The organism is Flavobacterium sp., assembly GCF_027531905.1.
Taxonomy (GTDB): Bacteria; Bacteroidota; Bacteroidia; order Flavobacteriales; family Flavobacteriaceae; genus Flavobacterium.
On the sequence record NZ_JAPZSU010000051.1, the window covers coordinates 1 to 55,857 of the forward strand.

General features: G+C 35.0%; 44 protein-coding genes. 23 read left to right on the plus strand and 21 right to left on the minus strand.

Features of this window, described 5'->3' with window-relative positions:
- On the minus strand, positions 1-5,724 hold a 5,724-nt coding region (locus tag O9307_RS12520; RefSeq protein WP_298299848.1), incomplete at its 3' end, for a choice-of-anchor A family protein.
- Between the two features lie 900 nt (positions 5,725-6,624).
- Positions 6,625-8,097 (minus strand): IMP dehydrogenase, encoded by a 1,473-nt coding sequence (gene guaB, locus O9307_RS12525; protein ID WP_298299850.1) that lies wholly within the window; start codon positions 8,095-8,097, stop codon positions 6,625-6,627.
- Positions 8,098-8,241: 144 nt separating this feature from the next.
- Here guaB and O9307_RS12530 point away from each other — a divergent pair, with 144 nt between their 5' ends.
- Positions 8,242-10,743: a cation-translocating P-type ATPase gene (locus O9307_RS12530; RefSeq protein ID WP_298299853.1), complete on the plus strand. Its 2,502-nt coding sequence runs from the start codon at positions 8,242-8,244 to the stop codon at positions 10,741-10,743.
- A 152-nt stretch (positions 10,744-10,895) separates the two neighbouring features.
- Here the strand turns inward: O9307_RS12530 and O9307_RS12535 are convergent, their stop codons facing one another.
- The 4 genes from O9307_RS12535 to O9307_RS12550 are packed head-to-tail and all read right to left on the minus strand — an operon-like array spanning position 10,896 to position 14,833.
- A complete protein-coding gene (locus O9307_RS12535; RefSeq protein ID WP_298299855.1) occupies positions 10,896-12,299 on the minus strand; it encodes a DUF5723 family protein in 1,404 nt (467 codons plus the stop codon).
- Complete coding sequence (locus O9307_RS12540) at positions 12,296-12,838, minus strand: hypothetical protein (protein WP_298299857.1); 543 nt, start codon at positions 12,836-12,838, stop codon at positions 12,296-12,298. The genes O9307_RS12535 and O9307_RS12540 overlap by 4 nt, the downstream gene beginning before the upstream one ends.
- 59 nt (positions 12,839-12,897) lie before the next feature.
- Positions 12,898-13,761 carry a hydroxymethylglutaryl-CoA lyase gene (locus O9307_RS12545; protein WP_298299859.1) on the minus strand — a complete coding sequence of 288 codons (864 nt, stop codon included), beginning with the start codon at positions 13,759-13,761 and terminating at the stop codon, positions 12,898-12,900.
- A gap of 52 nt (positions 13,762-13,813) precedes the next feature.
- A complete protein-coding gene (locus O9307_RS12550) occupies positions 13,814-14,833 on the minus strand; it encodes a quinone-dependent dihydroorotate dehydrogenase (protein WP_298299861.1) in 1,020 nt (339 codons plus the stop codon).
- 132 nt (positions 14,834-14,965) lie between these two features.
- Between O9307_RS12550 and pepT the strand changes: the two genes are divergently transcribed.
- Together pepT and O9307_RS12560 are read left to right on the plus strand one after the other, a co-directional pair.
- Complete coding sequence (gene pepT / locus O9307_RS12555) at positions 14,966-16,243, plus strand: peptidase T (protein ID WP_298299919.1); 1,278 nt, start codon at positions 14,966-14,968, stop codon at positions 16,241-16,243.
- Positions 16,244-16,485: 242 nt separating this feature from the next.
- Positions 16,486-17,040: a hypothetical protein gene (locus tag O9307_RS12560; protein WP_298299863.1), complete on the plus strand. Its 555-nt coding sequence runs from the start codon at positions 16,486-16,488 to the stop codon at positions 17,038-17,040.
- Between the two features lie 79 nt (positions 17,041-17,119).
- On the opposite strand, the gene yajC is transcribed toward O9307_RS12560, so the two are convergent.
- The 3 genes from yajC to O9307_RS12575 form a co-directional block, all read right to left on the minus strand.
- Positions 17,120-17,392, minus strand: coding sequence for a preprotein translocase subunit YajC (yajC, locus tag O9307_RS12565; protein ID WP_064714061.1), 273 nt, complete (start codon positions 17,390-17,392; stop codon positions 17,120-17,122).
- Between the two features lie 60 nt (positions 17,393-17,452).
- On the minus strand, positions 17,453-18,364 hold the full coding sequence (gene nusB / locus O9307_RS12570; protein ID WP_298299920.1) for a transcription antitermination factor NusB: 912 nt from the start codon (positions 18,362-18,364) through the stop codon (positions 17,453-17,455).
- Positions 18,365-18,558: 194 nt separating this feature from the next.
- Positions 18,559-19,662 (minus strand): amino acid dehydrogenase, encoded by a 1,104-nt coding sequence (locus O9307_RS12575; protein WP_298299864.1) that lies wholly within the window; start codon positions 19,660-19,662, stop codon positions 18,559-18,561.
- Between the two features lie 197 nt (positions 19,663-19,859).
- Between O9307_RS12575 and O9307_RS12580 the strand changes: the two genes are divergently transcribed.
- The 3 genes from O9307_RS12580 (at position 19,860) to O9307_RS12590 (ending at position 23,071) form a co-directional block, all read left to right on the plus strand.
- On the plus strand, positions 19,860-21,638 hold the full coding sequence (locus tag O9307_RS12580; RefSeq protein WP_298299866.1) for an ABC transporter ATP-binding protein: 1,779 nt from the start codon (positions 19,860-19,862) through the stop codon (positions 21,636-21,638).
- Positions 21,639-21,702: 64 nt separating this feature from the next.
- Complete coding sequence (locus O9307_RS12585) at positions 21,703-22,083, plus strand: PUR family DNA/RNA-binding protein (protein WP_298299867.1); 381 nt, start codon at positions 21,703-21,705, stop codon at positions 22,081-22,083.
- A gap of 409 nt (positions 22,084-22,492) precedes the next feature.
- Positions 22,493-23,071, plus strand: coding sequence for an alpha/beta hydrolase (locus O9307_RS12590; protein WP_366100543.1), 579 nt, complete (start codon positions 22,493-22,495; stop codon positions 23,069-23,071).
- Here the strand turns inward: O9307_RS12590 and O9307_RS12595 are convergent.
- The 10 genes from O9307_RS12595 to O9307_RS12640 all read right to left on the minus strand — a co-directional run bounded on the left by O9307_RS12595 (position 23,068) and on the right by O9307_RS12640 (position 31,482).
- A complete protein-coding gene (locus O9307_RS12595; protein ID WP_298299869.1) occupies positions 23,068-23,421 on the minus strand; it encodes a tRNA-binding protein in 354 nt (117 codons plus the stop codon). The two genes, O9307_RS12590 and O9307_RS12595, sit on opposite strands and share 4 nt — an antisense overlap.
- A gap of 96 nt (positions 23,422-23,517) precedes the next feature.
- On the minus strand, positions 23,518-24,450 hold the full coding sequence (locus O9307_RS12600) for a peptidylprolyl isomerase (RefSeq protein ID WP_298299872.1): 933 nt from the start codon (positions 24,448-24,450) through the stop codon (positions 23,518-23,520).
- A 207-nt stretch (positions 24,451-24,657) separates the two neighbouring features.
- A complete protein-coding gene (locus O9307_RS12605; RefSeq protein WP_298299874.1) occupies positions 24,658-25,119 on the minus strand; it encodes a hypothetical protein in 462 nt (153 codons plus the stop codon).
- 52 nt (positions 25,120-25,171) lie between these two features.
- On the minus strand, positions 25,172-25,735 hold the full coding sequence (locus O9307_RS12610; RefSeq protein ID WP_298299876.1) for a PepSY domain-containing protein: 564 nt from the start codon (positions 25,733-25,735) through the stop codon (positions 25,172-25,174).
- A 145-nt stretch (positions 25,736-25,880) separates the two neighbouring features.
- Complete coding sequence (locus O9307_RS12615) at positions 25,881-27,908, minus strand: M3 family metallopeptidase (protein ID WP_298299922.1); 2,028 nt, start codon at positions 27,906-27,908, stop codon at positions 25,881-25,883.
- A 486-nt stretch (positions 27,909-28,394) separates the two neighbouring features.
- On the minus strand, positions 28,395-28,973 hold the full coding sequence (locus O9307_RS12620) for a hypothetical protein (RefSeq protein WP_298299878.1): 579 nt from the start codon (positions 28,971-28,973) through the stop codon (positions 28,395-28,397).
- A complete protein-coding gene (locus O9307_RS12625; protein WP_298299880.1) occupies positions 28,970-29,467 on the minus strand; it encodes a stage II sporulation protein M in 498 nt (165 codons plus the stop codon). Before O9307_RS12625 ends, O9307_RS12620 begins: the two co-directional genes overlap by 4 nt.
- Complete coding sequence (locus O9307_RS12630) at positions 29,464-30,327, minus strand: M48 family metallopeptidase (protein ID WP_298299882.1); 864 nt, start codon at positions 30,325-30,327, stop codon at positions 29,464-29,466. The genes O9307_RS12625 and O9307_RS12630 overlap by 4 nt, the downstream gene beginning before the upstream one ends.
- 58 nt (positions 30,328-30,385) lie before the next feature.
- Positions 30,386-30,661, minus strand: a complete 276-nt coding sequence (locus O9307_RS12635) for a hypothetical protein (RefSeq protein ID WP_298299884.1) — start codon at positions 30,659-30,661, stop codon at positions 30,386-30,388.
- Between the two features lie 158 nt (positions 30,662-30,819).
- Positions 30,820-31,482 (minus strand): response regulator, encoded by a 663-nt coding sequence (locus O9307_RS12640; RefSeq protein WP_298299886.1) that lies wholly within the window; start codon positions 31,480-31,482, stop codon positions 30,820-30,822.
- Positions 31,483-31,703: 221 nt separating this feature from the next.
- On the opposite strand from O9307_RS12640, the gene O9307_RS12645 reads away from it, so the two are divergent.
- The 11 genes from O9307_RS12645 to rlmF all read left to right on the plus strand — a co-directional run bounded on the left by O9307_RS12645 (position 31,704) and on the right by rlmF (position 44,149).
- Positions 31,704-32,189, plus strand: a complete 486-nt coding sequence (locus tag O9307_RS12645) for a DUF1569 domain-containing protein (RefSeq protein ID WP_298299888.1) — start codon at positions 31,704-31,706, stop codon at positions 32,187-32,189.
- Between the two features lie 413 nt (positions 32,190-32,602).
- Entirely contained in the window at positions 32,603-33,283 is a 681-nt protein-coding gene (gene trmD / locus O9307_RS12650; protein WP_298299890.1) for a tRNA (guanosine(37)-N1)-methyltransferase TrmD, read from the plus strand.
- Between the two features lie 22 nt (positions 33,284-33,305).
- On the plus strand, positions 33,306-34,124 hold the full coding sequence (locus tag O9307_RS12655) for an AraC family transcriptional regulator (protein WP_189318507.1): 819 nt from the start codon (positions 33,306-33,308) through the stop codon (positions 34,122-34,124).
- Between the two features lie 107 nt (positions 34,125-34,231).
- Positions 34,232-35,356: an agmatine deiminase family protein gene (locus tag O9307_RS12660; protein WP_298299893.1), complete on the plus strand. Its 1,125-nt coding sequence runs from the start codon at positions 34,232-34,234 to the stop codon at positions 35,354-35,356.
- 180 nt (positions 35,357-35,536) lie between these two features.
- The gene (gene rplS / locus O9307_RS12665) at positions 35,537-35,887 is read left to right on the plus strand and encodes a 50S ribosomal protein L19 (RefSeq protein ID WP_064714046.1); all 351 of its coding nucleotides are present in this window, start codon (positions 35,537-35,539) and stop codon (positions 35,885-35,887) included.
- Between the two features lie 268 nt (positions 35,888-36,155).
- Positions 36,156-38,378 carry an NADP-dependent isocitrate dehydrogenase gene (locus O9307_RS12670; RefSeq protein WP_298299895.1) on the plus strand — a complete coding sequence of 741 codons (2,223 nt, stop codon included), beginning with the start codon at positions 36,156-36,158 and terminating at the stop codon, positions 38,376-38,378.
- A 171-nt stretch (positions 38,379-38,549) separates the two neighbouring features.
- A complete protein-coding gene (locus tag O9307_RS12675; protein ID WP_298299923.1) occupies positions 38,550-40,922 on the plus strand; it encodes a TonB-dependent receptor in 2,373 nt (790 codons plus the stop codon).
- Positions 40,923-40,927: 5 nt separating this feature from the next.
- A complete protein-coding gene (locus O9307_RS12680) occupies positions 40,928-41,749 on the plus strand; it encodes a DUF4249 domain-containing protein (protein ID WP_298299897.1) in 822 nt (273 codons plus the stop codon).
- 233 nt (positions 41,750-41,982) lie between these two features.
- Positions 41,983-42,429 carry a DinB family protein gene (locus O9307_RS12685; protein ID WP_298299899.1) on the plus strand — a complete coding sequence of 149 codons (447 nt, stop codon included), beginning with the start codon at positions 41,983-41,985 and terminating at the stop codon, positions 42,427-42,429.
- Positions 42,430-42,495: 66 nt separating this feature from the next.
- Positions 42,496-43,158 carry a thiamine diphosphokinase gene (locus O9307_RS12690; RefSeq protein WP_159685712.1) on the plus strand — a complete coding sequence of 221 codons (663 nt, stop codon included), beginning with the start codon at positions 42,496-42,498 and terminating at the stop codon, positions 43,156-43,158.
- A gap of 43 nt (positions 43,159-43,201) precedes the next feature.
- Complete coding sequence (rlmF, locus tag O9307_RS12695) at positions 43,202-44,149, plus strand: 23S rRNA (adenine(1618)-N(6))-methyltransferase RlmF (RefSeq protein ID WP_298299904.1); 948 nt, start codon at positions 43,202-43,204, stop codon at positions 44,147-44,149.
- Between the two features lie 20 nt (positions 44,150-44,169).
- Here rlmF and O9307_RS12700 read toward each other — a convergent pair whose 3' ends face one another.
- Positions 44,170-44,946, minus strand: a complete 777-nt coding sequence (locus O9307_RS12700) for a class I SAM-dependent methyltransferase (protein ID WP_298299906.1) — start codon at positions 44,944-44,946, stop codon at positions 44,170-44,172.
- Positions 44,947-45,504: 558 nt separating this feature from the next.
- Here O9307_RS12700 and O9307_RS12705 point away from each other — a divergent pair.
- From O9307_RS12705 to uvrB, 4 genes are all read left to right on the plus strand, one after another.
- Entirely contained in the window at positions 45,505-46,116 is a 612-nt protein-coding gene (locus O9307_RS12705) for a sigma-70 family RNA polymerase sigma factor (RefSeq protein WP_298299908.1), read from the plus strand.
- Positions 46,117-46,170: 54 nt separating this feature from the next.
- Complete coding sequence (locus O9307_RS12710; RefSeq protein WP_298299910.1) at positions 46,171-47,313, plus strand: FecR family protein; 1,143 nt, start codon at positions 46,171-46,173, stop codon at positions 47,311-47,313.
- 155 nt (positions 47,314-47,468) lie between these two features.
- A complete protein-coding gene (locus tag O9307_RS12715) occupies positions 47,469-50,714 on the plus strand; it encodes a TonB-dependent receptor (RefSeq protein ID WP_366100551.1) in 3,246 nt (1,081 codons plus the stop codon).
- A 254-nt stretch (positions 50,715-50,968) separates the two neighbouring features.
- A complete protein-coding gene (gene uvrB / locus O9307_RS12720; RefSeq protein ID WP_298299912.1) occupies positions 50,969-52,960 on the plus strand; it encodes an excinuclease ABC subunit UvrB in 1,992 nt (663 codons plus the stop codon).
- On the opposite strand, the gene O9307_RS12725 is transcribed toward uvrB, so the two are convergent.
- The gene (locus tag O9307_RS12725; RefSeq protein ID WP_298299914.1) at positions 52,957-53,358 is read right to left on the minus strand and encodes an excinuclease ABC subunit B; all 402 of its coding nucleotides are present in this window, start codon (positions 53,356-53,358) and stop codon (positions 52,957-52,959) included. The genes uvrB and O9307_RS12725 overlap by 4 nt on opposite strands.
- Positions 53,359-53,570: 212 nt before the next feature.
- Here O9307_RS12725 and O9307_RS12730 point away from each other — a divergent pair, with 212 nt between their 5' ends.
- Together O9307_RS12730 and O9307_RS12735 are read left to right on the plus strand one after the other, a co-directional pair.
- Complete coding sequence (locus tag O9307_RS12730) at positions 53,571-54,581, plus strand: dipeptide epimerase (protein ID WP_298299916.1); 1,011 nt, start codon at positions 53,571-53,573, stop codon at positions 54,579-54,581.
- A 5-nt stretch (positions 54,582-54,586) separates the two neighbouring features.
- Positions 54,587-55,615, plus strand: coding sequence for an aminotransferase class I/II-fold pyridoxal phosphate-dependent enzyme (locus tag O9307_RS12735; RefSeq protein WP_298299918.1), 1,029 nt, complete (start codon positions 54,587-54,589; stop codon positions 55,613-55,615).
- Positions 55,616-55,857 lie beyond the last annotated feature (242 nt).

Genomic DNA, 55,857 nt, shown 5'->3' on the forward strand with positions numbered 1-55,857 from the left:
GGCTCCCGCTGGAACTATTATTTTTCCTTGTGCATCTACTGTTACGCCTGCAAGCCCATTAGTATCTAAAATAGTAATGGCTACTTGAGAAGGACTTACTGTTCCGTTGTTAATCTTATCATTACCTAAGATATCTAAAACAACTCCTTTGGATGAATTAATTGGTTGATTGGTATAATCATCGTTGATTGCTTTAATTATAGGTGCTATTACTGTGATTCTGACCGTGGCTTGATCACAAACAATAGGAGATTTTTTAGTACAAATTTCATACACGATAGTATAAGTATCGGCCGGCATTCCCTTCTTCACTACTATTGATCCATCATTACGTAACGTAAATCCAGCTGGAACAGATATAGGTGTTAAAGTAATGGTATTATACGTTTCTGGAGTCAAAACAACACCATCAAGAGTATCATTCAACAACACACTAGCTATAGTTTTGTCAAACAAACTTTCCATCTCATATAATCCATCATCTGCAGCCTCAATTGCAGCCACTTTTATTGTAACTATAGCTTCATCACAAACTGTTGGATTGATTTTATCACAAATAGAATATGCTATAGTGTAAATACCAGCTGGTGTATTCTTTGGAACTTCTACGTTACCGGTTGTTGTATTCAAAACTGGAACCAATGCTCCATTCACAATAGGTAATGCTGGACTTATAACCGAAATATTAACCAAACTAGTAGTAGCTAAAACTTCATTAATTGTATCAAAATTAGTCGAATTAGCTTCTAATACATTTCCAGCATTTGATGAACCAATTGTTCCAATTACAGTAGGTAAAATATCATCCTCAGCTTTAATTACTGGTTTTTTAACCGTAATGGTTATAGTTGCATCAGAGCAATTCGTTGGATTTAATTTCTCACAAATCGTATAGAAAATGGTATAAACGCCTGCTGGTACACTTGCTGGAATTACTATTTCTTTAGTAAGCCTATCAACCTTTGGAACAGGAAAACTTTGTCCACCAGGTAACACTATATCTGTTACTGTAACAGTAATTTGATCAAAAGTAATTGGATTACCATCAAGTGTGTCAAATCCATTTCCATAATCCGAATTGAATGGCCTAAACTTAACCTCTTTTATGGTATTATTAATTGTAATTTCATCATTTTTTGCAATTATTTTTGCCACTCCAACAACAACAACAATACTGGTTACAGTATCACAATTTAATGGATTATTCACCTCACAGATTTTATACTCTACATTGTAGTTTCCTGCTGGAGTATTAGGATCAACAGTTACTGTACCATCAGCATTCAATGTCAATCTTGAAGGAACATTTACCGAAGTTAATGTTACTTGACCTGGATTGGTTCCAATCACTACTGGATTGCCATTTACTGTATCATTTGCTAACAAAGTCGCTGTAGTTCCTCCTGGTAAGCCGTTGATAACTGCAGTCGTTTCGGTTACGGCATCGATCGTTGGTGCGGTAACAGTTACCGTTACGGTTGCTGATTCACAATTCACAGGATTTAATTTTTCGCAAATTTCATACACAATTGTGTAGTCTCCTGCTGGTGTGTTTGTTGGTACACTTATTTGTCCTGTCGCAACATCAATACTTGGTACTGGTGCTCCAGGTACTTTTGGAGCTACTGGTGTAGTTACCGTTAGGTTTACTAAACCAATAACTACTGCGGTCCCATTTATGGTATCTGGATGGGTTGGATTATTACCTAATACGTTACCTGCATTTGATGTTCCTGTTGTTCCATTACCACCTGAAATAGTATCGTCTTGAGCACATATAACATTTGAGATAACAATAGGATCTGATGCTAAAGAAACACATCCAGCTGTATTCGTTATAGTGAAAGTATAAGTTCCTGAATTAGCACTTACCGATCCTATAGCTGAAATACTCACCACATTCGGTGTGAACTTATAAATATTATCCGAATTAAAATCTACAATTTGGAAACTTCCTCTAGTGTTAGTACACGTAGGTTGTATTACCGTTCCAACTGCTGGTGCTGCTGGTTGTGCTGTGTTATTATTCACCCAAGCACATGTTGTCGTGTCGAAGGTAAATGTATCCCAACAATTTAATTTTGCTGGTTCTACTGATTTGGTTCCTGTTACTTTCCAAGTACAAGTTGTGGTGTCAAAACTTCTAGTTTCCCAACATGCTAATGCGGTTGTTGGTTCTGCAGGTTTGGTTCCTGTTACTTGCCAAGTACAAGTTGTGGAATTGAAGGTAAATGTATCCCAACAATTTACTTTTGCTGGTGCTGCTGGTGCAGCATTTATCGTTAAGGTAACTGCAGTTCTTGACAAACTAGAACAAGTCCCATTATAAGCTTGTGCATAATAGGTTACCGAACCAACCGTATTTAAAGTAGGACTAACTACCAAAGATCCTCCAGTTGCAGCAGTGTACCATGTAATCGTTCCACCAGATGCAGTAGCTGTCAATGTTTGAATAGGCGAAGCCTCACAAACTGTTTGATCACCTCCTGATGTTGGTGCAGCTGGTGTTGGTGTTACCGTTACAACAACCGCAGTTCTTGCGCTCTCACATCCATTTACCGTTTGACTAGCATAATAGGTTCCTGAAACTAATGTTTCTGTTCCTGTATATAATGTTCCTGCTGTTGCTGCAGTATACCATTTGATAGCGGTTCCAGAAGCCACTAAGTCGCTTACTTTTTTAGCTTCTACAAAGCAGAAAGTCTGTGCAGAGGCTGTTGGTGCAGCAGGCGCTGCTAATCTTGCCGTACTAATTACTGCAAAACTATCCGAGGCTACTGAAGTACAGTTTAAAGTATTTCTTGCCGTTACCGTATAAGAATCTCCAACCGTGCCTCCAGTTAGTACTCCACCCGCACCTACCGATGGCCCTGAAGGGTTAAAAGCATAGAAAAAATTAGCATTATAATTTGTAATAGTCATACTTCCTACTGCTGAACATGTAGGCGCAACTGTAGTAATAGTTGGCTTATCTGGGGTAGCGTTAACAACAACCTCTAGTAAAGCTCTTGGTCCCTCACAACTACCAACCGTCTGAGAAACATAATATTTTACAGTCCCAACAGCAGCAGTTGATGGCCTTGGAGCAGTTACACTACCAACACCACCCGATGCTGCAGTATACCATTTTAAATTAGTCCCTGTGGCTGTTAAGTCGACAGCAGTGGCGTTTTGACAATACGTAACAGGAGATGTTACCTCTGGAGCAGTAGTTGCGCTGATCGAACCTCTAAAAGGATAATTATGAGTTTCTGAACCTGCCTGGTCTTGAGTTAAATTACCACCAACAACAAAACGACCATTCATACCTATCATTTTGTTAAGTACATTTCCTGTTCGTTGTGGAATAACCATACTTCCCCAAAACTGAGCTCCTTCTAAAGTAACACTTGTAGCGTCTGGTAAATTCCATAAAATTCGAAGTGAAAAAGGATCTACTTCATTTGTTGGAGTCTTAGAACCACTACCAGTAGCCTGAGCAACACCATCAAATACAAAATTACCAATATTAAACCCTACAGTAGATCCAGAAACGTTAATTAATAAACTAGCTGTATCTGGAAAACCAACAAATCTTACCGTACCGTTTGGTTTTGAACCTAAAACGTTAGGAATAGTTATAACATAGTTTTTTGAAACGGCAGGCGTCTTACAAGTAATAGTATAAGTACCCCATGTATCATCAGCAAACGTGACATCTGGATCATTAGGCAACGCTTTCCAAGCTGTACTTGAAGCCTGCAAGTCATTGAAAGCTTTATTGTAAGGAGTCAGATCCAAAGTAGGCTCATTCTTCACTTTAGAGAGGTCTGTTCCAGCTTGAAATTTAACATTAGAAGATTTCGTCCCTTTGTACACTACAGTACCAAAAGAATTCACACCTCCACTAAACCCTCCTAAGATAAATTCATTAGATGCTACCGAAGCATTAAAATCACCACCTATAGTTAAAATATTGGCATTATTATCAGGCACAATAAAAGAACCCACTCCAGCTACACCAAGATTGAAACGATTATTAGTTGTATTCATAGTAAAATTACCATAAACAAAAGTACGGCCTTCATATTCTGCCCCATTATTTAATATAAGATTACCTCCAACGGCAAAGTTAATAGCATTGTCAAAACCAACAAAACTAGCAAAAGTGGCTGGTTTATATATATTGTTAATAGGATTTGTGGCATCGCTTAAAAAGATGCCTAAACAATCATTTGTAGTTGTGGGAAAGGGCAATGCTGATGATACTCCCAAAGTAAACACATCACCAGAGTTAAAGCTAACGTTATTAAAAACCGCTTGGTTACTTACAAACGAACTTACAGGTATGCGAGTAATCGCACCATTGGTAAAATCACCATTACCGTCGGTATCAATCAATAAAACCAAATTAGAAGCGGTAGCACCCGTTAAAGTGATCCCTGAAAGATTAAAATTCAAACTAACATTTGAGATATTGCTACCATCAGTATTGCTTAACTGCGTTTTCCACTCCCTATTCAATCTAGTGGTAATTGAACCTGGCAATTCTGTTGCTTGCTGTACAGGAAGGGCAGCACTACCCGTGTTGTTGGCAATAAGCATAAATTCTTTATCGCCGTCTATTGCCTTTCGAGTAGCATCTAGATTTAAACTAGTTACATCCGAGTTGGTAGAAACGGTTAATATCGTGTTACTATTTATACTTTTTGAAATGCGCTGATTCAATCCATAAAGATCGTCACGCCCTAATCCAAAGACATCATATTTATAAGTTGCATTTGATGTCCAAACATCAGACCCTGCAGAATTTACATAACTATAAGATACGTTTCCAAAAGTAGCCCCTAATTTATCGATATCTCCTGTAATGGTCACTCCGTATTTAATAGCTAAATATGACTCTACAATCTTTCTTTCAGCCTCTGTTAAAACCCTATCGTAAACTAAAACTTCTGCAATTACACCATTTAATTTACCTTCTACACCACTAGCAGAGAAATGTTTTCCCAACCTTACCATAGAAGGCAATGGTCTACCTGATCCAGTATTTCTAATATTAACCACTGCCTCATCTGTAGAACCATTTGCATACAAGCTATAAGTAACTGAACTTTCACCAGCGACATTTCTTTTTAAAACCCCTATCGAAGGCAATGTAAGCAAATTAAAATCGCCTGGGTTATAATAATCGCCTTCAGATCCTCCACCAAAAGAAAGTCTTCCGGTAGAAGGCACTCCCAAAGACATATCCGAATTAGTAGTCGCTGTACTTCCACTAGGGTCGGAAATATCACCACCATACAACAGTCCCGTATTGTATTGGTCATTACCAACCCCAGCTGTTTTAAAAACAACAAAAACAGTTTGACTATTAAGTGCCGGTGTACTCATTTGTACAGCATTACCCGCACCAACAGTATTATCAAATTGAACGACTGGATTAAAATTGATATTATGATCCCCCGAACCATAACGATAGGTTGGCATCGTTGGCATAGGCGTTTCACCATTTTCTCCTGGGTGTGCTGTGGCAGCGACTCCATTTTGAACGGTACCTCCTGATAAATCGTACCAAGTAGTAAGAGTGGTTCCTGTTACAGGAACTCCAGCTAGAGAATTCACCCCTTTATCTCCCTTAAACCATAAAACATTGTTTGTAACTTGAGAAAATAAAAAGGTTTGATAAAGAAAAACAAGAGAAAAAAAGAAAATTCTCTTGAGCGAAAAAGTAGTTTTTGACATAATTAGATGATATTACCCTTAGTATTAAAACTTTAACCAAAACCATAATTTAAAAGACAGAGTAACACAATTTTTAACAATTTTAATTGTGTTAAAATATTTAAAAACTTAATTGGCGGCACAAAATTAAATATTAATATTTTAAAATTGCTTTAAATCATTAATTATTAATCAAAAGGGGTATTTTTGTCGACATAATACACAAATAATCGACGAAATGCACTTTATTAAGTTCGCCAAACTAAGGCATTTCACCCTAAATAAGTATTAATACGTAATTTTTTTCATGTTAATTAGCGCTAAGTTTTACTAAAATTTTACTAAAATTATAAAAACACGAAAAAAAAGAAATATTATATTTTAAACAGAATGTTCTTTCTTTTAATAAAGTTTTAACTCACAATATCATTATAATTAATTAAAAACTAAAACTTTGCAAAACCTAATTCTTACCATAATCATAGACAAAAAAAAGGGCAAAAAAAGTATTCCTGTCTTAAAAAAAACAGCGGAAAAATATATTGCCTTTTTAAAACCAACTCCAATAACAAAACAATTTGAAATCTAGCCCTTTTAATTTGTAACTAATCCACTAAAAATAAACTTATAATATGCAGGCTTAAAAATAACTTCCAAATAAAAACTAAACCACTCTGCACTGAAAGTGCAGAGGTTTGTTTGACGAGAGACTGAAAGTCTCTCAATTTTGAAAACTTTTTATCTATACTAAAAAGTCGAAGATTATATTTTTTCGCATTACTAAAGTACTGCAATAAATTGCAGGGTTTTAAACCCCAATCTGAGACCAATAAAAAAATGCATTGAAACGAATTTCAATGCATTTTGACGGAATACTATTTTTGTTTTTTCTATACTCTTTACAAAAAAAGTAAAACTATACTACCTAGAATAATTAGGTGCTTCCTTAGTAATCGTTACATTATGAGGATGACTTTCGTTAATTCCACTAGCTGTGATTCTAACGAAACGGCCTGTTTCTTTTAGAGTTGGAACATCTTTTGCTCCGCAATATCCCATACCTGCACGAAGTCCACCGATGAATTGTTGCATGCTTTCGTTTAACTCACCTTTGTAGGGTACGCGTCCCACAATTCCTTCAGGAACTAATTTCTTCACATCGTCTTCTACGTCTTGGAAATAACGATCTTTCGATCCTTCTTGCATGGCTTCAACAGAACCCATTCCTCTGTAGGATTTGAATTTTCTTCCTTCAAAAATAATAGTCTCACCTGGTGATTCTTTTGTTCCAGCCAATAATGATCCTAGCATCACACAGTCAGCCCCTGCTGCTATCGCCTTAGGAATATCTCCTGTATAACGAATTCCACCATCAGCAATAACTGGAACACCAGAACCTTTGATAGCAGCTGCTACTTCAAGCACAGCAGAAAACTGAGGAAAACCTACACCAGCTACAATACGAGTCGTACAAATTGACCCTGGACCAATACCTACTTTAACACCATCAGCGCCATTCTCAACTAAATATTGAGCAGCTTCAGGAGTAGCAATATTTCCAACAATAACATCAATTTGTGGGAATTTAGATTTTACTTCTTTTAATACATTAACCACTCCTTGAGTATGACCGTGAGCTGTATCAATAATAATAGCATCAACCCCAGCGTGAACCAAAGCTTCGGCTCTTTGCACTGCATCGCCTGTAACACCAATAGCTGCTGCTACTCGTAAACGACCATAAATATCTTTATTAGCAATTGGTTTTTGAGTCAATTTAGTAATATCTCTAAACGTAATTAATCCTACCAATTCGTATTTATCATTTACTACAGGTAATTTTTCGATTTTATGACCTTGCAATACTACTTCAGCTTGTTCTAAGGAAGTGCCTTCTGCAACAGTAATTAGATTTTCTTTGGTCATTACTTCAATAATTGGTCTTGAAGTATTTTTTTCAAAACGCAAATCTCTATTAGTAACAATTCCTTTTAAAATTTTATGCTCATCCACAATTGGAATACCGCCAATGCCGTATTCTTTCATCGCCATCTTAGCATCAGCAACGGTAGAAGTTAACGGCAAAGTAACAGGATCGATAATCATTCCTGACTCAGCTCTTTTTACTTTACGCACTTTGGCTGCTTGTTGCTCGATGGTCATATTCTTATGCAACACGCCAATACCTCCTTCTTGAGCCATAGCAATAGCCATCGCGCTTTCCGTTACAGTATCCATAGCAGCAGATACAATAGGAACGTTTAAAGTTATGTTTCTTGAAAATTGTGATTGGATACTCACTTCGCGTGGTAAAACGCTAGAGTAATTTGGAACTAATAATACATCATCGTAAGTTAAACCTTCGCCGATAATCTTGGAATTGTGTGCTTTCATGGTGCAATTTCTAGTTGAATTGCGTGCAAATATAGACAATTTTAAGAAAAAAACACCAAACCGTTACATTAATTGACTAAATTGCAGGAATTGGAAATTTGGCCACTATTTTTTCAAAAATAAAAATCCAAAACTTCGAGCATCATGACTGAATCCAATACTATCGCAATTCAAGGGCTTTCCTCAGAAGAAGTAATTGCCTCTAGAACAAAAAACGGTGCTAATACGACCGATCATCAACAAAAAAACAACTTTTTACAATCACTTCTCGAGTTAGTAAAGGAACCCATGTTTTTGTTATTGATTACGGCTACTAGTATTTATTTTATTACTGCTGAATACAATAATGGGATTTTTATGCTTTTGGCTATTATTTTGGTCGTATCGATTTCTTTGTTTCAAGAATCCAAAAGCAGAAATGCCATCGAAGCATTATCTAAATTAACACAACCCAAAAGTAAAGTCATTCGAAATGGTATTGTTGTTGAAATTTCGAGTGAAGAAATTGTGGTAGGCGACTTTATACAAACAGAAGAAGGTACTTTTGTTCCCGCAGATGGAATCATCATCCAATCCAATGACTTTTCGGTTAATGAATCCATATTAACAGGTGAATCTTTATCAGTTTCAAAAAATGAACAATCCGAAAACAAACAAGTGTATCAAGGAACCATAGTCGCAAGTGGATTGGCTATTTGCCAAGTTACCGCCATTGGAAGCCAAACGCAATTGGGTAAAATTGGAAAAAGTCTAGAAAATATCACCGAAGAAAAAACGCCCTTACAAATTCAAATCAGCAATTTTGTTACCTATATTTCTTTGATTGGTTTGGTGGCTTTTATCATTGTGTGGGGAATCAATTATTGGAATTCTAAATTAATTTTAGACAGTTTACTTAAAGCGCTAACACTTGCAATGAGTATCATCCCAGAAGAAATCCCGGTAGCTTTCACCACTTTTATGGCACTTGGCGCTTGGCGATTACTTCGAATGGGAATTATTGTAAAACAAACTAAAACAGTAGAAACTTTAGGAAGTGCTACCGTAATTTGTACCGACAAGACAGGCACCATCACCGAAAACAAAATGAGTCTTGCAGAATGGTTTACGCTTGACACCACAACTGTAACCGAAATTCACCCCAATTTAAACCCCAAAGAACAAGAGCTAATTACCTATGCCATGTGGGCAAGCGAACCCATTCCGTTTGATGCAATGGAAATAGCATTGCATGAAGCCTACACAAACTTCATTCAAGCAGACGAACGTCCTCTATATAAAATGATACACGAATATCCTTTGAGTGGAAAACCACCCATGATGACACATCTATTCGAAAATAAAGAAGGAGTGCGAATTATTGCTACCAAAGGAGCTCCAGAGGCAATTATAGCCTGTTCTAAATTATCTGAAACTGATAAAGAAAAAATCAACACGGCTTTTCTCTCAATGACAAAAAAGGGATTTCGAGTATTGGGCGTTGGGACAGCTGATTTTAAAGGAACCGATTTTCCTAAAACACAACAAGAATTCGAGCTAAATTTCAAAGGACTTGTTGCTTTTTATGACCCTCCAAAAAAGAACATCAAAGCAGTTTTAGAAACTTTTTATAAAGCTGGAATTGCCGTTAAAATAATTACAGGCGATAATGCCGAAACCACCGCTACGATTGCTCAACAAATTGGTTTTAAAAACCCTGAAAAAATACTCAATGGAGACGAATTAATGACCATGAGTCCTGCTACATTGAAAGAAAAAGTAATGGAAACTACTATTTTTACTAGAATGTTTCCAGAGGCTAAACTCAAAATCATTCAAGCGCTAAAAGACAATAATCAAATTGTAGCCATGACCGGAGATGGCGTAAACGATGGGCCTGCGCTAAAATCAGCACACATCGGAATTGCTATGGGCAAAAAAGGAACAGAAATTGCCAAACAAGCCGCGAATTTAATTTTGGTTGACGATGATTTTTCTAAAATGACAGAAGCCATTGCTATGGGAAGAAAAATCTATATGAATCTCAAAAAAGCCATTCGCTACATTATATCTATCCATATCCCTATTATCTTAATCGTGATTATTCCACTAGCTTTGGGATGGCTCTATCCAAACATATTTTCGCCTGTTCACATTATCTTCTTAGAAATAATTATGGGCCCCACCTGCTCTATCATTTATGAAAATGAACCCATGGAAGACAATCTCATGACACAAAAACCAAGACCACTGAGTACCACTTTTTTCAGTTGGAAAGAAATCACCATTAGTCTAATTCAAGGACTATGGATAACCGCAGGATTGTTGTTTATTTACCAATTTGCCATAGCCAATCATTATAGCGAAAGTAGTACACGAACTATGGTATTTTTGACCTTGATTCTATCGAATGTGTTCTTGACATTAGCCAATCGCTCTTTTTATTATTCAGTGCTAACTACTTGGAAATACAAGAATAATCTTGTAGTGCTCATCATTGGAATCACGCTTTTCATTACAGCTCTACTACTTTTTATCCCACTCTTATCTAAATTTTTCTTATTCGAAAAAATCACCTTACTTCAAATTGGATGGTGTACTCTGGTAGCTGTAATTGCAGTCTTTTGGATTGAAATTTATAAATTCTTCAAAAGAAGAAAAAGCTAAAAAATACAAATTTCAAGAATAAAAAATCCCAAATTCCAACTATGTCTTTGGAATTTGGGATTTGCTATTTAGAAATCAGGATTTGGGATTTAGAATTTGGGATTCAGGATTCATTTAGAATTTGGAATTTATTTATTCAATTATTTTTATTATTATTCTACTTCTTTTTCCTCGGCAAAAATCAGATTAAGTCCTAGCTGAAAAGAGGCACTTTGCGCCTTAGCTACATCTTGAAGTTCTAATAAATTATCGGCCATCAAATAAAAATTGACGGAACCTATTTGTGTTGACAAACCCAAACCAATATTCTTACTCGAAAAAGAATCTACAGTATACGTGGCTTTTGCCTCTAAACCTGTAAAAAGTTTCTTTCTATAAAAAGCAGTCAAAGCCATCATTGGAGCTCTTGGTGTAGACATAGCAAAATATTGTAATCCTACAGAGTTATTATAATTTTCAGTTCCATCATCTGGTTTACAATTGCAACTTTCTTCTTCCGTCTGCCCGAAAGAATATTGTGCAGAAGCATTAAATTTAACCGGTCTCCAAGAAGTATAACTTCCATAAAGCGTATCTCTTGGAAAGGCCTTTTCAAACTCTTCTGTAATATTATTACCGCCTGTCCCAGAGAAAAAATCAGGAAGAACCCCTTCATACCTGTAAGAGCCTCTAGCTCGATAGCTCTCTACTTCTTTTGTGTGACGAATAAAACCTATATCCAAAATACTAGCTGTAATCTGAATGTCTTTTTTGGGATAATACGTTATTCCTGCATCAAAGCCAAGCCCTAAATTTCCACCTAAAAATGCTCTTTTTTGAATATCTTTGGCCACATCTGAGTCATCTCCCTCGTCATCATATTTTGCAATCCCAGAGGTATTTAAAAGCATATTCGCCGAAATAATCTGTTCATATACTGTATTTCCTGAATAAGGAATCGTGAACAAATAACCTGAGTTCTTGGTAGAACGTGCATCGAAAATACTTGAATAAATTTTTCCTCGAACTCCAACAGTAAATTTTTTATTGATTTTTTTATTGTACCCTACATGAAAAACACTCAACATTTCAGCTCGTGCATTCAAATCGCTTAGATTAAAATATTTTCCTAAGTAATTTTGATTGCCATCTAAAGCCAAAATCGCTAAATCCTTTGGAATATAACTCAACACATCTACTTCTTCATACATTCCAAAAGAAATATAAGCAGTATTATTCCAGTCTCCTACTTTAAATCCTCCTTGAAAAACCTCTAATTGTTGATTCACACTTACTCTGTCATTTCTGGAAGTTGAAAAAATGACATTACGCAATTTGGTATTAAAATTTACGCCATTATTTGCAAACAAATCATAGGCCGAAAAACCAGTCGAGCCGACATTAGCTGAAATCCCAGACAACAAAGGAACGCCAGCATACCATCTATACGATACATCAGCCCCTGGATTTAAAGATAGGGATTGCGGGATTGCCTTAAAATTATACAAAACGGCTTTGTTTTGAGCCAAAAAAACAGTTACAAAAAAAAGCAGTACAATCGTTGTTATTTTTCTCATTGAATATCAAAATAGGCGGTTACACTAGAACGTAATTTCAAATTCCCTGTACTCGCGCTAGTTAATGGTGGTCCAGGAAGTAACGCAACAACAAAAGCAATTTTTTTGGTTTGCTTCAAGGCATCTAGGTTAGCACCTACAAAAGTTTCGTTTTTTATTGTAATATTAGTAGCTCCTGCATAAGCTGGAATATCGATTGGTATTGAAAATAGTGGAGCATTGCCTTTATCTAGAAAAACAAGCCGTAAGACAAAAGCTCTGTTTATGGTATTGTTTACTTCGAAAAACAAATCGGCTTTGACCAAATTATCTTTTAAAAAACTACCATTAAAAACACCCACATCTGGCGTATCAATAGAAATAGCTTGTTCTGTCCCGTTATTTACAAGCTTATTAGCTGCCACATCAAAACTTGATAAATTAGCCACAACTACGGGCTGCAACTCAAGGTCATTTACTTGATCAAAATCGAGATCGCTACTACACGACAAAGAAAATAGCAATACAAAAAATCCGAGTAGGGTTTGGGTTACTTTCATTATTTCATATTTATTTACTACTATTCCAAACGAATAGATCTTTAGTTTAGTACATTTTATTAGTGATACTCCCCAAACAATTTTGAGGCTTCATTGTAAGCGCTTTCAAAACTCATGGCGCTCAAATTGGTATTTTCTTTTTTCGCAGTAAAATAAGAGAGTAGTTTTTCAGTTGGCATATTTCCCGTCAAACGATCAGTAGCCATTGGGCAACCACCAAAACCCTGAATCGCTCCATCAAATCGTCTGCAACCAGCATGATAAGCGGCATCTATTTTTTCAAACCATTTATCTGGGGTAGTATGCAAATGAGCCCCAAATTCTATCGCTGGATATTTTGGAATCAAATTAGAAAACAAATGCGTGATAACTTCCGGGGTGGAACTTCCAACCGTATCGGACAACGACAGAATCTTCACTCCCATTTGCGCCAATCGTTCTGTCCATTCGCCCACAATTTCCTCATTCCAAGGATCTCCGTATGGATTTCCAAATCCCATTGAAAGATAAGCAATCACTTCTTTTTGGTTTTGATCGGCAATTTCGAGAATTTCTTGTAAGGTAACCAAAGACTCAGCAATGGTTTTGTGTGTGTTTCGCATTTGAAAGTTCTCAGATATTGAGAAGGGAAAACCCAAATACTGAATTGGTTCGTGAGAAGCAGCATCTTTTGCCCCTTGAACATTGGCAATTATAGCCAATAATTTACTACCTGTTTTAGATAAATCTAATTGATCCAACACCGCTGCCGTATCTTGCATTTGAGGAATTGCCTTTGGAGAAACAAAACTTCCAAAATCGATACTATCAAAACCCACTCGCAATAATGCTTGAATATACGATACTTTTCTAGCGGTAGGAATAAATGCTTTTATTCCTTGCATCGCATCACGTGGGCATTCGATAATTTTTATTGGCTCCATATAATTCAAAGATAAAAAAAGGAATTAAAGTACAAAGCCGAAAACATAGAAACTATTTCTGTTTCAAAATAGCTTTATTGATTGCTTTTACCAAAGCCGGACCTTCATAAATAAAACCAGTATACAATTGGATTAGACTAGCGCCAGCTTCTAATTTTTCAATTGCATCTTCAGCAGAATGAATACCACCCACACCAATAATTGGGAAAGCACGATTGCTTTTTTCAGCCAAAAAACGAATCACTTCAGTTGAACGATTCTTTAACGGTTTACCTGACAATCCTCCTGCTTCTCCTTTGGTTTCAGATAAAAGGTCTTCGCGGGAAAGTGTAGTATTCGTTGCAATTAAACCCGCGATTTTAGTTTCTGCCATAATATCAATGATATCTAATAATTGCTCATCTGTTAAGTCAGGTGCAATTTTTAGCAAAATTGGTTTAGGGCTAACTTTAGTTATATTTTTATTTTGAAGTGTTTGCAGCAATTGAGTCAACGGTTCTTTATCCTGTAACGCTCTTAAATTTGGAGTATTAGGTGAACTTACATTCACCACAAAATAATCCACATAATCGTATAAAGCATCAAAACAAATTTCATAATCCGAAGTAGCTTCTTCGTTGGGCGTCAATTTATTTTTACCAATATTACCCCCAATAAGCACATTGGTATTTGACTTTAAACGCTCTACTGCTTCTAAAACACCTCCGTTATTAAATCCCATACGATTGATAATGGCTTGATCTGCCTTCAATCGGAACAAACGTTTTTTAGGATTTCCTTCTTGTCCTTTTGGTGTTAACGTACCTATTTCGATAAATCCAAAACCAAAATTAGAAAGTTCTTTATAAAGATTAGCATCTTTATCAAAACCAGCGGCTAAACCTACAGGATTTTTGAACCTTAAACCAAAAACTTCGGTCTCTAAACGTTTGTCATTTACCACATAAAGTGACCTAAAAATTGCCGTAAATCCTGGGATTTTAGACACTATTCTAATTAACGAAAAGGTGAAATAATGTACTTTTTCAGGGTCAAAACAAAAAAGTATCGGACGAATCAATAATTTATACATAAGTAGTGTAGTTGTGTTGCACAAAAGTAAAGAATTGATTTCAAAAACCAGCAAAAAAGTGAACCCGAAGCCTAGCTTTTAGTTTAAAAAAAACAGCCCAAAATGTTTACCTTTGCTAAAAAAATAATCACCATGCAACACATTATTGATCGTTTTATAAGCTACGTAACTGTTGATACTGAATCCGACCCAAATTCTGAAACCACCCCTAGTAGTGCCAAACAATGGGATCTTGCCCATAAACTAGTAGAGGAGCTCCAAAAAATTGGACTACAAGATGTGACAATTGATGACAAAGCCTACATTATGGCTACATTACCAAGTAACGTTGACAAAAAAGTGCCAACCATTGGTTTTATTGCTCATTTTGACACTACTCCAGATTTTACTGGTGCCAATGTAAAACCTCAAATTGTACCCAATTACGACGGAAAAGATATCGTACTCAACGAAGCACAAAACATCGTTCTTTCGCCAAAATATTTCAAAGATTTATTGCAATACAAAGGACAAACCTTAATCACCACCGATGGAACTACCCTTCTTGGTGCCGATGATAAAGCCGGAATCACTGAGATTGTTTCGGCAATGGAATATTTAATTCAAAATCCAGATATCCAACACGGAACCATAAAAGTTGGTTTTACTCCCGATGAAGAAATTGGCCGTGGTGCTCATCATTTTGATGTGGAAAAATTTGCAGCGGATTGGGCTTACACTATGGATGGTAGTCAAGTAGGCGAATTAGAATATGAAAATTTCAATGCTGCGGGAGCTAAAATCACCTTCAAAGGAAAAAGTGTACATCCTGGTTATGCAAAGGGAAAAATGATTAATTCGATGCTCATTGCTAATGATTTTATTAGTGATTTACCAAAAGGAGAAACACCTCAAGAAACTAAGGGTTACGAAGGCTTTTTTCACGTTCATCACCTGAAAGGCAGTATCGAAGAAACGGTTTTAGAACTTATTATAAGAGACCATTCTAAGAAAAAGTTTGAAAAGAGAAAAGAATTGATTGAAAAAATGGTTCAAAAAATCAACAAAAAGTTTACCAAACAATTTGGTGAGGCTATTGCCACAGCTGAGATTAAAGACCAATACTACAATATGAAGGAAAAAGTGTTACCAGTAAAACACATCGTTGATATTGCAGAAGAAGCCATGAAACAAGTCGGAGTAAAACCGATAATCAAACCTATTCGTGGAGGAACCGATGGCTGTCAATTATCCTACAAAGGATTACCTTGCCCGAATATTTTTGCTGGTGGTCACAACTTTCACGGTAAATACGAATATGTACCTGTAGAAAGCATGCAAAAGGCGATAGATGTCATTGTAAAAATTGCTCAACTTACCGCAAGTACCGATTTTGAAAATCCCGCGCCTAAATCAAGACGCAAAAGATAAATAACAACATTTATGTTCTAGATTAAGATTTTCTTCCAAATTACTACCTCCAAAAAGTTCAAAGACTTTTTGGAGGTTTTTTTTATTATGCTTAGTCCCTATTCCAGACCTAATTAAAAACTTAACATTGGAATTGATTTACGTTCACTACATTTGTTAATAATTAAGAAACAATTTGTTAACATTGAGTTTTTTAGGAAACATTTTATAATTGCATAGCTATCCATTAAATAGACCATATTATGTTAGAGAAAAAAGAAGACAATACCGTTACAGATGCTACACCAGCAGTAACAACAGAAGTACCTAAAGTTGAAAAAAACGTTACTCCAAAACGAAGAACTGCAAGAACTACAACAGCAACTACCAACAAACCTGAAGCAACAAAAACAGCAGTTACAACTCCAAAACCTAGAGCAAGCAGAGCAAAAGTTAGTACTCAAGAGAACGTCAGTACTTCAGTTCCAGCAGCCATTAACACTGAAGAAATAAAAAAAGAAGAACTAGAAATGGGTTCTGAAGAAAAGTCAGAAGAAGAAACTACAGAAAAGTCAAAAGACAAGAAAAATAAAAAGAAAAATAAAAAGAAAAAAAACAAAGTAAAAATGAGCGAAAAAGAAAAAGAAAAAGCCAAGAAAGCTAAAGCAAAAGAGAAAGCCAAAGCAAAAGCCAAGAAAGCGAAAAAAGCCAAAAAAGACAAAGCCAAAAAGGCAAAAGTAAAAGCTAAGGCTAAAGAGAAAAAAGCAAAAGCAAAGGCAAAAAAAGCCAAGAAAAACAAAAAGAACAAAAAGAAATAAACCGATTGTTCCAAACTAAAAAATCCCAAACTCCAATTAATTTGGAATTTGGGATTTTTTTATTTGATTAGCAAACCTACTATTTCTTAGCCAAAGCTGCACTCATTTCCATTGAGATAGCAGAACGCTCCATTTTCAATTTGCCTGACATGGTTTCGATAATCACTGTAGTTTCAGCTAATTCAGCAATTTTTCCATGCAATCCGCTTTTGGTAACGATTTTATCTCCTACTTTTAAACTGCTTTCAAATTCTTTTTCGTTTTTAGCACGTTTTTGTTGTGGTCTAATCATAAAGAAATAAATCACCACAAACATCAATAAAAACGGTAAAAACTGTTGTAATTGTCCCATAATAAAAATCTTAATTTGTTATTTTTTGTTTTGTTAAATTTAAATATTAGCCGCAATTGACTACATCAAACCGCGACCAACTTTTACCAATTTCTTGCTTTCAGTTAATTCTTTTACAAGGTTATCTAAAATTCCGTTGATAAAAATACTACTTTTTGGTGTAGAATACTCTTTTGCTATTTCTAAATATTCGTTCAATGTCACTTTCACTGGAATCGACGGAAATTTTAAGAACTCACAAATGGCCATTTTCAAGATAATAGTATCGATTTCTGCAATACGATCACTATCCCAATTAGGCGTTTTATCGTCATAAGCCTTGGCCAACTCTTTTTCATTAAGCGTTGTTTTTCGGAACAAATCGCGAACAAAATCTTTGTCTTCGGTATCCTTGTATAATTTTGGCACTCTAAAATTATCTTCCTCAAGAGGCTTCAATGCTTTTAATTGCTTCAAAATTTGAGTATTCACCATCGGAATATCGTCAATCCAAGTTAATTTATCGTCCTCTAGATATTCGTATAACTTTTCATTAGGTACGATAATTTCTTCAAAAACAGCTGCAATAAATTCTTTATCTTCTTCAAAAGTATTGACCGCATTGCTCATGTATTTAGCATACAATTTGCTTTCTTTTATCGCATTCAACAAAATAATAATGTAATCATCGTTCAACGACCAATTATTGATTTTACGATTTTCCATCGCGATACTCAAAGAATTGTTTTCAGCCAAAATCTGAAAAACAGCATTCTTAATAAACTTTTCGTTGGGTTTGCGTTCTTGAGGAGTCGCAAGGTGTTTTTGACTTGACAAATGCAAAAAAACTTGTTCTTTTTTACAAATTTCTAATAATGATGACACCATCGTAAGGTATAAATCTAGAATATTATCAATGCTATAAAAAAGAAATTTTTCTTCTTTTTCTAGATTATCAGAGCCGTTTTGATGCATGGCATAAATGGATTGCATGACTTTAACGCGAATGTGTCTTCTGTTTACCACCTTGTAAGAACTTTTAAAAATTAGTCGACAAAATTAAGGATTTCATCGCTGAAATGAAAATTTGAAAGGAATTTTATTTTATAATTAAAAAAGTGTCCCAATTACTAAAGGATCCGAAAAAACCTCTAAATAATTGAGACACTAAAAATTTATAAAAACTATTATTTACTATTTGCTAGTTTTCTTTCCGCAATACGTTGTTGCGCAATAGTCAATGCTGCTTGGTGTGTGGTCATTTTGTTTGCAATTGCAAAATCAAAAATCTCTAAAGTAGTGTTATAGATATTTTCGGTTTTAGCCATAATTTCTGCTTTACCGTAATGAGCTAATTCTGCATACACGTTAATGATTCCTCCTGCGTTGATCAAGAAATCTGGCGCATACAAAATACCTCTTTCTTGCAAAATTGCACCGTGAACAGTTTCATTAGCCAACTGATTATTTGCTGCTCCTGCAATTACTTTCGCTTTAATTTTATGAATAGTTGCGTCATTAATAGTAGCTCCCATTGCACATGGCGCATAGATATCAACCTCTTCAGCATACACATCATTTCCTGAATAAACAGTTGCATTGTATTTTTTCCCTACTTCATAAAGACGCTCTTCGTTGATATCTGAAATGGTTACTAAAGCTCCTTCTTTGGTTAGATATTCAACCAAAGCTTCTCCAACGTGACCAATTCCTTGTACTAAAACTTTTTTACCAGTTAATACGTCAGAACCAAATTGTTGTTTAGCTGCTGCTTTCATTCCCATATAAACTCCAAAAGCTGTTACAGGAGACGGGTTTCCTGCCCCACCTCTTTCTTCTGAAATTCCAGTTACATAAGGCGTGACATCTCTTACAAGATCCATGTCGGCAGTTTCCATTCCAACATCTTCAGCTGTGATATATCGTCCGCTTAAAGAATGAACGAATTCACCAAACTTACGCATCAATTCTGGCGTTTTTTGTGTTTTAGCATCACCAATAATTACTGCTTTTCCTCCACCAATATTTAAACCGGTAATTGCTGATTTAAAAGTCATTCCGCGAGACAAACGCAAAACATCATTCAAAGCTTCCCACTCATTGCTATAATTAAACATTCTCGTACCACCCAAAGCTGGTCCCATTACCGAATTATGAATACCAATTATTGCTTTTAATCCAGTATCTTTGTCGTTGCAAAATACAATTTGTTCATGGTCATCGAATGATATTTGACCAAAAACAGGATCCATTTTTTGAATTTCCTTAGCAGTTGCTATTGTTGCATTCATAAGCGTGTTGATTTTATTATTTTACAAATTTGATAAAATTTCGATTCAAAAATATAAAATAATAAAATATAACCTAATTTAAAAACCATATTTTGATAATATCATAAATTTTTAGTGGACACTACGAAGTAATCGCTTTACTTTTTTTAACAAAAAAGTAACAATAAAATAAGAAACAAGTCCGAATCTCAAAAAAAATGAAAGAATTACGTTATTTAGACAAATACTTTTTAAAATACAAATACAGTTTTTCGATTGGTATTTTAATCACAATTATCGCACAAATATTTTCTCTTTTTACCCCAAAACTAATTAGCAGCTCTCTAGATGCTATCGAAAAATTCGATAAACTTTCTACTATAGAAAAATCATCTACAATGGTTATTGGTCAATATCGTGAAGAACTCCTCCACAACGTTTTACTAATTATTGCTACAACAATTCTGGCAGGTTTTCTAACCTTTTTGATGCGACAAACACTAATTGTTATGTCGCGCCATATCGAATTTGATTTAAAAAACGAAGTATTTCGTCAATACGAAAACCTTTCACAAAACTTCTACAAGCAAAACCGTACAGGAGATTTGATGAATCGTATCAGTGAGGATGTTTCCAAAGTTCGAATGTACGTTGGCCCAGCGGTCATGTATACCATCAACACCTTTATTCGATTTGCCATTGTAATTGCTTATATGTACAATGTCTCGCCCAGATTAACGCTTTACACTTTGCTCCCATTGCCAATTTTGTCGTATGCCATTTTCAAATTAAGTTCAGAAATCAACATTCGTAGTACCGTTTTTCAGCAATATTTATCTAAAGTTTCGAGTTTTACTCAGGAAATTTTCTCCGGAATTCGAGTAATCAAAGCCTATTCTCTAGAAAATCAACAACAAAATAACCTCATCTCGCTAGCAGAAGAAAGCAAAAGCAAAAGTTTGAATCTAGCGAGAGTACAGTCATTATTTGGTCCGTTGATGCTTGCCTTAATTGGAATTAGCAACTTAGTAGTTATCTATTTTGGTGGAATGCTATACATCAACGGAACCATAAAAAGCATTGGTACCATCGCCGAATTTATTTTGTATGTCAACATGTTAACATGGCCAGTTGCTTCTTTGGGTTGGGTTTCGTCTATGGTACAAGAGGCTGAGGCTTCTCAAAAACGATTGAACGAATTCTTAAAAATTGTTCCTGACATTCAAAACAATAATCCAAATTCAAGCACAATAGAAGGTCATATCGCTTTCGAAAACGTAAGCTATACCTACGAAGATACCAACATCGAAGCACTCAAAAATGTTTCTTTTACAGTAAAAAAAGGAGAAACATTGGCTATTCTTGGCAAAACAGGTTCAGGAAAATCAACACTTTTATCGCTCATCTCTAGATTGCACGATGTAACCGAAGGACAAGTAAAAATTGACGGAACAGAAATCAGTCAATTGAATTTATTCGACTTAAGAAACAGCATCGGAATTGTACCACAAGACGCCTTCCTGTTCTCGGATAGCATCAAAAACAACATCAAGTTTGGTAAAGAAAACGCCTCTGACGACGAAGTTATCGAAGCAGCCAAAAGCGCTGTAGTTCATGACAATATCGAAGGGTTCAACAAAGGCTACGACACCATTTTGGGCGAACGTGGCATCACTTTGTCTGGCGGACAAAAACAACGTGTTTCTATTGCCAGAGCCATCATCAAAAAACCAGAGATTTTACTTTTTGACGACTGTCTTTCAGCAGTAGACACCGAAACCGAAGAAGCAATTTTGAACAACCTATTCGAAATTTGTAAAGACAAAACCACCATAATTGTAAGCCACAGAGTTTCTTCTGCAAAAAATGCTGACAAAATCATCATTCTTGAAAATGGCAAAATAATCCAGCAAGGCTCTCATAATCAATTAATAAATGAAGAAGGCTATTATGCAGCGCTCTATTTAAAACAACTTTCAGAAAAAGAATTACTATAAATGTTGTTTTATCAATAATTTTTTATGATTTTTGATTGCTATTTATAAAAGGATCGAAAGAATTATGAGAGAAAATGACATGCTAGAAAAAGAAGAAATTTACTCTAAAGTGCTTCGCGCTGGGAGAAGAACCTATTTCTTTGATGTAAGAGCCACAAAGGCTGATGATTACTACATTACCATTACCGAAAGCAAAAAATTCACCGAAGAAGATGGCTCTTTCCATTTCAAAAAGCACAAGATTTACTTGTATAAAGAGGATTTTGCAGCTTTCGAAGAGATTTTAGGCGACATGACTTCTTACATTTTAAACCACAAAGGCGAAGAAGTAATTTCTGAAAGACACCAAAAAGATTTCAAAAAAGAATTCTCTAACGAAGCTTTAGAAAACGAAAATACCCCAAAAGTATCTAGTTTTACAGATATCGACTTTGACGATATTTAAAATCAACAAACGCATACTTAAGTCCAAAAGTCAACTGATTTTTGGACTTTTTTTTTGGAGCAAAAGTCCTTGTTATCCTTCACGCCCAATGTCATTAAGTTAAGAGATTTTAGATTGAAGATTAACGATTTTTGATTTTGGAACAAGTGAATTAAAAATTACTTAATTTTCAGTATCTTATACATCAGCAATCAAAAATCGTTAATCTAAAATCAGCAATCAATTTATAATTTAATCTCCTAACTTAATGAAATTGCCTTCAAGCCTCGTCCTGCTGCTACCGTCTGGACTAAAAATCACGTCTCTTTTTCATAACATCCTACAAAATCAATATATTTATGGAGTAAAAAAATCCATGAAAACTACATATTGGCTTTCATCATTTTTTGGCGAAAAAAAAAAAAATATTTTGAAAAGAAAAATAGAACAATACAAAAAAACAATGACACCAAAACTCCTCATTATTCCTGGATTAGGTGACTCAGGCGTGGGGCATTGGCAAAACTTTTGGTTAGAGCATTTCCCGAATACCATCAAAGTAACCCAAGACAATTGGGATGAGCCTTTACTCAACGATTGGCTTGAACGCTTAAATGAAACCCTGCAAACGATTCAAAAACCTACAGTTTTGGTAGCGCATAGTTTAGGCACTATCTTAGTTGCACATTGGGCAAAAAACAACCATAATGCTTACATCAGAGGAGCCTTATTAGTCGCACCCGCTGATGTTGACTCCCATGAACACACACCTGAGTGCATTTGGAATTTTGCACCAATTCCATTGCATGCAATGCCTTTCCCCTCAATTGTAGTTGGAAGCGAAAACGACCCATATATGACTTTGGAAAGAGCCCAAGAATTGGCCAAAAACTGGGGAAGTGATTTTATTAATATTGGAAGAAAAGGACACATCAATTCCGAAACCAAGCTAGGTCTTTGGGAAGAAGGGCAAGACATTTTGAAACTTTTAATCCAAAAAATAAACTAAGCGATTCTCAATCCGTTTTCTATCTTAAAATCGGGAGCTAACAAAACCACATCGCTCTGCTCGCCTACAGCGCCAAGCACCAAGCATTCGCTCCTAAATTTGCCTATTTGCTTTTTAGGAAAATTAACTACCGCTACAATTTGACGGCCAATTAAAACTTCTTTGGAATATCGTAGTGTAATTTGAGCTGAAGATTTACGAACCCCTATGACTGCTCCAAAATCAATAGTGAGTTGATAAGCAGGTTTTCTGGCTTCAGGAAAATCGTTCACTTCTAAAATAGTTCCAACACGCATCTCCACTCTTTCGAATTCTTCCCAACTGAGAGAAGCTGTATTTTCTATGCTCATAAAAATTTTATTTCGTTTCTTTTTCAATACTACAAAAAAAATCCCAAAACAGCTAATTAGACTGTTTTGGGATTTATAAATTGCTCTAATAATTTTTTATTTGACATCCATTAATTCCACATCAAAAATCAAAGTAGCGTGTGGTGGAATTACTCCTCCTGCACCACTTGGTCCATAAGCCAAATCAGATGGAATTACAAAACGGGCTTTATCTCCTACTTGCAACAAAGCGATACCTTCGTCCCAACCTTCAATCACTTGACCTTGTCCTAAACGAAATTCGATCGGTTTTTTTCTTGGGTAAGAAGAATCAAATACTTTTCCGTTTTCAAGAGAACCTTCATAATGTACAGCAACAGTTTTTCCGTTTTCTGCTTTTTTACCAGAACCTCTTTGAATAAATTGGTAACGCAATCCGCTTTCTGTTTTTTCAAAACCAGCAGCCAATTGTTCCATTTTTGCTTCTGCTTCTGCTTTCAAAGCTGCTTCTCTTTTCATTCTAGCACCTCTTAAACCGATAAAAGCTTCGATAGCATTCCAGTTTTGCGCTTCTTCACCAACACGAATAATTTCTAAAGTCTCCAATTGGTCTCCTTGCGCTACTGCATCCACAACCTCTTGTCCTTCGATTACGTGCCCGAAAACAGTGTGTTTGTTATCCAACCAGCTTGTTGGAACGTGTGTAATAAAAAACTGTGATCCATTGGTTCCAGGTCCAGCATTAGCCATAGACAAAACACCTGGGCGATCGTGTTTTAGAGAAGGATGAAACTCATCATCAAATTTGTATCCTGGATCTCCAGTTCCTGTACCTTTAGGACATCCCCCTTGAATCATAAAATCAGGAATTACTCTGTGAAAAGATAAACCATCATAGTATTTTACACCTTGAGGCTTAACCTTGTTTTCCATATTTCCTTCTGCCAAAGCCACGAAATTCCCAACAGTTCCTGGAGTCAAATCGTGCGTCAATTTTACCAAAATCGATCCTTTTGAGGTATTGAATTTAGCGTATATTCCGTTTTCCATGATAAATTATTTTTATTGAGGCGCAAATTTACGAAAATAAATGCGATATCAATTTTTGCTTATTATTATTTTATTAGCTCACAAAATCCTCACACTAGAACCATAATCTGACGTTGAATTCCCACTCCTAAGTCCTATCATTCTTATTCTTTGGCTAAAAAAACTTGGCATTAGTTTTTGACTGCTACATTTTTAATTTAGAATATTTCACTTTTGAGTTCTGGCTTTCCCATCGGCAGAAATAGCAAAACTAGAACTGCGAGTAAGCGTTTTAATATAGGTCGTTTTTCTAAATCGCAAAGCGCTCCAATCTTCATCAACAGCAACCATACGAACGGGTTCAAAACCAAAATTTCCTATAACCGCCCAGCCATTGTCTCTATTGAATTCGCATTTGTATTTTTTGGAAGTTCCTTTTGGATAACAAAACCAAATGATAGCATCACCGTTAATTTTTGGAAAAAGTGATGTAATTGCTGTTTCTATTTCTTGCAATTGCGTGACAAAAACTATAACAAAATCAATAGAGTCAAGCTTTATTGCATCAGTAAAAAATGTAGTCTCAGCTGCCATCTTACTCATCTCTAATTCAAAAGAAACAGGAGCATTAAGAACTAAAATCGCATTGTGATTTTTAAAATTGAGCTTTTTAAACAGTGGTGTCATCATAAACACTTTTTTAAAATTGGACTAAAAACAACAACTAAATTACAAAAACAATTTACTTACGCATTCGCTTAGGCCCATACCAAAGCCAAAAACCAGTTATAGTAAAAACCAAAAGAGCTAGTCCCATTACAGTGGTATAAACCAATTTAAAGACACCGTTACCAGTTTCAAAATAAGCATCTAAGTACGAACCATCGTGAATGTTTTCGACAAAATCAGCATTTCGACGTTCTACATGCAAAAGTTCTCCCGTAGCTCCATCCAATTGAACGCCCCAATAGTCTTCCTCAAAAACAAACTTCACCATTCCTTTATCGGGACGAATGTCAATTCGGTTCAAAGCTAAAGAAACATTAGGTGAAACTTCTTTTTGCAAATAATAACAGGCTTTTTGTTGTAAACTATCCACAGGGAGCCATAGTCTCAAATCGGTAGTGGTTCCTTTGCGAGAATCGGCCAATAGTAAGCCACCGCTATTTTTTTTCCATCCTAAAAGTAATCCCGACATGGATATAATGAAAAAGAAAATAAATAAAAAAGCGCCCGTAGTTCGGTGCACTTTTCTAAACACTCTCAATGTTTTAGCCTGACTTTTTCTTTTGTTACTTTCGTTCATATGACAATTCGTAGTAATGCATTAAAAATATTGTTTGACAATATAGCTATTTCAAAAAGCGTAAACAAAAGAATGCTGCAAGTAATAAAAAAATGACATCCTTTCGAATGTCATTTTTAAGTATTAGTAATATTTTGTCAGTCAATTATTTATTCAATCCTGCATTTTTCAAATACGGTTCAATCTTCATATCGTGACCGATGAATTCTTTGAAAGCTTTGTTCAAATCTACACTGTTCCCAACAGACAAAATGTATTTCACAAAACGATCACAATTCTTTCTAGTCATTCCACCATTGGCTTCAAACCAATCGTAAGCATTATAATCTAAAGTTTTAGACCAAGTGTAAGCGTAATATCCTGCAGAGTAACCGCCTCCCCAAATGTGAGCAAAGTAAGGAGAATGATAACGAGTAGGCACTTCATTCACTAACAAACCATATTTTTGTAAAGCCTCTTTTTCAAAATCTAAAGTAGGTTTAAAATCCGATTCTTTCTCTACATTATGCCAAGCCATATCTAGCGTTGCAGCAGCCAACAATTCAGTTACCACATACCCTTTGTTGAAGGTATCAGCTTTTTTAATTTTATCTATCAACTCTTGAGGAATAGCTTGTTTGGTTTGATAATGTACTGCGTAATTTTTCAAAACCGTTGGATCTAAAGCAGCATGCTCGTTGATTTGCGAAGGAAACTCTACATAATCTCTAGGTACAGCAGTTCCAGAAAGTGTTACATATTTTTGGTTGGCAAACAATCCGTGTAAGGTGTGTCCAAACTCGTGAAATAATGTCGTTACATCATCAAAACTGATTAAAGATGGATTACCATTAACTGGTTTTGCAAAATTGTACACATTGACAATGACTGGTTTTTGGTTTAAATAATGCGATTGATTGACGAAATTACTCATCCAAGCACCTCCGTTTTTATTGTCTCTAGCATAAAAATCCAAGTAATAAATCGCGATTGAAGTGCCTTTGTCGTTGAACACCTCATACACTTTTACATCAGGATTGTACACTGGCAAATCGTTCCTTTCTTTAAAAGTCAGCCCGTACATTTGTTTTGCTGCAAAAAAGACTCCTTTTTCTAGCACTGAACCGATTTCAAAATACGGTTTGATTTGACTTTCGTCCAAATCGTATTTGGCTTTACGTACTTGCTCAGAATAGAAATCCCAATCCCAAGGCTCTAATTTAAAACCACCATTTTGGGCATCAATTAAGGCTTGAATGTCTTTGGCTTCTTCGTTAGCTTTGGCTACTGCTGGTTTTGCGATTTTGGCTAACAAATCCATTGCAGGAGCAGGAGTTTGGGCCATTTGGTCTTGCAATTTCCACTCGGCAAAACTCTTTTTACCCATCAATTTTGCTTTTTGCAAACGCAATTTAGCCATTTTTTCAAGGGTTTCGCGAGTATCACCTTCATCTCCTTTTTCTGCACGATACCAAGAGGCTTTGAAAACCTTCTCTCTAGACGCACGATTGGTCAAACTCATCAAAACAGGTTGTTGTGTGGTATTGATAATCGCAATCATGTATTTTCCGTCTTGTCCTGCTGCGGTAGCATTGGCTTTGGCAGCTGCAATTTCATCAGGCGTTAAACCTGCCAAATCTGAAGCAGAGTCAAAAAACACAGCAGCGTTTTTACGCGCGGTTAATAATTTATTGCTGTATAAAGTACTCAAGGTAGCCAACTCTTCGTTGATTTTTTTCATCTTTTCTTTATCGGCCTCCGAAAGATTAGCTCCTGCTAATTCAAATTGTTGCAAGTAGTATTCGGTTAGTTTTTTATCTTCTCCCTTCAAACTCGACAATGGAATGCTTTTGATGCGGTTATACAATTTACTATTCAAGTAAATTTTATCGTTATGCGCTGAAAAAATTGGTGCATATTCTGCTTCAATTGCCTGAAGTGTTGGATTAGTATTAGAACCTGAAAGGTTATAAAAAACTCCAGTTGCTCTACTTAAATCTACACCACAAGTTTCTAACGCCAAAACGGTATTCTCGAATGTCGGCTTTGCCATATTGTTCGTGATTTTCTCGATTTCTTCATCGTGTACTTTTAAACCATAGTCAAAAGCTGGTTTAAAATGTTCATCTTTAATTTTATCAAAAGGTGGCGTTTGGTACTGTAAAGTACTGCGTTGCAAAAGAGGATTGTTCATAGGAGCAATAGTATTTTGGGCATTCACGTTCTCGACTAGCAGCGTACTGAACAACAAAAGACAGCCAGCACTAGCTCTTTTTGAAAAAGAATTCATATTGAAAAATTTACAAATTATTAGGTTTTAAAAGTACTAAAAAAAAACAGTATCGCAGGCAAATGCTCCTTTTATTGAGAAACCAATAATATCATAAAGATTTATAAATAATGAGCTAACCGTTTGGTTAAACTTAAGTAGGCGCTCATTTTGAATGGTAAAATTGAGTATGATTATTTTTCAAATTAAGAACAGATTACACTTTTGCCTACACCATTACATTTCCATATGCTGTATTGAAAGCTAATGAACAAGCTAAAAAAAATTGCTAATCTTACGATTTAACAAAACAAGTTTTGAGATACTATGCTTAATAATTTGCATTTTGTTACAATTTTAGACTTGTATCAAAGCCCTACTTAACTGTTAGAAATTAACCAAAAATATTCTTTATGAATATTCTAGTGTAGAAATATAAAAACCTATTAGCAATGTAAACAATAAGAATAACATTGTTGAATGCTTTGTGTCTATTTCTTTGATTTTCAATGTTATTATATATACTAGTGAAGACATAATAATCATTAAAAGTTTTAAGATATTATCATAATAAAACCATGATGTTTGTTTTATACTTTCAATTAAGTTTTCGGAGAAAGTAATATTTCTTATATCTTTTTCTAACATAACATATGCAAATATAAATTTAATTACTTCAAATAAGATAAATACAAAAATTGCATTTCCAAAAGAAACTATCAATGATTTTTCATTTATACCTAAGGCAAATATTACATTTAAAAAATAAACTATACATATCATAAAACCAATTATAAGAATACTTATTGTTGACGATATAATTACGCTAACATAACTTGATATTTTCGCAGAATTAATAAGCTCAGAAGGTATTATATCAATAATTATATTTGATTTTAAAATACCTGATATAGATAAAATTAATAAATAAACTAGTAAACAAATAATTGTTTTAGAAATAGTATTTTCAAGTTTATAAGCACTTTTCATAATGTTTCAATAATAGAAGAAAAAAATAACAAAATTATTGGATAAATTAAATTTATAATCTCTCTTTTACTTATAAATTTAATTTTTTTTTCAATGATTATACTTCTGTAAAAAAAGAAACCGTTAAAACTAAATTTGGCGAATAGTAAAATTGAGAAAATCTCTAAAGGAATATGTTTTGATAAAAACATTAACTCATATAATGATAAATCAGAAAACCCTGCATTCAAAAAAATTGCCAGTAAATAACCATTCCAAAAAAGTAGAACTATAGTTAAAATTCCACCAGAGATAAAGCCTAATATGGATATTATTAAACATAAAATAATGTTATTAATAAAAATATCTACAAAAAGAAAACCTGTGTTAAAATTATTAATGTCAGAATGAGTAAAATTATAACTGTATGTGTAAACCGATTGTACATCATAAGTGATAAGACATAAAATAAATCCAGATAAAAAAATACATAATGATAAAATATATAATTTCATTGCTTTAGAATATTATTAATTCTAAAAATAAGTTTAGGGTGTGTTATACCACCTTTCGAAACATCACCATTAGACATCTCATCAAGTTTTTTTAATGCATTAATCAAATTTTCTTCACCATTATATTTCGCAGCAAATCGATCTGCTTCAAATTCAAACTTGTATTGAATTTTTCCTGGCAAAAACCATAATAATAATCCAAACATAGCACCTGTAATTCCTACAAAAAAAACATTTAAAATTTCATTATCATAATGAAAATAAAAACTTCTCAATTGAAACAATAAATGTGAAACAACTGCTATTATCAAATTAATAAAATACAATTTGTTAAGATGATTTAATTTTAAATGGCCTGCCTCATGTAATAATATACTAAAAAGTTCTTCTTTAGTTAAGTTATCCACTAGTGGTTTACCTATTAAAATTGTTTTTGAAAAGGGTATTATTCCTGTCGCATAAGCATTAAATACATTCTTATTAATAACTTTAATCTTATAACTTTCCAATATACTGTAGTTTGTGCAAAAAAAATTACTATCAAAATCCGAATATTCCTTTTTTTTAAGTAGAAATTGAATTGGACTTATAATAAATAGATAAGTAGGAATCAAAGATATTATTAAAACAGATACCAAAGAAAGAAGTAAATTTCTTTGAATTAATATTTCAGAAATAAGCATAAATGATAAAAAAACAACTCCAAAAAATATAGATTCAATGATAAATTGAATTAAATCAAACTCAAAATTCTTAGTAAAACTTTCATTGTAATACTTTGACAAGAAAAAAACAAAAAAAAATCTAAAACAAAACATTGATAGATACAATAACACTCCTCCTAAAAAAAATTCTAACATAAAAAAAAGCTTTTTGGTTATTTTAAGGCATGGGTCTTATCCATGCCTTAATTTTGATTTATGCTGCACCAAGTCCTGCACCAAGAATAATACCTACTGGACCTCCAACTACAGAGCCTAATTGACCTCCAATTTTAGCACCAGCCCATGTTGCTCCTAGCCATCCAGCCGCTCCTCCAGCTCCAGCTCCAAAATTTTGGACTGCACCATGATCAGAAAAATGTGCTGCTATCAAATAACCAGCATTAGCTGAAATATTTTTTGAAACAGAGCTAGCAAATAAAACAAAACCAGCACTTAAAATCAAACCAAAAATTGCATTACGTTTTTTCATAAAAATAATAATTTTAGAGTTAATAAATAATTGTTTCCTAACAAACTCTTGGTTACGTGCACTTAACTTTGATTTGTAAGACTTTACCAAAGCTAAAATTTTTATTTTAGATGATTTTACGGTTTTTGTGTTAAAAAAGTACGGTTTTTAGTTAAAATTTAGAGCAAGCCTATTCTTTTCGCTGCCGCTACTATTTCTAGGCTACCGCCCACATCCTTCAACAGTACGTATTTAATATGGGCTTTTCTTTTCTCAATCGCGCTCAAAGAAAGATTGAGGTGTATTGGCATGTCTTTGGTTTTTACTTTTTGTGCCAATAGTGCCAAAATTTGGTAATCAATAGCATCAAAATCGAGTTTTTCGGCAAGGAATTCGTTTCTTACTTTCTGGATTGTTGCACTGTAAAACGTTTCTCCATTCATAATAACTCGGTAGGCTTCTTTAAAAGAATGGGAGTCAATGTCATTTTTCAAGATGAATCCTTCTGGATTAAGCTCCTGTATAGCATTATTGACTATCAAAGACTCACTATGCATGGTCAATAGAATTATTTTGCATAAAGGAAAATGGTTCCGAATCAATCTTGCCAAATCTACTCCCGAATTTATTTGCTTGTCAGCATAGGGAGGCAAACTAATGTCCAAGAAAGCTGCATGAAATGCTTTTTGCGATACATAACGTTCTGTGATTTTCAAATAGGCTTTTTGACAGGAATTAGCTGTAGTAAAATCAATAGCAGCATCGTGATTAGACAAAGCATTGATGTAGCCATCAATAACCATTGGATGGTCATCCACTATTAATAGGCTTGAGGTTGTCATGGGTTTGGTTCTTTTTTTGTAATGTATTGATGGTATTTTAAAAATTTCATTCCAATAAATTGCAAATCTATACAAATAGCTGCGTTTATCCTGTATCTAAGGTTTTTATAGTGCACAAATTTGTAAATTATAGCTGATATAATGCAAACTTAAAGATTGTTATATCTTATAAAATTACTCCGTAAAACAATTGAATAGCAATAAAACAACCAGAATTTTGAGTGAAAGCATTACTTTTGATAGCATCTAAAAATGAATACATTATGGCTTCTATTTACGACACTTCCGACAATGCGATTTTGATTGAAAGAATTAAGAATTTAAATGCTACCTCTACTCCGCTTTGGGGCAAGATGAGCGTGGACCAAATGTGTGAACACTGCATTGCTGCTATAAACGTAGCTTTTGGAAAACAAGATTTAAAAATTAGTTTTCCTATGCGTTTGTTGGGTCGGTTAATAAAAAACAAAGCCTTTAACAGTGACTTTGGAAAAAATAGTCCCACGGCAAAAGAATTCCGTATCACTTCCCATTCTGATTTTGAAAAAAGCCAAGCACAACTTATAGCTTGTGTTCAAGAATTTGCCAAAGGAACTTCGGTAATTACGGTAATGCATCATCCGTTTTGGGGAAAGATGAGTTTTGTGGATTGGGACAAACTGATGTGGAGACACTTGGGCCATCATTTGAGACAGTTTGGAGTATAAACGAAAAGTGTCTTGATTGCAGGGATTGCGTGAGGGCAATGTCATTCAGTTAAGAGATTTTAGATTGAAGATTAACGATTCTTGATTTTAGATTTTGGTGCAAGTGAGTAAAAATCATATGATTTTCAATATCTTAAACATCAGCAATCAAAAATCGTTAATCAAAAATCAGCAATCATTTTATCATTTAATCCTTAATTTAAGGGCGTTTTGCGTGAGGGATAGCAGCGGCATCCTCGTGGGGCGGGGTTCGCCACAAGAGATATAGCGGATAGCCCGACCCCGAGGAGCAGGGACTTTTGGTTGTGCAAAGTCGTGTGCCTCGGGGTCACGCCCAAATAACTATTAGGATGCGTCACTTGATTCGTGTCCTATCATTTAATTTGTACCTTTGCACGATATAAAATACTACAATGAGAATTGATATTATTACCGTTTTACCTGAATTATTGAGAAGTCCTTTTGAAGCTTCGATTATGAAACGTGCTATCGACAAGGGGTTGGTGGAAGTGCATTTTCACAACTTGAGAGACTATACGACCAACAAACAAAAAAGTGTAGACGATTATCCTTTTGGCGGAGGCGCGGGTATGGTGATGACGGTGCAACCGATTGATGCTTGTATCACGCATTTGAAGAGCGAGAGAACCTACGACGAGATTATTTATATGTCACCCGACGGAGACACGCTGAACCAGAAAATGGCCAATACGATGTCGATGTATGAAAACATTATCATTTTGTGCGGGCATTATAAAGGTGTCGATCAGCGAGTGAGAGACCATTTTATTACCAAAGAAATTTCTATTGGCGATTATGTGCTATCGGGAGGCGAATTGGGTGCTTTGGTTTTGTGTGATGCCTTGATTCGATTGATTCCAGGGGTTTTGAGTGACGAAACCTCAGCTTTGACCGATAGTTTTCAAGACGGATTATTGTCGGGTCCAATTTATACGAGACCTGCCGATTACAAAGGCTGGAAAGTTCCTGATGTTTTGCTCAGTGGGCATTTTGCAAAAATTGACAAATGGAGAGAAGACAAAGCCTACGAACACACCAAAAACAGAAGACCGGATTTGTTGGAGGACAATTAAAAAAGACGCACCACTTGTACTAATGGACTACCAAAAACGCATTTACAACGCAAGACATTATATTGAGAAAAATTACAACAAAACTATCTCGATAAAATCTTTAGAAATGGTTTCTTGTTATTCCTATAGAAATTTACAGCGTATCTTTTTTTCGCTTTTCAAGGAAACCATTGGTGCATATCAAACTAGATTAAAAGTTGAAAATGGATATAAAAAAATAGTCTATTCTAATGCTAAAATTTCAGATATAGCTTTAGAAATAGGTTTTTCTGATGTACAATCGTTTTCTAAAACATTCAAAAAACACTTTAATTGCTCTCCTTCACAAGCTCGAAATCAAAAAGAACTTCTGCTAAATGACACCGAGGTACAAAACTCAATACTATCAATTACAGCTCCTGAAATTCTTTACATCCCTAAAAAAACAGTCTACTACTTAAGTTGCAAAACTTCTTACATTAATCCCGAAATTGAGCAACTTTGGAAAACGATTTTAAAAAATGACTTTTCGGAGGTTAGCACACAATTTTATGGATTAATTGCCGATGATGTGGTTATCACAGAAAAATCAAAATGTACTTATGATGCTTGCCTAGAAACAAATTCAATTCTAACGAACCTACCCTCAAAATCTATTTTTGGTGGGAATTATGCTAAGTTTATACACCAAGGCTCCTATCAAGATTTAGAAAACACCTATCAACAAATTTTTGGGTCATGGATTTTAGAAAGCAAACAAGAATGCTCTCATACGCCTGTAATCGAACAATACCTCAAAAATGAGTCAAACTGTACCCATGAAAATGAGTACTTAACAGCTCTTTTTATTCCTCTTTTATAGAATGTCAATTTTGGACAACAAATAATCAAGCTATCGTGAATAGATTTGCCTTGTCTAAGTACTAGTAAACAAGGCATTTTATAATTTAAATATTCAAACTAATTATTATGAAAAAACTATTTACCATTGTTATAGTATCTCCACTTTTCCTTTCTTGTCAAGAGGATTCGGAATTAACAACATCAGAAGAACCAATATCAACGGAAATCCTATACACTATGCCCGAAGAATCTGAACCTCATGAAGGCACTTGGCTGCAATGGCCCCATCAATACCAGTATGGAATAGAATATAGAAATGAACTCGATGATACCTGGATAACTATGACAAAATCATTAATAAAAAGCGAGAAAGTTCACATCATTGCATATGACGCTAATGAAAAATCAAGAATACTTTTTTTGCTTGAAAAAGCAGGGGTTTCAGTAGCAAACATAGACTTTACAATTCAAAAAACGGACGATGTATGGGTACGAGATAATGGACCTATTTATGTAAGAAACAACAACAAAGAACTTGTAATTCAAGATTGGGGTTTTAATGGTTGGGGTAAAAAAACTGACTATAATAATTGTAACATTATACCCAATCGAATAGCAAAAGACCAGCAATTACAAATGCTAGATTTAAATTCGGTGATGATAAACGAAGGTGGTGCGGTTGAAATTGACGGGCAAGGTACCTTAATGGCTACCAAAAGTGCTATATTAAACTCCAATAGAAACCCCGGAATGTCGCAATCACAAGCTGAAGTCATTTTTACAAAATATCTTGGTGTGACTAACTTCATATGGTTAGATGGAAAAGCTGGTAAAGATATTACTGACATGCACATTGATGGTTTTGCACGATTTGGAAACAAATCCACAATTGTAACTATGGCTGTGGATGACTTATTGTATTGGGAAGTTCCAGAAAAAGACATTCAAACACTCTACAAGGCTGTCTCTAATATTGGCAAAAACTATACTTTTCTTAAACTCCCATTAACAAAAAATGACGTAGTTACAGCAACAGGGAAAAAATTAAAATATAAAGGCTCTTATGTGAATTATTACATAGCAAATTCTGTGGTTTTAGTTCCAAACTATAACGATCCTAATGATGCATTTGCAAATGCCACCATTCAAACCCTTTATCCAAACCGAAAAGTCGTAGGGATTGATGTACGCAATTTGTATGCTAATGGAGGCATGGTTCATTGTGTAACACAACAACAACCTCGCAAATAACTATAATTATGTAAAGCGAAGAAAACCAAGACTTAGCTATTTTCAAATAAGTAGTGCAAAAAAATATTTTTTAACCATTCATAATTCATAATTATTTTTTACTTTTGCACCCACATTGGACCAACCTCTGGCGAGAACCGTGAATGTTGCTCTATTTAAAACCATAATTAAACATTTATCATGGCAGATTTATTGAAATTCGTTCAAGACGAGTTTGTTACAAGAAAAGATTTCCCTGAATTCGGAGCTGGAGACACTATCACTGTGTACTACGAAATTAAAGAGGGTGAAAAAACAAGAACTCAGTTTTTTAAAGGAGTAGTGATTCAAAGAAGAGGTTCAGGAAACACTGAAACTTTTACTATTCGTAAAATGTCAGGAGCTATTGGAGTAGAGCGTATCTTCCCAGTTAACTTACCTGCTTTACAAAAAGTTGAAATCAACAAAAAAGGTGCAGTTCGTAGAGCAAGAATTTTCTACTTTAGAGAACTTACTGGTAAGAAAGCAAAAATCAAAGACAAAAGAAGATAATCTTTTTTCTTTCAAATATAAAAGTCCCGACCTGTCGGGACTTTTTTTTTTGGCAGTATTTCATCAAAAAAATTATTATTTTAAAGATTTTCCCCTATTAAAAATAACGATTTCGTAATATCACAAGATGCATAAGAATTATGATATTTTTATAGCAAAATCAGGGAGTATTTACATCCGATTTCCATATATTTGTCCGCCTTATTTTTTTGCACTTTTCGCAAAGTAAGACACACATCCAAGTGATTTCGATTAAAAAAATAGAAAAATGACACAAAAATCAAAAATTTTTTACACCCTTACAGATGAAGCGCCATTGTTGGCTACTTACTCTTTTTTACCAATTGTTCAAGCATTTACTGCCACATCGGATATAGAAATTGAAACAAGAGATATTTCGCTGGCTGGAAGAATTTTAGCCAATTTTCCAGAATTTTTAAAAGAAGATCAAAAGACGAGTGATGCCTTATTAGAATTAGGAAAACTAGCCACTACTCCAGAGGCTAACATTATTAAATTACCAAACGTTTCTGCATCTGTACCGCAATTGAAAGCGGCTATTGCAGAACTTCAAACACACGGTTACGCCGTACCTGATTTTCCAGAAGACCCACAAACTGAAGAAGAGAAAAATAACAAAGCAAAATACGCAAAAGTATTAGGTTCTGCTGTGAATCCTGTTTTGCGTGAAGGTAACTCTGATCGTAGAGCTCCAAAGGCTGTTAAGAATTACGCCAAAGCCAATCCACATTCTATGGGAGCTTGGTCTTCTGAGTCTAAAACACACGTGGCTTCAATGGAACAAGGTGACTTTTACGGAAGCGAACAATCTGTTACCGTTAGCGAAGGTACTGATGTAAAAATTGAATTCGTAGGTGCAGACGGAACCACAACAGTTCTTAAAGCAAGTACACCGTTGAAAGCAGGCGAAATCATCGACAGTTCTGTAATGAATATTGCTGCCTTAAAAAGTTTTGTAGCCAAAACGATTGAAGAAGCAAAAGCACAAAATATCTTATTATCAGTTCACCTAAAAGCTACTATGATGAAGGTGTCTGACCCTATCATTTTTGGAGCTATCGTTGAAGTATATTTTGCTGCTGTTTTTGAAAAATATGCAACACTTTTCAATGAATTAAATATTGATACTCGTAACGGCTTAGGAGATGTTTATGCTAAAATAGCCGGACATCCTCAACAAGCAGAAGTAGAAGCTGCTATTGATGCAGCAATTGCTAATGGACCTGCTTTGGCAATGGTGAATTCTGATAAAGGAATCACTAACCTTCACGTACCATCAGATGTAATTGTAGACGCTTCTATGCCTGCAATGATTCGTACTTCTGGTCAAATGTGGAATAAAGAAGGAAAAGCACAAGATACTGTAGCCATCATTCCAGACCGTTGTTATGCTGGTGTATATACTGCAACCATTGATTTTTGTAAAAAACACGGTGCTTTTGTACCAACTACAATGGGAAGTGTACCTAACGTAGGTCTTATGGCGCAAAAAGCTGAAGAATATGGTTCACACGATAAAACTTTCCAAATTCAAGGAGAAGGAGTGGTTCGTGTTGTAAATACAAAAGGTACCGTATTAATGGAACAAAAAGTGGCTAAAAATGATATTTTCAGAATGTGTCAAGCCAAAGATGCTCCAATTCAAGACTGGGTAAAACTAGCGGTAAACAGAGCACGTCTATCAGCTACTCCAGCGGTTTTCTGGTTGGACAAGAACAGAGCGCACGATAGCCAATTGATTGTAAAAGTTGAAAAATATCTAAAAGACCACGATACAACAGGATTAGACATTCGCATTTTAAGTCCTATCGAAGCGACTAATTTCACTCTAGAGCGCATCATCAAAGGATTAGACACTATCTCTGTGACTGGAAATGTATTGCGTGATTACTTAACCGATTTATTCCCAATCTTAGAAGTAGGAACTTCGGCCAAAATGCTTTCTATCGTTCCCTTAATGAATGGCGGTGGTTTATTTGAAACTGGCGCTGGAGGTTCTGCTCCAAAACACGTTGAGCAATTTATCGAAGAAGGCTACTTACGTTGGGATTCCTTAGGTGAATTTTTGGCTTTGGGCGCTTCATTAGAACATTTGGGACAAACATTAAACAATTCAAAAGCGATTGTTTTAGCAGAAGCCTTGGATGTAGCTACTGAAAAATTCTTAGCAAATGACAAATCGCCTTCTAGAAAAGTAGGCGGAATTGACAATAGAGGTTCTCATTTCTACTTGGCGATGTACTGGGCAGAAGCTTTAGCCGCTCAAGATAAAGATGCTGATTTAAAAGCAATTTTCTCGCCTATTGCGACTGAATTCATTGCTAACGAAGCACAAATCAACAGTGAACTAATTGGTGCTCAAGGAAAACCTCAAACTATCGGAGGGTACTACCAACCAAATCCAGAGTTGACGAGCAAAGCAATGCGTCCAAGTACCACTTTCAATACGATTTTGGCAAAGATTGCATAGTTTTAGAACTAAACATATTAGCAAAAAAGACAACTTATAACGGTTGTCTTTTTTTTGTTAACCAATCATTAACATTTGTACAGTAACAAATCACTTAAAAAATCGTCTACTTTGTAGTTCTAAAATTAACCTATGAAAAATTACTACATAACCGTTTGTGTTATACTATGTATGTTGTTTAGCCAAGATTTTTTGGCACAAGAAAAAAGCAACATTCCTTTACCTAAAGAAAAGTTCACGCTAAGCGGAACCATTACCGACCAAAACAGTAATGAGACATTAATTGGTGTCAATATTGTTTTTCCTGAATTAAAAACAGGTGTAACTACCAACGAATATGGTTTTTATTCCATTACGCTTCCCAAAGGAAAACACCAAGTTCAAATTTCTTATTTGGGCTACAAAACGGTAAATGAAACCATCGAATTGACGCAAAACACCAAATACAACTGGCCTTTGTCAAACGAAGACAACGTGCTCAAAGAAGTCATCATCACTGACGACAGAACCAAAACCGACATTAGAAAGCCCGAAATGAGCGTAAATAAACTCTCGATTTCTGCTATTAAAAAAATGCCTGTCGTTCTTGGAGAAGTAGATGTACTTAAATCTATTTTATTACTCCCTGGAGTGACCAATGCTGGAGAAGGTGCTTCTGGATTTAATGTACGTGGTGGTGGAGCAGATCAAAACTTGATTCTGTTGGACGAAGCGACTATTTTTAACTCTTCACACGTTTTTGGTTTTTTCTCTGTTTTTAATCCCGATGCTATTAAAGATATTCGACTTTACAAAGGCGGAATTCCTTCACGCTTTGGAGGAAGAGCTTCCTCGGTTTTAGATATTTACCAGAAAGACGGAAGCAGCAAAAAATTCCACATGAATGGAGGTATTGGACTAATCTCAAGTCGGCTTCTAGCAGAAGGCCCATTGGTTAAAGACAAAGGTTCCTTCTTGATTGGTGGTCGTGGGTCCTATGCCCATTTGTTTTTGAAATTATCTCCAGAACAAAAAGATAATGCCGCTTATTTTTATGATTTAAATGCAAAATTCAGTTATAAATTAACCGAAAATGACAATTTATATCTTTCTGGATATTTTGGCCGAGACGTTTTTAGTATCAACAAAAGTTTTACCAACATCTACGGCAATTCAACCCTAAACTTACGTTGGAATCATTTGTACTCTGACAAACTATTCTCCAATCTTTCCTTAATTTACAGTGATTACTATTATGGTTTAGATCTTGATTTTGTAGGATTCAAATGGGATTCGGGTATCAAAAACTACAATATCAAGTACGATTTTAAAAATTATTTAACAGACTCGTTCAAATTGAATTACGGACTGAACGCGATTTATTACGACTTTAATCCGGGTACCATTGTTCCTTCTAATAGCACTTCTGGAATCAACTCCGATCAATTGGATAAAAAGTATGCTTTTGAACCTTCGCTCTACATCAGTGCTGATCATGATTTAAGTAAAAAAGTGAGTATTTCTTATGGATTACGTTACAGTTTATTTTATCGCTTAGGGCAATCTACGGTAAATATTTATGCAAATGATAATCCTGTACTTTTCAATAATGACTTAAAATTGTATGAAAAAGCAACGCCAATTGACACAAAATTTTATGGTAAAAACGATGTAATTCAAAGTTTTGACAACTTCGAACCTAGATTTTCTGCGGCTTATCAATTCAGCGATAATCAATCGGTAAAAGCGAGTTACAACCGTATGGTGCAGTACTTACAATTGGTTTCGAATACCTCATCACCTACTCCACTCGATGTTTGGACACCTAGTGATAATTTTATTAAACCCCAAATTGCGGATCAAGTAGCATTGGGATATTTCAAAAACTTCAGTGACGGAATGTATTCCTTAGAAGTAGAAACTTATTATAAAAAAATCAAAAATCGTATCGATTATATTGATGGCGCCAGATTAATTGCTAACAAAGCTTTGGAACAAGTCATTTTGAATGGACAAATGAGAGCCTACGGATTAGAAATTATGCTAAAGAAAAACGAAGGCAAACTCAACGGCTGGATTTCTTATACTTTATCAAGATCCGAACAACAAACGCCGGGCAGAACGCCACTAGAAACAGGAATCAACAATGGTCAATGGTATAAATCTGTTTATGATAAGTTACACAATTTGGCTGTAACCAGTTCTTACACTTTAAATGAAAAATGGAGCTTTGGAGCTAATTTTGCTTTACAAAGTGGGCAACCTGTCACCTATCCCGAAGGGCAATATGACTATCTTGGTATGACGGTTCCTAGTTATGGATTGCGCAACGAAAACCGCTTGCCTGCCTATCATCATTTAGACATAGCTGCTACATTGACGCCTCGAAAAAACAACAATCGCAACTACAAAACAGAATGGGTTTTTAGCATTTACAACCTTTACAACAGAAGAAATGCTGCGTCAATCAACTTCAGACAAAACATTGACACAGGTAATAATGAAGCAGTAAGAACTTCAATATTTGGTATTGTTCCAGCTGTGAGTTATAATTTTAAATTTTAAGCATTATGCAAAAGATCACTTTCTTTTTCGTTTTTATACTAGCAACCTTATTCGTAGGATGTGAAGATGTAGTGGATGTAGACCTAAACACTGCTCCTCCAAAATTAGTAATTGAAGCCTCCATCAATTGGCAAAAAGGAACTTCAGGAAATCAACAACGCATCAAATTGACTACAACAACGGATTATTTCAGCAATACAATTCCTAAAGTTTCGGGAGCAATTGTTACCATTACCAATAGTGCCAATACTGTTTTTAATTTTGTGGAAGTGCCAAATACAGGTGAATATTTCTGTTCGAATTTTGCCCCTGTAATCAATGAAACGTACACCTTGTCTGTTGTTAGCAAAGGACAAACCTATACAGCAACAGAAACACTTCAAGCCGTTGCACCAATTACTAGATTAGAACAAAAAAACGATGGCGGATTTACAGGAAAAGAAATAAAAGTTAAAGCTTTTTATAATGATCCTGCTACTACTCCGAACTACTATTTGTACAAATATGTATATTCCAATCAAGTAAAATCAGATCTTTATGTGGATAAAGATGAATTTTTTGACGGCAATGAGTTTTTCAGTATTTCTCAAAATGACAACCTTCAAAAAGGAGACAAAATCGAAATCACCCACTACGGGATCTCAAAATCTTACTATAACTACATGAGCATATTATTAAGCATTGCTGGAAATAATGGCGGAGCTCCATTTCAATCTCCTCCTGCTACGGTTCGTGGTAATATCATCAACACTACAGACAAAGCCAATTATCCGTTAGGCTATTTTTCCTTAAGTGAAATTGATTTTAGAAGTTATACTATTCAATAATACTCATTTAAAACCTATTGAGTGGAATTCAAATAAAATAAAAACTTAACCACATAGAGCCATAGATTAGTAGCAAATAAACATAGGAAAAACAGAAATAGCTCTATTTTCCACAATAGATAACTATGTGAACAGTAAAACGTCTATTTGTTTCACTTAAAAAACTACAAATTCTATGATTCTATGTGGTAAAAAATCATTTCACCCTACGGATTAATTTCATATATTTTTTCATGCTAATTCAGACCTTACAAACACTTTTCAAAAGGGATTTGACCTCCTTAAAAAGAGAAATAAATGCCTATCAAAACGAGAATGCAATCTGGTCTACTGACCAAAAAATCAATAATTCCGCAGGCAATTTATGCTTGCATCTTATTGGCAATCTCAATACTTATATTGGGGCTGAAATAGGGAAAACAAATTATGTTAGAAATAGAGACTTAGAATTTTCTGCAAAAAACATCTCCAAATCAGAATTGATTCAAAAAATCGATGAAACCATAGCAGTTGTTCATCAAGCACTTGACCAATTATCAGAAGATGATTTAGAAACAGAATATCCATTATTGGTTTTGGACAAAAAGACCTCTTATGGTTTCTTCTTGGTGCATCTTGCTTCACATCTAGCCTATCATTTGGGACAAATTAGTTACCATCGCAGACTACTTGATGCATAAAGAAATGAACTAGCACAATAACTTTTGTACATTTGTTTCAAATAATCTTAAATCTAAATCCAAAAAATGTCCTCACATCACATCGTTCGCGACGACCAAGAACCTGCTTTAATTATCGCCAATGGAGCTTCTTGTCAGCCCGAATTATTGGGTCAATTATTAGAATGGTCACCTTTGGTTGTAGTACTAGATTCTGCTATAGAACGTGTGATTTCGTTAGACATAAAAGTAGATGTGCTTTTAGGCGACTTTGATCGTGATTTCGACCCAGAGGTATACAAAACCAAACAATATCCACTGGAAATTGTGCACACTCCCGATCAAAACAAAACCGATTTAGAAAAGGCATTAGACTATTTAATCGAGCGAAAAATGCCAGCTGTCAATATTGTTTGGGCTACTGGAAAAAGAGCCGATCACACCATAACCAATCTCACAAATATCGTACGCTACCGCGATTTAATCAAAATTGTGATTTTGGACGATCATTCCAAAATATTTCTTTTACCCAACAAATTCGAAAAATGGTACACGGCAGGCACACCTATTTCGCTAATCCCAATTGGCGTGGTAAAAGGCATTCATTCGCAAAACTTAGTGTACCCTTTAGCAAATGACACCTTGACTATTGGCTACAGAACCGGAAGTAGCAACGCTGTCGCTTCCGATGGATTGGTCACTATTGAACATTCTGAAGGAGATTTATTGCTGATGGAATGTATGGATTAATTTACAAAAAAGGAATACCTATCTTTGCACCGAAATTTAGAAAATGAAACGCACAAAGCAGCCCGAAAAAAAAAATCTACACCCAAGAAATCAGCACCGTTTAGGATATGACTTCGATTCCTTAATTGAGATATTGCCTGAACTCAAAAATTTTGTAGGCATTAATGAACATCAAATTCAAACGCTAGATTTTAGTAATCCTGAAGCGGTAAAAGCCTTGAACAAAGCTTTATTACTAGCCTACTACGATATTAAATTTTGGGAGATTCCTTCAACTTTTCTTTGCCCTCCCATCCCAGGTAGAGTAGATTACGTTCATTACTTAGCCGATTTGTTAGCCCAAAGTAATAATGGCGTTATCCCAAAAGGAGAAAGTGTGCAAGGCTTAGACATCGGCGTAGGTGCGAATTGTATTTATCCTATTTTAGGAAATGCCGCTTATGGTTGGAGTTTTGTAGGCACAGATATCGATGAAAAAGCAATTCAAAATTGCAAAAAAATTATCGAGAAAAATCCACAACTAATCGACGCCATTAGTTTACAATTACAAACAGAGCCTCGTTTTATTTTCAAGAACATTATGGAATCTGAGGATAAATTCGCGTTTACCATTTGCAATCCTCCCTTTCATAATTCAAAAGAAGAGGCTACAAAAGTAGCTTTACGAAAAGTCAATAATTTAAATAACAACAAAGCAACTTCACCAGTATTAAATTTTGGTGGACAAAATGCCGAATTATGGTGTCCGGGTGGGGAATTGGGTTTTATCACTCAAATGATTTACGAAAGCGCCAAATATCCTATGCATTGCCTTTGGTACACGACTTTAGTCTCCAAACAAGCGCACTTGAATAGTTTGTATAAAACCTTAAACAAAGTAAATGCCGCCAACATCACCACTATAGATATGGCGCAAGGTCAAAAAACTAGCCGCATCTTGGCATGGACTTTTTTGACCGAAAAGCAACAAAAAGAATGGAAGTTTGAATAGCAACCATTACTTATTGCTATTTACTTTTTAATTCTTACTTGCATAGCATAATCATAAGTATCTAAATCTTTGAATGCTATTTTAGAAACAGGCACAAAAGGAAAATAGCGATGAATTTTTTCTTTTGTAAAACGTTGCGACCAAAATCGTTCTTGAGTCGCTGTAAAACTATCTTCAGGAGAAGTAATTATTGTCATTCCCATTTTTTGATAGCTAAGTTCTTGCTTGATTCTGGTAGCGTCGTTGTCTTTATAACAAGCCCCCAAAACAATCTCACCTTCTGGAACTAATAAACTGTAGGCTTGAGAAAAAATAGTGGTAAACTTAGAATTGATTGTTAAATCTAATTTTGAGGTAGCTGTTGTATATCCTTTAAAATCAAAATCATTGGGGTAAAAATTACCTGCTGTAAACCAAGTGGTTATAATCAAATCATACTTCTCCGTTAATTGATGTAATGCTATAGCATCTAATTCCAGAAGTGTCACCTTATCATTTATACCTAAATCATTTACCATTTTTGAAGCTAAATCCAAACATAAGACAGCATTATCTGTTCCTGTATAATGCGACACTTGCTGCCATATTTCAGCAATATCATGTAAGTTTTGAATGATTCTTCCACTCCCCACTCCAATATCTAGAATACGAATTGGGCGTCGTAAGCGATGTGCTAGCTCAAAAATCACTTCTTTCAATGCGATAAATTCGGCCCATTGTGCTTGAATTAAATAAGGAGAAAGATACTTTTCGTCAAAAGAGTGTGATACTGTATCAGGATTATCATACATATTCATTACCAATAGATTAAGAGATGTTATGATGTAATTTACTAAAAAAAACAATGAAACAAATAAAAAATCACAAATTATAATTTCAAAAAAAAAAACTTAGCACAATCAATTAGATGAAACTTAGTATTCAAGTGACTACAAAAAAGCAAATTACGAATCAACAACTCCAACAGTTGGCAATCCCTTGCTTGACGCAAAGGTCACTTAGCAGAAAGCTTCCTAATGCTTAATTTTATAAGAATCCTTAATAGAATTTGTATTACATAATCAATACCAAAACTAATTTCATACAAACAAAATAATACACAATAAAAGGGTAATTCTTCTATTTTTTACGAAAAACATTGAAACTTAACATATTTCTAATTAAGTTTGCGAATTAATTCTTTATATGATTAAAAAAATATTTTACGATTCATTGAAAAACTAATTAAATCGTAAAACTTAAAAAATACCATTAAATAAAAATAGCGACCCAATTATTTTTTCGTTTTTTTTGGTATGTTAAACAAAAACGTGAATCAAAATTTCACCTAAAATCAATGTACTAAAGTTAACCAAATGATAAAAAAGCAACCAATATATTCCACAATACTTGATGATTCCACGCTTTGGAGCAGCTTGAAGGAAGGGAATGAAAATGCTTTTTCGTTACTTTTCAAAAAACATTATCCCCAACTAGTACAATATGGAAATTCATTCCTTCCGTTTCCTGAAAAAGTACAAGACTGTGTGCAAGACGTTTTTACGGATATTTGGATTTATAGAGAAAAATTGAGTGACAATGTAGTTGTAAAGGCCTATTTGCTTGCTAGTGTTCGAAAACGCATTACAAAATCACTAGAGCGAGATCGAATATTCCGTTTTAGCAGTTCAATAGAATCAGTTGAATTTTTATTTGATTTTTCAATTGAACACCATCTTATTTCCGATGAAACCGCAGCCTCTAAACTGTCGAATCTCAATCGACTTATTAATGATTTGCCCGCTCGACAAAAAGAAGCTTTATACCTTCGTTACACTCAAGAACTAACTGTAGATCAAATTGCAGAAACACTTGACATTAACTATCAATCAGCCAACAATCTTTTACACCGCGCTTTATTGAACTTACGCAAAGAGTGGAAAGAAAACATCTTCTTTATTTTAATGCTGCTTTCTTCTGCATTTTAGTCTTCATAAAAAAAATTAAAAAAATATTCTATTTAGTGAGTATCAATTAAGAAAATGATCCTCTATACCATCGTAACCCCTTATTTGATGCAAAAACGTAATAATTATACAGAAATAGAACACTTTTTAGCTGATGAATCATTCCGAATGTGGGTGTATTTCAATGACGACCAACAAGATTGGGAAGAGTGGACTTTAGAAAATTCCAGTCGTGCTAAATTATTAGAGGAAGCCCGTTTATGGTTATTAGCAATGAAAGCTCCTGATACTAATTTAACTTCAATTGACGTACAAAGTGCTTTGGAAGCAACTTGGAAAAAAATTGAAAACGCTGAAGAAAAGAAAAAAGAAAAACCAGTTCTTACATTATTGAGAAAAAGATGGATTAACGGTGCTGCAGCTATTTTGGTTTTGAGCCTTTTATCAGGTTGGCTATACCATCAAAGCAATCTCACCAAAAACTCTATACTTAGCTATAATGAATTGATCAATGAAAATGAGGAAGGGCTAGTTGAACAAACCAACAACTCAGACAAACCACAAATAATAACCTTATCAGATGGCAGCTCTGTTTTATTGCAACCCAATAGTAAGTTAAGTTATCCAAAAATATTTGTGGGTAATGAAAGAAAAGTATACCTCTCAGGTGAAGGTTTCTTTGAAATTAGCAAGGATGCTAAAAAACCGTTTTTTGTTTATGCAAATGAGATTGTTACAAAAGTAGTAGGAACTAGTTTTAAAATAAAAGCATACACCAATCAGCCAAATGTTGAAGTAGTAGTCCGAACTGGAAAAGTAAAAGTACGTTCCAATGAATTAATCTCAAAATCTAAAGACGAACTGATCGTTTTGCTACCCAATCAAGCCCTAAGATTTGTTAGAAAAAACTTAAGTTTTAATAAAATTACTGATATTACGCAGGATGAATTATTGAGTCATTCTACAAGTAACATTGAGCAATTGGGGTTTGAATTTACAGACATTCCTGTTTCACAAATTTTTAAAACCATTGAACAGGCTTATATAGTAAAAATTGATTATCCGCAAACAAAATTAAAGGACTGCTATCTAACAACATCTTTAAGCGATCAGCCATTGCCTGAAAAACTTAAAATTATTTGCAAAAGCCTTGGAAACAACACAAGTTATGAAATGAATGGAAACCAAATTATAATTATGTCAGATGGATGTAACTAACCATTAAGTGCCTATGAATTAAAACAAACAAAAAACGCCGAAAATGCTGTAACATTCTCGACGTCCTGAATAAAATCAATAACTCTCTGTAAAGAGTGATTGCAATGTTTCACCAATACCACACTAAAGAATATTAATAAAAACAGACCAAAACTATGAAAAAAACCGTCTTTAAACAACGATTACTAATTCGAATTATGAAAATAACCCTATTTCAATTTGTTTTAGCCCTTGTCTTTTCAAGTGTAACAATTGCTAATAATATCAGAGGTCAAAAAAAGCTGGACACCAAGGTAACCATTACCGTGACAGATTTGAACTTAGATACAGCGTTGTCAAAACTTGAAAAATTAGCACACGTTAAGTTTTCGTATAACTCGAGAATGACTCAATTGAATCAAAAAGTCAGCATTTACGCTAATAATGAAGTACTTTCAAGCGTATTAACTCGCATTTTAAAACCACTAAAAATTAATTACACAGAAGTAAGCAATCAAATTATTTTACAAAAAGAAGGAATTGCCAAAAAAGGAAGTAATGAAGAGCTTTTCTCTAATTTAAATCAAAATGCATTAGCTGAAATCATTAAAGGCCGAGTAGTTGATGAAAAAGGAGAGCCTTTACCTGGCGTAACTATCCTTGTAAAAGGAACTTCAAAAGGAACAACAACAGATTTTGAAGGAAACTATTCCATCAGTGCTGAAATTGGAGATGTATTACAATTTTCATATGTAGGGCTTGAAACCAAAACGGTAACAATAAAAGAAACTACAGTAAACATTACTTTAACAGGAAGTGGAGAAACGCTAAAAGATGTAGTGGTAGTAGGTTCTAGAAAAAAAGGAAGAGTAGCTCTTGACACTCCAGTTGCTATTGATGTAATCAATTTAAGTACTACGGCATCCGCAACACCGCAAACCGATTTAACTCAAATTTTAAATTATGTTGCCCCGTCATTTACTTCTAATTCTACAACTGTAGCTGATGGTACTGACCACATCGACCCAGCTCAATTAAGAGGTCTTGGTCCAGATCAAGTACTTGTTTTATTAAATGGAAAAAGAAGACATACTTCGTCTTTAGTTAACGTAAACGGAACACCAGGTAGAGGAAGCGTAGGTACAGATTTGAACTCAATTCCTTCATTTGCTATTGATAGACTAGAAGTTCTTAGAGACGGTGCCGCTGCTCAATACGGCTCTGATGCAATTGCTGGGGTAATCAATTTAGTCATGAAAAAAGGAACTGGTAAACTCCAAGCTAACGTTACTTCTGGAGCAAATTTTAGCGATGGCTCCAATGACCATTCAGGAGGTGCAGATGGCTTTAAAACACAGCTAGACCTTAACTATGGCACCAAAATTTTTAAAGATGGTTTTATTAATCTTACAGGGTCTTTCCAAAAAAGAGACATTACCAGCAGAGCAGGAACTGCAACAGGGACTATATTTAATGCTTACAATGCCATAGAAGGTAGAGCATTAAACGGTGGTGTAAACATTTCTTCTCTATTTGGAAACATTAACAATACCCCAAACAGTGTTGCAATACTAGGTCATATCAAAAATTTTGCACCAAGTGTTTCTTATTTTACACCTGCTCAGCAAACTACTATTGCAAATGCTACTACAATTGGAGCAATGCAAACTGCTTTAAATTTTGATGTAACTGACAATGAATTAGCCGCACGTGGTTTAAATAGAAAAGATTTCAACATGAGAGTGGGGCAATCTGAACTAACTAGTATGCAGTTTTTCTTAAACTCAGAGTTTGGACTTACCGATAACATAAGAGCGTATGCTTTTGGAGGATATTCACATAGAAATGGTAATGCTGCGGGATTTTACAGAAGACCTAACCAAAACAGAACAGCGACCTCAATTTTTATAAATGGATTTTTACCAGAAATTGATTCAAAAGTAAAAGACATCTCTTTTGCAGCAGGTGTTAAGGGAAAATTAGGAACTTTTGATTTTGATCTTTCTAATACTTTTGGAAGAAACACTTTCGATTATACCATTATGAATACTGTAAATGCAAGTAGTGTTTACCCATCCAAGACATCTTTTGATGCAGGTGGATTAGGATTCAGTCAAAACACTACCAATCTTGATTTTACTAAAAATGTAGATTATTTAAGCGGATTAAATATCGCTTTTGGAGCGGAATACAGACATGAAAACTATAAAATCACCCCTGGTGAAGAAGCTTCTTATGCATTGTATGATATTAATGGGAACATTCAAACCGCTACTACAGCAAATAATCTTAAACCAACAGATTTCTTTGGTAATGGAAGACCGGGTGGAGCTCAAGTATTCCCAGGATTCAGGCCTGCAAATCAAACGGACAAAGGCAGAAATTCATTTGCTTTGTACTTAGATTCTGAATTGGACATAACCGAAAAACTCCTAGTTAGTGCTGCGATACGTTTTGAAAATTATTCAGATTTTGGCTCTACTTTCAATTACAAAATTGCTTCAAGATATAAAGTGTCTGACAATTTTGCTTTAAGAGCAGCTCATGCTACTGGCTTTAGAGCTCCTTCATTGGCTCAGTTGTATTTTAACGCCACAAGTACACAATTTGTTGGTGGAGTTCCTTTTGAAGTTGGAACGTTTTCTAATGACACTTCTTTAGCAAGAAACTTAGGAATTCCTACGCTAAAACAAGAAGAATCAAGAAGTTATTCTGCTGGTTTTACTTCAAAAATTCCTTCAGCCAATTTAACTTTTACAGTTGATGGATATTTAATTACTATTGATGATCGAGTAGTTTTAACAGACCAATTTGCTCCAGATGCAACAAATGCAAGTTTGTTTTCTTCTGCCAATGCAACTGCTGCAACATTTTTTGCTAATGCCATTAATACAGAAACAAAAGGAATTGAAGCCGTTATTTCTCACAAAGCAAATTTGGGAAATGTAACGCTAAATTCAGATTTGGCACTTACACAATCACAAACTAGAAAAATTGGAGATATAAAAGCATCTGAGCAACTTTCGCAAGCAGCAAACTTAAATAGATATTATTCTGAAATGAGTAGAGTTTATTTAGAAGAAGCTATTCCAAGATTTAAAGCATCATTAATGAATAACTTTTCATATAAAAAATTAGAAGTCTTCTTGAGAAATGTATATTTTGGTCAGGTAACAGATCCTAATACAGTAGATGTTAATGGAGACGGATTGGTTGGAGCGACCATTGTAAACGGTAGAGCTGTAGAAAACGAGCACCCAATTTGGAGTGGAAGAATAATTACCGATTTATCTGTTGGATACGAAGTACATAAAGGGATAAAAATCACATTAGGAGCTAATAATTTATTTGATGTTTATCCGAGTAAAAACTATGGTCCTGTTTCAGCAAAAAGACCTAACGCGGTTTTAACAAATGGTTAAATTACTTATCCTACAACAAATTCAACTATAGATTTATCAAATCAGGATCAATTTGTTTATTCTAGAAATGTATCTCAATTTGGTCAAAATGGTCGTTTTCTTTTTGCAAGATTAAATTTCAATTTCTAAGTACTTTTTTTTTGAGATTAAGCCATCCTCTTAAAACAGGATGGTTTTTTTTTGACTAAAACTTTGGCAAAAAAAGAATTCAAACTTTGTACCTTTACCACTCTAAAACTTTGCTTCTTAAATAAATGAATTTCCAAGTAGTATCCGATTACCAACCTACAGGCGACCAACCACAAGCGATAGAAAAACTAGCGCAAGGTATTCTTGCAGGTGAACCATTTCAAACGCTACTTGGAGTTACTGGGTCTGGTAAAACATTTACGGTTGCCAACGTCATTCAAGAAGTTCAAAAACCAACGCTTATATTAGCGCACAACAAAACGTTGGCTGCGCAGTTGTATTCGGAATTCAAACAGTTTTTCCCTAACAACGCGGTGGAATATTTTGTGTCGTATTACGATTATTACCAACCCGAAGCGTTTATGCCTGTTACGGGAGTTTTTATAGAAAAAGATTTGTCAATCAATGAAGAGTTAGAAAAAATGCGTTTGAGCACGACTTCTTCTTTATTGTCTGGACGAAGAGATATTATAGTGGTCGCCTCGGTTTCTTGCATTTATGGTATTGGAAATCCCGTAGAATTTCAAAAGAACGTAATTGCCATCGAAGTCAACCAAATGATTTCAAGAACTAAATTATTACACAGCTTAGTGCAAAGTTTGTATTCTAGAACCGAAGCCGAATTTACCCCAGGAAATTTCAGAATTAAAGGTGATACGGTAGAAGTTTATCCAAGTTATGCCGATGATGCCTTCAGAATTCATTTTTTTGGTGATGAAATCGAAGAAATAGAAAGCTTTGATACCAAAACCTCCCAAGTCATTGAACGTTTTGAAAAATTGACGATTTATCCCGCCAATATGTTCGTGACTTCGCCAGATGTGCTGCAAAATGCCATTTGGGAAATCCAGCAAGATTTAGTGAAACAAGTGGATTACTTCAAAGAAATAGGCAAACATTTAGAAGCCAAACGACTTGAAGAACGCACGAACTTCGACTTAGAAATGATTCGGGAATTGGGCTATTGTTCTGGAATTGAAAATTATTCTCGTTACCTTGACGGAAGAGAAGCGGGCTCAAGACCTTTCTGTTTATTGGATTATTTCCCCAATGATTTTTTATTGGTAGTCGATGAAAGCCACGTGACTTTGTCGCAAGTACAAGCTATGTATGGTGGTGACCGTTCTAGAAAAGAAAACTTGGTAGAATATGGCTTCCGACTTCCCGCAGCAATGGACAACAGACCTTTGAAATTCGAGGAATTTGAAGCAATGCAGAATCAAGTCATTTATGTTTCAGCAACACCTGCGGATTATGAATTACAAAAATGCGATGGTGTTTATGTAGAGCAAATCATTCGTCCAACAGGTTTACTAGACCCCATTATCGAAATTCGTCCAAGTTTGAATCAAATTGATGATTTAATCGAAGAAATACAAGTACGCTGTGAGTTAGATGAGCGTGTTTTGGTCACTACTTTAACCAAAAGAATGGCCGAAGAATTGGCCAAATACTTGACTAAAGTTTCCATTCGTTGTCGCTACATTCACTCAGATGTGGATACATTGGAGCGTATCGAAATTATGCAAGATTTACGAAAAGGCTTATTTGACGTATTGATTGGAGTCAATTTATTGAGAGAAGGATTGGATTTGCCTGAAGTGTCTTTGGTTGCCATTTTGGATGCCGACAAAGAAGGGTTTCTTAGAAGCCATCGTTCCCTTACTCAAACCATTGGTCGAGCGGCAAGAAACTTAAACGGGAAAGCGATTATGTATGCCGATAAAATTACTGCGAGTATGCAAAAAACAATTGATGAAACCAATTATCGCCGTACCAAACAAATCAATTACAACACCCAACACAATAAGGTTCCGCAAGCTTTAGATAAAAAAATAGACAGTGCTTTTACTAAAAATCCGTTGGTGGAATATGAATTAGAACACACTATTGCCAAAGCAGCTGAACCAGACACGGCTTATCTTTCAAAACCAGAATTGGAAAAATTAATTCGTGAAAAACGAAAAGCGATGGAAAAAGCCGCAAAAGATTTAGATTTTATGCAAGCTGCCAAGTTCCGAGATGAAATTAAAGCATTACAAGAAAAACTCTCTTAGTTGTGTTGTTCTTGAAACATTCCTAACAATGCTTTGGCATCAATCATAGCATTAGGAGATTCCTGCATCATTTGCAAAACTCGTTTAGTAGCTCCAGGATTTAATCCCATATCGATGGCTATTTGACGAATCGCAACGGACTCTTTTTCGTGCAAAACACCATCACAATGCATAATCAGCGCCAAACGATAGAACTGCTGAATACGCTGAAATTCTGATTTAATAGGCAAATGAGGTAACTCTTGATGAAACAAATCAGAATATTCTGCTTTGGTAAACCCCAATTCTTTGGCTACAATTCTAATAAAATCAGACTCTCGTTGATGCAATCTTCCATCAATGACAGAAAAACTTATCATTTCTAAAAGTAAACTTCTTTTTTCTTCAAAACTATTCATCAATTTCATATTTTTAGCTAAAATATTGTTTTTAAATGTATTCACAAAATCCAATTATATCTAAAAAAAACTATTTTTAGACTTCTTTTTTTCTTTTGATGAAAGAATGGAAAGAGTAAAACACAACGAAAAATTATGACGAGACGACTTTGTAAACACATTACGTTGTCTCACCTATTAAACTAGTAGTACAACACAAAAACAACTGATTTATGCAACTGATCCTTCACGAATACAACCTAAAGCTAAAACACACCTTCACCATTTCGAGAGAATCTATTGATTTTCAGCCTTCGCTAATTGTAGAACTACGAAGCGAAGGCTACTCAGGATTTGGCGAAGCAACCTCCAACCCTTATTATCACATCACGGTCCCAATGATGCGGGACAGACTAGAAGGACTTCGACCATTTATTGAAAATATAAAAGACCAATCTCCCGATGAAGTTTGGGATTCAATCTCTCCGTTTTTAAGTTCAAACATGTTTGCGCTTTGCGCTTTAGACATGGCTTACAATGACCTATATGCCCGAAAAAAAGGCAAAAAATTACACGAGCTTTGGGATTTTTCTACTCATAACAATCCATTAACTGATTACACCATCGGTATTGCTTCTATTGAAAAAATGGTCGCCAAAATGAAAGAATTACCTTGGCCCATCTATAAAATAAAATTAGGCACCCAAGAAGACATCGAAATTGTAACTGAATTACGAAAACACACAGACGCTGTATTCAGAATCGATGCAAATTGTGGTTGGGGCGTTGAAGAAACCATTTCTAATTCCGTAGCTTTAAAAAAACTCGGCGTCGAATTTCTAGAACAGCCTATGAAAGCCGACAATTGGGAGGCGCATAAAGAGGTATACAAACACTCCGCCTTACCCATCATTGCCGACGAAAGTTGTATCATCCAATCCGATGTAGCCAAATGCCACAATCATTTTCACGGCGTAAATGTCAAATTGGTAAAATGTGGCGGCCTTACTCCTGGCAAACGTATGCTAGAAGAAGCCAAAAAACTAGGACTAAAAACTATGGTAGGTTGTATGACCGAATCTACAGTAGGTATCTCGGCCATAGCTCATCTATTACCACTGCTAGATTATGTAGATATGGATGGAGCGCTACTATTGGATAAAGATATTGCCACAGGAGTAACCATTACTTACGGCAAAATTGATTACCCAGACGGAAACGGAACTGGAGTGACACTTTTATAATTGGTATGAAAGTCCATCAATTCCCCAATCGTACAATCGAAATCAACCAAGAAACCTTCCTTTATTTTGGTGGAACGGCTTATCTTGGTTTGCCAACTTTACCCGAATTTCAAGAAATTATCTTCAAAAATATCCAGCGTTGGGGCACAGCTTATGGAAGTTCAAGAAACGCAAACGTCCAATTGAGCGCCTACGACACTGGCGAAACTCACCTTGCGCAATTCATTCAGGCCGATGCTGCAGTTACCGTTTCATCAGGAATGCTAGCAGGCAAACTAACTATAGATTTTTTAAGCACAAGTACCGATGTTTTTTACTATTTCCCAAATTCGCATCCTGCCATTCAAAGAAAAGACAGCCTACCTCTATTTACAAACAACCAATTAAACCCTAGAGTTTTAGACACAACAAAAGAAAAAATCACCCTACTCACAGATGCTGTACCATCATTTGAAACCCAACCCTTAAACCTAAAAATTCTCGATAGCATTCCCTCCCATAAAGAAATCACTTTGGTCATAGACGAATCCCATTCTATCGGAATCCTTGGCGAAAACGGCTCAGGAATTCACTCTAGCATCACGAATTCAAACGTCAAACGCAAAATTTTAGTCGCCTCACTTGGCAAAGCTTTTGGATTAACAGGCGGAGTAATTGCTAGTGACTCCAATTTTATTCAAGAAATCAAAAATTATGACACCTTTGTCGCAGCTGCTGGAATGAATCCAGCCTATGTACAAACCCTTGCAGAAACTGGGCATTTAGTGCAACAGCAACTTCAAAAATTACAGCACAATTTGAACTATCTCGCTCAACATATACAACCCAATCCCAAAATCAATTTCACCGCAAACTATCCTTCCATTTACTTAGATTGGAACAAAAGCTACGATATCTTGTTGCAAAACAAAATCGTAATCACCCATTTTGATTATCCCTCCGACCAAAAAACCTTGAACCGAATCGTCATTTCGGCCAATCATCACAAAGAAGACCTTGACCAATTAGTTCAAGTTTTAAATTCCTTCTCATAGGTTTTAGGAGCAGAAAAAAAGGCTCTTATGCCATCATAGAACCCGTCATCCGCTATATCTTTGCTTTTTTAAAGAAAAAAAGCAAAGGATGCCGCTACTACCCTACCGTCTGGACACATCTTTTGATAGACCACAGATGACACAGATTGAACGGATTTAAACCAATAAATTTGTTGTCTTTTAAAAAAATGTGTTGAAAAAACATTAAGTTTATAAATAATATTTTTAATATACAACCAAAA

Excerpts from the sequence above, each read along its gene's own strand:
- guaB (WP_298299850.1), bottom strand. The coding sequence starts at position 8,097 with ATGAAAGCACACAATTCCAAGATTATCGGCGAAGGTTTAACTTACGAT.
- O9307_RS12530 (WP_298299853.1), top strand. The coding sequence starts at position 8,242 with ATGACTGAATCCAATACTATCGCAATTCAAGGGCTTTCCTCAGAAGAA.
- O9307_RS12535 (WP_298299855.1), bottom strand. The coding sequence starts at position 12,299 with ATGAGAAAAATAACAACGATTGTACTGCTTTTTTTTGTAACTGTTTTT.
- O9307_RS12540 (WP_298299857.1), bottom strand. The coding sequence starts at position 12,838 with ATGAAAGTAACCCAAACCCTACTCGGATTTTTTGTATTGCTATTTTCT.
- O9307_RS12545 (WP_298299859.1), bottom strand. The coding sequence starts at position 13,761 with ATGGAGCCAATAAAAATTATCGAATGCCCACGTGATGCGATGCAAGGA.
- O9307_RS12550 (WP_298299861.1), bottom strand. The coding sequence starts at position 14,833 with ATGTATAAATTATTGATTCGTCCGATACTTTTTTGTTTTGACCCTGAA.
- pepT (WP_298299919.1), top strand. The coding sequence starts at position 14,966 with ATGCAACACATTATTGATCGTTTTATAAGCTACGTAACTGTTGATACT.
- O9307_RS12560 (WP_298299863.1), top strand. The coding sequence starts at position 16,486 with ATGTTAGAGAAAAAAGAAGACAATACCGTTACAGATGCTACACCAGCA.
- yajC (WP_064714061.1), bottom strand. The coding sequence starts at position 17,392 with ATGGGACAATTACAACAGTTTTTACCGTTTTTATTGATGTTTGTGGTG.
- nusB (WP_298299920.1), bottom strand. The coding sequence starts at position 18,364 with ATGCAATCCATTTATGCCATGCATCAAAACGGCTCTGATAATCTAGAA.
- O9307_RS12575 (WP_298299864.1), bottom strand. The coding sequence starts at position 19,662 with ATGAATGCAACAATAGCAACTGCTAAGGAAATTCAAAAAATGGATCCT.
- O9307_RS12580 (WP_298299866.1), top strand. The coding sequence starts at position 19,860 with ATGAAAGAATTACGTTATTTAGACAAATACTTTTTAAAATACAAATAC.
- O9307_RS12585 (WP_298299867.1), top strand. The coding sequence starts at position 21,703 with ATGAGAGAAAATGACATGCTAGAAAAAGAAGAAATTTACTCTAAAGTG.
- O9307_RS12595 (WP_298299869.1), bottom strand. The coding sequence starts at position 23,421 with ATGAGCATAGAAAATACAGCTTCTCTCAGTTGGGAAGAATTCGAAAGA.
- O9307_RS12600 (WP_298299872.1), bottom strand. The coding sequence starts at position 24,450 with ATGGAAAACGGAATATACGCTAAATTCAATACCTCAAAAGGATCGATT.
- O9307_RS12605 (WP_298299874.1), bottom strand. The coding sequence starts at position 25,119 with ATGATGACACCACTGTTTAAAAAGCTCAATTTTAAAAATCACAATGCG.
- O9307_RS12610 (WP_298299876.1), bottom strand. The coding sequence starts at position 25,735 with ATGAACGAAAGTAACAAAAGAAAAAGTCAGGCTAAAACATTGAGAGTG.
- O9307_RS12615 (WP_298299922.1), bottom strand. The coding sequence starts at position 27,908 with ATGAACAATCCTCTTTTGCAACGCAGTACTTTACAGTACCAAACGCCA.
- O9307_RS12620 (WP_298299878.1), bottom strand. The coding sequence starts at position 28,973 with ATGAAAAGTGCTTATAAACTTGAAAATACTATTTCTAAAACAATTATT.
- O9307_RS12625 (WP_298299880.1), bottom strand. The coding sequence starts at position 29,467 with ATGAAATTATATATTTTATCATTATGTATTTTTTTATCTGGATTTATT.
- O9307_RS12630 (WP_298299882.1), bottom strand. The coding sequence starts at position 30,327 with ATGTTAGAATTTTTTTTAGGAGGAGTGTTATTGTATCTATCAATGTTT.
- O9307_RS12635 (WP_298299884.1), bottom strand. The coding sequence starts at position 30,661 with ATGAAAAAACGTAATGCAATTTTTGGTTTGATTTTAAGTGCTGGTTTT.
- O9307_RS12640 (WP_298299886.1), bottom strand. The coding sequence starts at position 31,482 with ATGACAACCTCAAGCCTATTAATAGTGGATGACCATCCAATGGTTATT.
- trmD (WP_298299890.1), top strand. The coding sequence starts at position 32,603 with ATGAGAATTGATATTATTACCGTTTTACCTGAATTATTGAGAAGTCCT.
- O9307_RS12655 (WP_189318507.1), top strand. The coding sequence starts at position 33,306 with ATGGACTACCAAAAACGCATTTACAACGCAAGACATTATATTGAGAAA.
- O9307_RS12660 (WP_298299893.1), top strand. The coding sequence starts at position 34,232 with ATGAAAAAACTATTTACCATTGTTATAGTATCTCCACTTTTCCTTTCT.
- rplS (WP_064714046.1), top strand. The coding sequence starts at position 35,537 with ATGGCAGATTTATTGAAATTCGTTCAAGACGAGTTTGTTACAAGAAAA.
- O9307_RS12670 (WP_298299895.1), top strand. The coding sequence starts at position 36,156 with ATGACACAAAAATCAAAAATTTTTTACACCCTTACAGATGAAGCGCCA.
- O9307_RS12675 (WP_298299923.1), top strand. The coding sequence starts at position 38,550 with ATGTTGTTTAGCCAAGATTTTTTGGCACAAGAAAAAAGCAACATTCCT.
- O9307_RS12680 (WP_298299897.1), top strand. The coding sequence starts at position 40,928 with ATGCAAAAGATCACTTTCTTTTTCGTTTTTATACTAGCAACCTTATTC.
- O9307_RS12685 (WP_298299899.1), top strand. The coding sequence starts at position 41,983 with ATGCTAATTCAGACCTTACAAACACTTTTCAAAAGGGATTTGACCTCC.
- O9307_RS12690 (WP_159685712.1), top strand. The coding sequence starts at position 42,496 with ATGTCCTCACATCACATCGTTCGCGACGACCAAGAACCTGCTTTAATT.
- rlmF (WP_298299904.1), top strand. The coding sequence starts at position 43,202 with ATGAAACGCACAAAGCAGCCCGAAAAAAAAAATCTACACCCAAGAAAT.
- O9307_RS12700 (WP_298299906.1), bottom strand. The coding sequence starts at position 44,946 with ATGAATATGTATGATAATCCTGATACAGTATCACACTCTTTTGACGAA.
- O9307_RS12705 (WP_298299908.1), top strand. The coding sequence starts at position 45,505 with ATGATAAAAAAGCAACCAATATATTCCACAATACTTGATGATTCCACG.
- O9307_RS12710 (WP_298299910.1), top strand. The coding sequence starts at position 46,171 with ATGATCCTCTATACCATCGTAACCCCTTATTTGATGCAAAAACGTAAT.
- O9307_RS12715 (WP_366100551.1), top strand. The coding sequence starts at position 47,469 with ATGAAAAAAACCGTCTTTAAACAACGATTACTAATTCGAATTATGAAA.
- uvrB (WP_298299912.1), top strand. The coding sequence starts at position 50,969 with ATGAATTTCCAAGTAGTATCCGATTACCAACCTACAGGCGACCAACCA.
- O9307_RS12725 (WP_298299914.1), bottom strand. The coding sequence starts at position 53,358 with ATGAATAGTTTTGAAGAAAAAAGAAGTTTACTTTTAGAAATGATAAGT.
- O9307_RS12730 (WP_298299916.1), top strand. The coding sequence starts at position 53,571 with ATGCAACTGATCCTTCACGAATACAACCTAAAGCTAAAACACACCTTC.
- O9307_RS12735 (WP_298299918.1), top strand. The coding sequence starts at position 54,587 with ATGAAAGTCCATCAATTCCCCAATCGTACAATCGAAATCAACCAAGAA.